General features: G+C 37.2%; 75 protein-coding genes, 7 tRNA genes and 1 riboswitch (2 of these 83 cut by a window edge). Of the genes, 72 read left to right on the forward strand and 10 right to left on the reverse strand.

The features are described 5' to 3' along the window. From V6E76_RS03095 to V6E76_RS03315, 45 genes are all read left to right on the forward strand, one after another. A protein-coding gene (locus V6E76_RS03095) for an ATP-binding protein (protein WP_247348970.1) crosses the window boundary here: on the forward strand, positions 1 to 132 show its end. It extends 633 nt beyond the left edge of the window; the window shows 132 of its 765 coding nt (coding positions 634-765); its start codon lies off the left edge, out of view; its stop codon occupies positions 130 to 132. Positions 133 to 136: 4 nt separating this feature from the next. Further along, positions 137 to 364 carry a hypothetical protein gene (locus tag V6E76_RS03100; RefSeq protein WP_247348972.1) on the forward strand — a complete coding sequence of 76 codons (228 nt, stop codon included), beginning with the start codon at positions 137 to 139 and terminating at the stop codon, positions 362 to 364. Next, positions 342 to 869 carry a hypothetical protein gene (locus V6E76_RS03105; protein ID WP_247348974.1) on the forward strand — a complete coding sequence of 176 codons (528 nt, stop codon included), beginning with the start codon at positions 342 to 344 and terminating at the stop codon, positions 867 to 869. Before V6E76_RS03100 ends, V6E76_RS03105 begins: the two co-directional genes overlap by 23 nt. After that, positions 869 to 1,075 (forward strand): hypothetical protein, encoded by a 207-nt coding sequence (locus V6E76_RS03110; protein WP_247348976.1) that lies wholly within the window; start codon positions 869 to 871, stop codon positions 1,073 to 1,075. Before V6E76_RS03105 ends, V6E76_RS03110 begins: the two co-directional genes overlap by 1 nt. Positions 1,076 to 1,085: 10 nt before the next feature. Then, complete coding sequence (locus V6E76_RS03115) at positions 1,086 to 1,286, forward strand: hypothetical protein (RefSeq protein WP_247348977.1); 201 nt, start codon at positions 1,086 to 1,088, stop codon at positions 1,284 to 1,286. Between the two features lie 10 nt (positions 1,287 to 1,296). Next, positions 1,297 to 1,545, forward strand: coding sequence for a hypothetical protein (locus V6E76_RS03120; RefSeq protein WP_247348987.1), 249 nt, complete (start codon positions 1,297 to 1,299; stop codon positions 1,543 to 1,545). Positions 1,546 to 1,547: 2 nt separating this feature from the next. Continuing rightward, positions 1,548 to 1,973, forward strand: a complete 426-nt coding sequence (locus tag V6E76_RS03125) for a hypothetical protein (protein ID WP_247348989.1) — start codon at positions 1,548 to 1,550, stop codon at positions 1,971 to 1,973. Then, positions 1,970 to 2,251 carry a hypothetical protein gene (locus V6E76_RS03130; RefSeq protein ID WP_247348991.1) on the forward strand — a complete coding sequence of 94 codons (282 nt, stop codon included), beginning with the start codon at positions 1,970 to 1,972 and terminating at the stop codon, positions 2,249 to 2,251. Before V6E76_RS03125 ends, V6E76_RS03130 begins: the two co-directional genes overlap by 4 nt. Positions 2,252 to 2,258: 7 nt before the next feature. Further along, positions 2,259 to 2,420: a hypothetical protein gene (locus V6E76_RS03135; RefSeq protein ID WP_247348993.1), complete on the forward strand. Its 162-nt coding sequence runs from the start codon at positions 2,259 to 2,261 to the stop codon at positions 2,418 to 2,420. After that, positions 2,421 to 2,813 (forward strand): hypothetical protein, encoded by a 393-nt coding sequence (locus V6E76_RS03140; RefSeq protein ID WP_247348995.1) that lies wholly within the window; start codon positions 2,421 to 2,423, stop codon positions 2,811 to 2,813. Further along, positions 2,806 to 3,171: a YopX family protein gene (locus V6E76_RS03145; protein ID WP_247348997.1), complete on the forward strand. Its 366-nt coding sequence runs from the start codon at positions 2,806 to 2,808 to the stop codon at positions 3,169 to 3,171. Before V6E76_RS03140 ends, V6E76_RS03145 begins: the two co-directional genes overlap by 8 nt. Before the next feature lies 1 nt (position 3,172). Beyond that, entirely contained in the window at positions 3,173 to 3,556 is a 384-nt protein-coding gene (locus V6E76_RS03150; protein WP_247348999.1) for a hypothetical protein, read from the forward strand. A gap of 61 nt (positions 3,557 to 3,617) precedes the next feature. Continuing rightward, entirely contained in the window at positions 3,618 to 3,797 is a 180-nt protein-coding gene (locus V6E76_RS03155) for a hypothetical protein (protein ID WP_247349001.1), read from the forward strand. Further along, the gene (locus tag V6E76_RS03160) at positions 3,794 to 4,018 is read left to right on the forward strand and encodes a hypothetical protein (protein ID WP_247349003.1); all 225 of its coding nucleotides are present in this window, start codon (positions 3,794 to 3,796) and stop codon (positions 4,016 to 4,018) included. Before V6E76_RS03155 ends, V6E76_RS03160 begins: the two co-directional genes overlap by 4 nt. Positions 4,019 to 4,129: 111 nt before the next feature. Further along, complete coding sequence (dut, locus tag V6E76_RS03165; protein WP_247349016.1) at positions 4,130 to 4,567, forward strand: dUTP diphosphatase; 438 nt, start codon at positions 4,130 to 4,132, stop codon at positions 4,565 to 4,567. Continuing rightward, a complete protein-coding gene (locus V6E76_RS03170; protein ID WP_247349018.1) occupies positions 4,567 to 4,764 on the forward strand; it encodes a hypothetical protein in 198 nt (65 codons plus the stop codon). Before dut ends, V6E76_RS03170 begins: the two co-directional genes overlap by 1 nt. A 78-nt stretch (positions 4,765 to 4,842) precedes the next feature. After that, positions 4,843 to 5,265 carry a RusA family crossover junction endodeoxyribonuclease gene (locus V6E76_RS03175; protein ID WP_247349020.1) on the forward strand — a complete coding sequence of 141 codons (423 nt, stop codon included), beginning with the start codon at positions 4,843 to 4,845 and terminating at the stop codon, positions 5,263 to 5,265. 7 nt (positions 5,266 to 5,272) lie between these two features. Beyond that, entirely contained in the window at positions 5,273 to 5,704 is a 432-nt protein-coding gene (locus tag V6E76_RS03180) for a hypothetical protein (RefSeq protein WP_247349022.1), read from the forward strand. A 228-nt stretch (positions 5,705 to 5,932) separates the two neighbouring features. Next, complete coding sequence (locus V6E76_RS03185; RefSeq protein ID WP_247349024.1) at positions 5,933 to 6,370, forward strand: hypothetical protein; 438 nt, start codon at positions 5,933 to 5,935, stop codon at positions 6,368 to 6,370. 150 nt (positions 6,371 to 6,520) lie between these two features. Beyond that, positions 6,521 to 6,961, forward strand: a complete 441-nt coding sequence (locus V6E76_RS03190) for a terminase small subunit (protein ID WP_247349026.1) — start codon at positions 6,521 to 6,523, stop codon at positions 6,959 to 6,961. Continuing rightward, the gene (locus V6E76_RS03195; RefSeq protein WP_247349039.1) at positions 6,958 to 8,223 is read left to right on the forward strand and encodes a PBSX family phage terminase large subunit; all 1,266 of its coding nucleotides are present in this window, start codon (positions 6,958 to 6,960) and stop codon (positions 8,221 to 8,223) included. The genes V6E76_RS03190 and V6E76_RS03195 overlap by 4 nt, the downstream gene beginning before the upstream one ends. Positions 8,224 to 8,234: 11 nt before the next feature. After that, positions 8,235 to 9,620 carry a phage portal protein gene (locus V6E76_RS03200; protein WP_247349049.1) on the forward strand — a complete coding sequence of 462 codons (1,386 nt, stop codon included), beginning with the start codon at positions 8,235 to 8,237 and terminating at the stop codon, positions 9,618 to 9,620. Beyond that, a complete protein-coding gene (locus tag V6E76_RS03205; protein ID WP_166626856.1) occupies positions 9,607 to 10,797 on the forward strand; it encodes a hypothetical protein in 1,191 nt (396 codons plus the stop codon). Before V6E76_RS03200 ends, V6E76_RS03205 begins: the two co-directional genes overlap by 14 nt. 1 nt (position 10,798) lies before the next feature. Beyond that, on the forward strand, positions 10,799 to 10,963 hold the full coding sequence (locus V6E76_RS03210; RefSeq protein WP_166626855.1) for a hypothetical protein: 165 nt from the start codon (positions 10,799 to 10,801) through the stop codon (positions 10,961 to 10,963). A gap of 2 nt (positions 10,964 to 10,965) precedes the next feature. Continuing rightward, entirely contained in the window at positions 10,966 to 11,130 is a 165-nt protein-coding gene (locus V6E76_RS03215) for a hypothetical protein (protein ID WP_247349050.1), read from the forward strand. Between the two features lie 219 nt (positions 11,131 to 11,349). Further along, the gene (locus tag V6E76_RS03220; RefSeq protein WP_247349052.1) at positions 11,350 to 11,925 is read left to right on the forward strand and encodes a phage scaffolding protein; all 576 of its coding nucleotides are present in this window, start codon (positions 11,350 to 11,352) and stop codon (positions 11,923 to 11,925) included. A 15-nt stretch (positions 11,926 to 11,940) separates the two neighbouring features. Further along, positions 11,941 to 12,891: a hypothetical protein gene (locus V6E76_RS03225; protein ID WP_247349054.1), complete on the forward strand. Its 951-nt coding sequence runs from the start codon at positions 11,941 to 11,943 to the stop codon at positions 12,889 to 12,891. After that, complete coding sequence (locus V6E76_RS03230; protein WP_499797708.1) at positions 12,891 to 13,022, forward strand: HeH/LEM domain-containing protein; 132 nt, start codon at positions 12,891 to 12,893, stop codon at positions 13,020 to 13,022. The genes V6E76_RS03225 and V6E76_RS03230 overlap by 1 nt, the downstream gene beginning before the upstream one ends. Before the next feature lie 9 nt (positions 13,023 to 13,031). Next, a complete protein-coding gene (locus tag V6E76_RS03235) occupies positions 13,032 to 13,334 on the forward strand; it encodes a phage head-tail connector protein (protein WP_247349057.1) in 303 nt (100 codons plus the stop codon). Further along, a complete protein-coding gene (locus V6E76_RS03240; protein ID WP_247349059.1) occupies positions 13,334 to 13,666 on the forward strand; it encodes a phage head-tail adapter protein in 333 nt (110 codons plus the stop codon). The genes V6E76_RS03235 and V6E76_RS03240 overlap by 1 nt, the downstream gene beginning before the upstream one ends. Then, entirely contained in the window at positions 13,659 to 14,069 is a 411-nt protein-coding gene (locus V6E76_RS03245; RefSeq protein ID WP_247349061.1) for an HK97 gp10 family phage protein, read from the forward strand. The genes V6E76_RS03240 and V6E76_RS03245 overlap by 8 nt, the downstream gene beginning before the upstream one ends. Before the next feature lie 11 nt (positions 14,070 to 14,080). Further along, a complete protein-coding gene (gene gp17, locus V6E76_RS03250; protein ID WP_247349063.1) occupies positions 14,081 to 14,491 on the forward strand; it encodes a tail completion protein gp17 in 411 nt (136 codons plus the stop codon). A gap of 20 nt (positions 14,492 to 14,511) precedes the next feature. Continuing rightward, positions 14,512 to 15,027 (forward strand): phage tail protein, encoded by a 516-nt coding sequence (locus V6E76_RS03255; RefSeq protein ID WP_247349065.1) that lies wholly within the window; start codon positions 14,512 to 14,514, stop codon positions 15,025 to 15,027. 72 nt (positions 15,028 to 15,099) lie between these two features. Then, positions 15,100 to 15,573 carry a tail assembly chaperone gene (locus V6E76_RS03260; RefSeq protein ID WP_247349067.1) on the forward strand — a complete coding sequence of 158 codons (474 nt, stop codon included), beginning with the start codon at positions 15,100 to 15,102 and terminating at the stop codon, positions 15,571 to 15,573. A 5-nt stretch (positions 15,574 to 15,578) separates the two neighbouring features. Then, complete coding sequence (locus V6E76_RS03265) at positions 15,579 to 15,923, forward strand: hypothetical protein (RefSeq protein WP_247349069.1); 345 nt, start codon at positions 15,579 to 15,581, stop codon at positions 15,921 to 15,923. 22 nt (positions 15,924 to 15,945) lie between these two features. Next, entirely contained in the window at positions 15,946 to 19,701 is a 3,756-nt protein-coding gene (locus V6E76_RS03270) for a hypothetical protein (protein ID WP_247349071.1), read from the forward strand. Continuing rightward, the gene (locus V6E76_RS03275) at positions 19,701 to 20,504 is read left to right on the forward strand and encodes a distal tail protein Dit (protein ID WP_247349074.1); all 804 of its coding nucleotides are present in this window, start codon (positions 19,701 to 19,703) and stop codon (positions 20,502 to 20,504) included. The genes V6E76_RS03270 and V6E76_RS03275 overlap by 1 nt, the downstream gene beginning before the upstream one ends. Further along, positions 20,501 to 24,946, forward strand: a complete 4,446-nt coding sequence (locus tag V6E76_RS03280) for a phage tail spike protein (RefSeq protein ID WP_247349086.1) — start codon at positions 20,501 to 20,503, stop codon at positions 24,944 to 24,946. The genes V6E76_RS03275 and V6E76_RS03280 overlap by 4 nt, the downstream gene beginning before the upstream one ends. Before the next feature lie 36 nt (positions 24,947 to 24,982). After that, complete coding sequence (locus V6E76_RS03285) at positions 24,983 to 25,393, forward strand: hypothetical protein (RefSeq protein ID WP_247349088.1); 411 nt, start codon at positions 24,983 to 24,985, stop codon at positions 25,391 to 25,393. Next, entirely contained in the window at positions 25,393 to 25,698 is a 306-nt protein-coding gene (locus V6E76_RS03290; protein ID WP_247349090.1) for a hypothetical protein, read from the forward strand. Before V6E76_RS03285 ends, V6E76_RS03290 begins: the two co-directional genes overlap by 1 nt. 41 nt (positions 25,699 to 25,739) lie before the next feature. Beyond that, on the forward strand, positions 25,740 to 26,129 hold the full coding sequence (locus tag V6E76_RS03295; RefSeq protein WP_026866632.1) for a hypothetical protein: 390 nt from the start codon (positions 25,740 to 25,742) through the stop codon (positions 26,127 to 26,129). Positions 26,130 to 26,133: 4 nt separating this feature from the next. Next, positions 26,134 to 26,397: a hypothetical protein gene (locus V6E76_RS03300; RefSeq protein WP_247349092.1), complete on the forward strand. Its 264-nt coding sequence runs from the start codon at positions 26,134 to 26,136 to the stop codon at positions 26,395 to 26,397. Further along, complete coding sequence (locus V6E76_RS03305; RefSeq protein WP_247349103.1) at positions 26,394 to 26,642, forward strand: phage holin; 249 nt, start codon at positions 26,394 to 26,396, stop codon at positions 26,640 to 26,642. Before V6E76_RS03300 ends, V6E76_RS03305 begins: the two co-directional genes overlap by 4 nt. Before the next feature lie 54 nt (positions 26,643 to 26,696). Next, entirely contained in the window at positions 26,697 to 26,879 is a 183-nt protein-coding gene (locus tag V6E76_RS03310; RefSeq protein ID WP_247349113.1) for a hypothetical protein, read from the forward strand. Further along, positions 26,872 to 28,272, forward strand: a complete 1,401-nt coding sequence (locus tag V6E76_RS03315) for a glucosaminidase domain-containing protein (protein WP_247349123.1) — start codon at positions 26,872 to 26,874, stop codon at positions 28,270 to 28,272. Before V6E76_RS03310 ends, V6E76_RS03315 begins: the two co-directional genes overlap by 8 nt. 99 nt (positions 28,273 to 28,371) lie before the next feature. Here V6E76_RS03315 and V6E76_RS03320 read toward each other — a convergent pair whose 3' ends face one another. Beyond that, the gene (locus V6E76_RS03320) at positions 28,372 to 28,692 is read right to left on the reverse strand and encodes a MazG nucleotide pyrophosphohydrolase domain-containing protein (RefSeq protein ID WP_247349125.1); all 321 of its coding nucleotides are present in this window, start codon (positions 28,690 to 28,692) and stop codon (positions 28,372 to 28,374) included. A 99-nt stretch (positions 28,693 to 28,791) separates the two neighbouring features. Beyond that, positions 28,792 to 29,403 carry a hypothetical protein gene (locus V6E76_RS03325; RefSeq protein WP_499797702.1) on the reverse strand — a complete coding sequence of 204 codons (612 nt, stop codon included), beginning with the start codon at positions 29,401 to 29,403 and terminating at the stop codon, positions 28,792 to 28,794. A 215-nt stretch (positions 29,404 to 29,618) separates the two neighbouring features. Between V6E76_RS03325 and V6E76_RS03330 the strand changes: the two genes are divergently transcribed. From V6E76_RS03330 to V6E76_RS03355, 6 genes are all read left to right on the forward strand, one after another. Beyond that, on the forward strand, positions 29,619 to 30,209 hold the full coding sequence (locus V6E76_RS03330) for a hypothetical protein (protein WP_247349130.1): 591 nt from the start codon (positions 29,619 to 29,621) through the stop codon (positions 30,207 to 30,209). Between the two features lie 14 nt (positions 30,210 to 30,223). After that, on the forward strand, positions 30,224 to 30,427 hold the full coding sequence (locus V6E76_RS03335) for a hypothetical protein (protein WP_247349141.1): 204 nt from the start codon (positions 30,224 to 30,226) through the stop codon (positions 30,425 to 30,427). A 2-nt stretch (positions 30,428 to 30,429) separates the two neighbouring features. After that, a complete protein-coding gene (locus V6E76_RS03340) occupies positions 30,430 to 30,861 on the forward strand; it encodes a protein-export chaperone SecB (protein ID WP_247349152.1) in 432 nt (143 codons plus the stop codon). 79 nt (positions 30,862 to 30,940) lie between these two features. Then, positions 30,941 to 31,336, forward strand: a complete 396-nt coding sequence (locus V6E76_RS03345; RefSeq protein ID WP_247349154.1) for a YolD-like family protein — start codon at positions 30,941 to 30,943, stop codon at positions 31,334 to 31,336. A 439-nt stretch (positions 31,337 to 31,775) separates the two neighbouring features. Further along, the gene (locus V6E76_RS03350) at positions 31,776 to 32,036 is read left to right on the forward strand and encodes a hypothetical protein (protein ID WP_026866640.1); all 261 of its coding nucleotides are present in this window, start codon (positions 31,776 to 31,778) and stop codon (positions 32,034 to 32,036) included. Between the two features lie 108 nt (positions 32,037 to 32,144). Continuing rightward, a complete protein-coding gene (locus tag V6E76_RS03355) occupies positions 32,145 to 32,864 on the forward strand; it encodes a deoxynucleoside kinase (RefSeq protein ID WP_247349165.1) in 720 nt (239 codons plus the stop codon). Positions 32,865 to 32,896: 32 nt separating this feature from the next. Here the strand turns inward: V6E76_RS03355 and V6E76_RS03360 are convergent, their stop codons facing one another. After that, positions 32,897 to 33,940 (reverse strand): C45 family peptidase, encoded by a 1,044-nt coding sequence (locus V6E76_RS03360; RefSeq protein ID WP_247349175.1) that lies wholly within the window; start codon positions 33,938 to 33,940, stop codon positions 32,897 to 32,899. Between the two features lie 267 nt (positions 33,941 to 34,207). Continuing rightward, complete coding sequence (locus tag V6E76_RS03365; protein ID WP_247349177.1) at positions 34,208 to 35,071, reverse strand: VOC family protein; 864 nt, start codon at positions 35,069 to 35,071, stop codon at positions 34,208 to 34,210. Positions 35,072 to 35,200: 129 nt separating this feature from the next. Here V6E76_RS03365 and V6E76_RS03370 point away from each other — a divergent pair, with 129 nt between their 5' ends. Further along, positions 35,201 to 35,530, forward strand: a complete 330-nt coding sequence (locus tag V6E76_RS03370) for a winged helix-turn-helix transcriptional regulator (protein WP_247349179.1) — start codon at positions 35,201 to 35,203, stop codon at positions 35,528 to 35,530. A 63-nt stretch (positions 35,531 to 35,593) separates the two neighbouring features. Here the strand turns inward: V6E76_RS03370 and V6E76_RS03375 are convergent, their stop codons facing one another. Next, positions 35,594 to 36,163, reverse strand: a complete 570-nt coding sequence (locus tag V6E76_RS03375) for a thermonuclease family protein (RefSeq protein ID WP_247349181.1) — start codon at positions 36,161 to 36,163, stop codon at positions 35,594 to 35,596. Between the two features lie 211 nt (positions 36,164 to 36,374). Here V6E76_RS03375 and V6E76_RS03380 point away from each other — a divergent pair. The 10 genes from V6E76_RS03380 (at position 36,375) to V6E76_RS03425 (ending at position 40,073) form a co-directional block, all read left to right on the forward strand. Next, positions 36,375 to 36,446, forward strand: a tRNA-Met gene (locus V6E76_RS03380). 23 nt (positions 36,447 to 36,469) lie between these two features. Next, positions 36,470 to 36,545: transfer RNA gene (locus tag V6E76_RS03385), tRNA-Asp, on the forward strand. 21 nt (positions 36,546 to 36,566) lie between these two features. Then, positions 36,567 to 36,639: transfer RNA gene (locus V6E76_RS03390), tRNA-Phe, on the forward strand. Between the two features lie 8 nt (positions 36,640 to 36,647). Continuing rightward, positions 36,648 to 36,718, forward strand: a tRNA-Gly gene (locus V6E76_RS03395). A 7-nt stretch (positions 36,719 to 36,725) separates the two neighbouring features. Further along, positions 36,726 to 36,800: transfer RNA gene (locus tag V6E76_RS03400), tRNA-Asn, on the forward strand. An 11-nt stretch (positions 36,801 to 36,811) separates the two neighbouring features. After that, positions 36,812 to 36,883: transfer RNA gene (locus V6E76_RS03405), tRNA-Glu, on the forward strand. 37 nt (positions 36,884 to 36,920) lie between these two features. Next, positions 36,921 to 37,008, forward strand: a tRNA-Ser gene (locus V6E76_RS03410). A 192-nt stretch (positions 37,009 to 37,200) separates the two neighbouring features. Further along, positions 37,201 to 38,250, forward strand: coding sequence for a 2,3-butanediol dehydrogenase (locus V6E76_RS03415; RefSeq protein ID WP_247349183.1), 1,050 nt, complete (start codon positions 37,201 to 37,203; stop codon positions 38,248 to 38,250). Between the two features lie 124 nt (positions 38,251 to 38,374). Then, entirely contained in the window at positions 38,375 to 39,232 is an 858-nt protein-coding gene (locus V6E76_RS03420; RefSeq protein WP_247349193.1) for a fructosamine kinase family protein, read from the forward strand. 58 nt (positions 39,233 to 39,290) lie between these two features. Further along, positions 39,291 to 40,073, forward strand: a complete 783-nt coding sequence (locus V6E76_RS03425) for a CHAD domain-containing protein (RefSeq protein WP_247349195.1) — start codon at positions 39,291 to 39,293, stop codon at positions 40,071 to 40,073. A 60-nt stretch (positions 40,074 to 40,133) separates the two neighbouring features. Here the strand turns inward: V6E76_RS03425 and V6E76_RS03430 are convergent, their stop codons facing one another. Beyond that, positions 40,134 to 40,889 carry a MerR family transcriptional regulator gene (locus V6E76_RS03430; protein ID WP_247349197.1) on the reverse strand — a complete coding sequence of 252 codons (756 nt, stop codon included), beginning with the start codon at positions 40,887 to 40,889 and terminating at the stop codon, positions 40,134 to 40,136. Positions 40,890 to 41,151: 262 nt separating this feature from the next. Between V6E76_RS03430 and V6E76_RS03435 the strand changes: the two genes are divergently transcribed. Beyond that, positions 41,152 to 41,619, forward strand: coding sequence for a hypothetical protein (locus V6E76_RS03435; protein WP_247349199.1), 468 nt, complete (start codon positions 41,152 to 41,154; stop codon positions 41,617 to 41,619). A 58-nt stretch (positions 41,620 to 41,677) separates the two neighbouring features. On the opposite strand, the gene V6E76_RS03440 is transcribed toward V6E76_RS03435, so the two are convergent. Both V6E76_RS03440 and V6E76_RS03445 read right to left on the reverse strand, forming a co-directional pair. Further along, the gene (locus V6E76_RS03440; RefSeq protein ID WP_247349201.1) at positions 41,678 to 42,277 is read right to left on the reverse strand and encodes a DUF5067 domain-containing protein; all 600 of its coding nucleotides are present in this window, start codon (positions 42,275 to 42,277) and stop codon (positions 41,678 to 41,680) included. A 75-nt stretch (positions 42,278 to 42,352) separates the two neighbouring features. Then, on the reverse strand, positions 42,353 to 43,270 hold the full coding sequence (locus tag V6E76_RS03445) for a 1,4-dihydroxy-2-naphthoate polyprenyltransferase (RefSeq protein ID WP_247349219.1): 918 nt from the start codon (positions 43,268 to 43,270) through the stop codon (positions 42,353 to 42,355). Between the two features lie 116 nt (positions 43,271 to 43,386). On the opposite strand from V6E76_RS03445, the gene V6E76_RS03450 reads away from it, so the two are divergent. From V6E76_RS03450 to menE, 5 genes are read left to right on the forward strand one after another with little or no spacing between them, the layout of a single operon-like run. After that, complete coding sequence (locus V6E76_RS03450; protein WP_247349231.1) at positions 43,387 to 44,781, forward strand: isochorismate synthase; 1,395 nt, start codon at positions 43,387 to 43,389, stop codon at positions 44,779 to 44,781. Further along, complete coding sequence (menD, locus tag V6E76_RS03455) at positions 44,744 to 46,411, forward strand: 2-succinyl-5-enolpyruvyl-6-hydroxy-3-cyclohexene-1-carboxylic-acid synthase (protein ID WP_247349243.1); 1,668 nt, start codon at positions 44,744 to 44,746, stop codon at positions 46,409 to 46,411. Before V6E76_RS03450 ends, menD begins: the two co-directional genes overlap by 38 nt. Then, positions 46,401 to 47,192 (forward strand): 2-succinyl-6-hydroxy-2,4-cyclohexadiene-1-carboxylate synthase, encoded by a 792-nt coding sequence (gene menH, locus V6E76_RS03460; RefSeq protein ID WP_247349254.1) that lies wholly within the window; start codon positions 46,401 to 46,403, stop codon positions 47,190 to 47,192. Before menD ends, menH begins: the two co-directional genes overlap by 11 nt. Further along, positions 47,189 to 48,007 (forward strand): 1,4-dihydroxy-2-naphthoyl-CoA synthase, encoded by an 819-nt coding sequence (menB, locus tag V6E76_RS03465; RefSeq protein ID WP_247349266.1) that lies wholly within the window; start codon positions 47,189 to 47,191, stop codon positions 48,005 to 48,007. Before menH ends, menB begins: the two co-directional genes overlap by 4 nt. Before the next feature lie 55 nt (positions 48,008 to 48,062). Beyond that, positions 48,063 to 49,472, forward strand: coding sequence for an o-succinylbenzoate--CoA ligase (menE, locus tag V6E76_RS03470; protein WP_247349276.1), 1,410 nt, complete (start codon positions 48,063 to 48,065; stop codon positions 49,470 to 49,472). Here the strand turns inward: menE and yidD are convergent. Further along, positions 49,462 to 49,701, reverse strand: coding sequence for a membrane protein insertion efficiency factor YidD (gene yidD / locus V6E76_RS03475; RefSeq protein ID WP_247349298.1), 240 nt, complete (start codon positions 49,699 to 49,701; stop codon positions 49,462 to 49,464). The two genes, menE and yidD, sit on opposite strands and share 11 nt — an antisense overlap. 74 nt (positions 49,702 to 49,775) lie before the next feature. Here yidD and ytkD point away from each other — a divergent pair, with 74 nt between their 5' ends. Further along, positions 49,776 to 50,234: an RNA deprotection pyrophosphohydrolase gene (gene ytkD, locus V6E76_RS03480; RefSeq protein ID WP_247349311.1), complete on the forward strand. Its 459-nt coding sequence runs from the start codon at positions 49,776 to 49,778 to the stop codon at positions 50,232 to 50,234. A 56-nt stretch (positions 50,235 to 50,290) separates the two neighbouring features. On the opposite strand, the gene pckA is transcribed toward ytkD, so the two are convergent. Continuing rightward, complete coding sequence (gene pckA, locus V6E76_RS03485; RefSeq protein WP_247349327.1) at positions 50,291 to 51,865, reverse strand: phosphoenolpyruvate carboxykinase (ATP); 1,575 nt, start codon at positions 51,863 to 51,865, stop codon at positions 50,291 to 50,293. 210 nt (positions 51,866 to 52,075) lie between these two features. Further along, positions 52,076 to 52,178: riboswitch (SAM riboswitch) on the forward strand. Positions 52,179 to 52,273: 95 nt separating this feature from the next. On the opposite strand from pckA, the gene metK reads away from it, so the two are divergent. The 3 genes from metK to V6E76_RS03500 form a co-directional block, all read left to right on the forward strand. Further along, positions 52,274 to 53,458: a methionine adenosyltransferase gene (gene metK / locus V6E76_RS03490; RefSeq protein WP_026866660.1), complete on the forward strand. Its 1,185-nt coding sequence runs from the start codon at positions 52,274 to 52,276 to the stop codon at positions 53,456 to 53,458. Between the two features lie 28 nt (positions 53,459 to 53,486). Next, complete coding sequence (locus V6E76_RS03495) at positions 53,487 to 54,395, forward strand: nuclease-related domain-containing protein (protein WP_247349330.1); 909 nt, start codon at positions 53,487 to 53,489, stop codon at positions 54,393 to 54,395. Between the two features lie 75 nt (positions 54,396 to 54,470). Beyond that, positions 54,471 to 54,554 carry the 5' portion of an NAD-dependent succinate-semialdehyde dehydrogenase gene (locus V6E76_RS03500; RefSeq protein ID WP_247349332.1) on the forward strand. It continues 1,296 nt past the right edge of the window, so the window shows 84 of its 1,380 coding nt (coding positions 1-84); its start codon is at positions 54,471 to 54,473; its stop codon lies off the right edge, out of view.

The raw sequence follows: 54,554 nt of genomic DNA on the forward strand, positions 1-54,554 counted from the left end.
ACGATTTACACGACCAATTATTCAAGCAAGGACTTTAAGAAGTCTATGAAGATGAATCAAATCTTTACACGAATGATGAACCGTAAAGACACCATCATCTTGAACGGTAAAGACTACCGAATCGGAGGATAAAGTTATGCGACTAACTGAATTAGACTTACCCGTCAGTCCAGAGATGGCACTGGCGGAGAAACTGAAACAACGTGAAACCATCACAAAAGACGATATAAGCGCTTTGGAGTTGTTTGGGGATAAATACATTGATTTGTTATTGAAAGCCTCACAATCGACTGTAAGAGCTAAATTAGCGGACGTACTAGTGCATCTATGGAGGGATAGGAATGGCGAGTATCAAATGGATTGAAAATATATATGTGTATGACAAGAAGGAATACTTTTACGGCACTCGTTATGAGATTGCTGAACGTGTAGGTACAACAGTGCGAAACGTATCGAACATCTGTAGAAAGATTGGTTATAAGCACCGTCTTATAAGACTGGTGAATACAGAAACTCAGGAAGAAATAAAAGGTACACTGCACGATCTAGAAAATAAAATGCAAATGACTAAACATGCGATTTTAAAAGCATACGGAAAGACAGGCACTTTACAACGTGGCAAGTGGAAGATGATACCACTTGATGAAATGGTCGCTGAGTTTTTCGAAGAGCCAAAATATTATTTGGAGGATGATGGAATGATTCAAATGCGTTCGTTTAACGACAAGCACAAACATGCACCAACGACTATAAAAGAGAACCGTGAAGCAATCCAAGTGTTAAAGAGTAAACCTGTTAAGCCTGCTAAATGGCAAGCGAGTCCATATACAAGGCAACTCTTCTATCAGTGCTTCAAGGGGTGGGGCTGATGGCTAAGCAAACAACTCTATATAATCACCACAGAAAGCCAGTAGGTACAGCAGTATTCAACAAGAAGAATGCGACTATCGATGTGAGATATAACGAGTCCATACACTACTCAAATACCACTATAGATTTTGATGAATATGATGATTACAAACGCAGATTAGATTTGAAGGACGAGAACGAATTAGGGCAGTTAGAACTGTTTTAGGAGGCACTACATGGAAATACTATTCGGTTACTTTGCTATTAATGCATTAGTTTTCATATTCGCTTTCTTAGTTCACGTAATCTATTTTAGAGACCCTACTGAAGATATCGAAGAAACTACCGCAGATGCCTTAATATTTTTCGCAACAATAGTATCACGCTTATCAGTAATCGCACTTTTAGTTGGTTTAATAATAGCTTTATATAGTTAGGAGGTACACCATGCAACAACTCGAATTATTTACAGAATCAAAGTTAGGCTTCAAATACCGCAAGCGACTGTATAACGCTAATCAGAATTACATGTACACTGCCATACCGATTGAAGAAGGCTACAAGCTCGTGCCAGTGTCAGTGTTGTTGGAGAAGAATACAGAAATACTTTATCTCAGTAATTTAGAGTACAAACAATTCATCGCAGATCGTGAGCTTATTGAAGTGATACCGAAAGACGTGGAAAGGTGGTTGTGAGAATGACAGAAATTATATTTTTGTTTGCAGGTTCAGCAATAGGAGTTTCTTTAAGTCAATTCTTAATTCTCTTTTTGAAACGTAGAGAAGAGAAAAAATCTAAACCCACTTACGAGTGGTTACTAGAGATAAAAAGAGAAGAAAATAAAAAACTTTCGGATATGTGGATTACCTTAGAAGAAATCAAACGATTAGAAGAATCTAACGAACGATTTAAGAAATGGATAAATGAGATTGAAACAGAATCAGAAGAACCTGAAACCTTTAAAAATGTAGGTGAAAGCGAATATATAAAAGACGTCATAAATAACAGCGGGAGAATCGAAAGAAAGTTTAAGAACGGCTTTGGAGAATACGTTCATGCTTATGATAGAAATGGAAAACTCGTGAATGTTTGGCTTAATTCACGTAATGGTGATAGAGCATGAACCTACTCATCAGAACAGTCATCGTCGCAGTCCTTTTAGGGGTCATTTTAACAGTCGTACAGAGCCGTACAGACGATGCAAGGTACGAAGTCCTATTAGATGACTATGAAGCCTTACAAGAAGCGTATGACACGTTACACGAAGGTTATAACGACTTACAACAAGACTACTCAAAGAAAACAGAGCAGATTGAATACCTAGAATACAGAATTATGAGTGATGACAGTGTTAGCGATGAATTGAAACAAGAGATTAAAGAGAATGTATCTGAGGAGTGATGGAGGAATGAAACAGATATACCAAGTCGAATGTAACGACGAGCTAAATATAAACGAGTGGCTACGAAATCATCCGGACATAGAAGTAGTAGATATCCAAGCAAGTCTGAACGAGAGCGGAGAATTGATTACAGTGGTTTATAAAATAGACGTAGAGGAGGACAACTAAATGCTACAGACAATCACAAGAGTTAAAGAAATGAATATAATCGAGTTGTTAGAATACGCAAGGAAGCATCACAAACACGGTAAAATGTTTAAATCCAAAGACGGTTGGCAGGTATTCGTTGACGATTCCGGATTCAGCATTGATACAGCAGAAGAAACTCAACCGATTATATGGTTTAGTGAAACCTTTGAAGTCGAAGTGGAAGAACCTATCAAAGATGTTACTTTACTTAAAGAAGTGGTTTACGTTCATGATAATGAAGCGTTGATTAAAGATTATGACACCAGTATTGATGAAATTCTAAGCCGCCACCATAAAGGTAGTGTAAGTGAAATACACGCCCTCATAAATGGACGCCTAGAACTCGTGTATGAGCGTGATGGAGATGAATAGAGAAATTAAATTTAGGGCGTGGGATAAAGTTCAGGATGCGATGGTTAATTTCGATATTTACAATGTGCCACCTTATGTAGGACAAACACACTTGGAGGGCGAAAAGTTCGAGAGAAAATATGAAATCATGCAATACACAGGACTTAAAGATAAGAACGGTACTGAGATTTATGAAGGGGATATTGTTAGTTATAAGGGATACATGGGCAACAAGAATTATTGCGTAATTCAAGCTAGAAGTGGTGAGTGGCGTATTGATAATAGCAGAGGCGGAAGTGTTTTGATTTATGTTTTAGAAGATGTAGAGGTAATCGGAAACATTTATGAAAACCCTGAGTTATTGGAGCGTGATGAGTGATATGAAAACATTGACCTATAAAGACGACATCATAGAAGCAATGAAAACTGAAGGTAATTATAAAGAATTTACCTACAAAACTATTAAATGTGAAATCAAACGTGTTTCAGGTTTAAATCATTTGTGCGGATATATTCACTTAAACAATGTAACTAATCAGCAAAGAGAAATCATTAATGACAACTTTCATCTAGGTATCACGTATGAAAAAGGTAACGTATACGGTTTTGATTGTGCTCATGTTTGTGATGTTGTACCTAGTGAACATCAAATGAATTATTGGTTTATGTCAGGAAATGAAACATATAAAACTATGGAATATGTTGAGGACTGTTTGAAGCGTACTATTGATGAGCTAATTAAAAATGAAAAGGTGGAGTTTTAACATGAAATTTAACAAGAAAAGATTTATCAGAAAATCCCGAACTATTGGAGAGTGATGGAGAATGAATAAAAGCAACTCAGTATTAATAACAAAAGAAACATATGAATACTTTTTATACGCTTCATCAGTTAAAGAAGGTTTACAAGATAGTCTTGATGAATTTGAAAATGGAAATCTGAGCTCAGTTGATTTTCTGAAAGAAATAAAAGAAATGTTGGAAATGGAGCGTGATGAAGAATGAGTTATGAATATGAAGAGCAATTGACGGAGCTTGCGGCTGATTATTTAGATACAGGAAATCACGAGCCTATCATCGAGGTTACTGAAGTATACGCCAAAGCACAAGCATACGATGACATCATGAAGTTATTAAACAAACACACAATTTTTATTGAAGATTATCACACTAACTGGGAGTGCTTCGGTGAAGAAATGATTGATTTAGGATTAAATGACCTATGACCCAAATCGGACTCGAACTCATTGCACTATTCAGTCTGTTCGTCGGTTCAGCAGTAACGTTGGTAGGTATGTTAGGTTACGCAATTATAAACAAGTGGAGGAATAGATAACATGAATAAATTACAAATTAAACAATTGAGTGAGTCGGCAACTATGCCAAACAGGGCATTTAATCACGATGCAGGCTTAGACCTATACGCTAGTGAGGACACTCTAGTCACTTACACACATGCGAGTGTTATCCTAACTGGTATCGCAGTGAACATACCACCAGGCTATGAAGGACAGATTAGACCACGATCTGGTAAGTCGTCTAAGACGAATCTCAGAGTCATTCTTGGCACTGTGGATAGTGGATATAACGGGGAAATTGGTGTGATTGCGGACACATTAAACAAGTCGAATTATCTTGTTAAGAAAGGTGAGAAAATTGCACAGTTAGTTGTCTCACCTATAGTCACACCAACATTAGAGATTGTAGACCAATTCGACACTCAGAGTGATAGGGGTTCTAATGGCTTTGGTAGTACAGATAAGGAGGTTAAGTAATGGAATTATATATAGTTAAAGTCAAAGACTTATTTTTATCAAATGAGTGGGAAAGTATTGGTGCTTATCATCTAACTTCGCAACCACAAGAAAAAGGCATTAAGTTTTATGAGGATGAAGCAACCGCTAATTTTATAGCAGATAAGATGAACGGAACAGTAATTTCTCTATCCGAACATAACGAGGTGCATCGGTAGTGCCTGGTTCGACGGAACAGACATCTGGAGATAAGACGATAGTTGATAAAGTGAAAGAGATATTAGGACGTGATAAAGATGATTGACTTCTACGTAATGGGTACACCAGTTGCCATGCCACGTCCAAGGGTAGTAAGGACACCGAGTGGTAAGACGAGGACATACAACACAAGTAAAAGTACAACGTATAAGCAGATGATTAAGATACATGGGAAGAATGCCATGAATAAGGCTCACAAGCACATCACAGAGCGCCCGTTGAAGGTAAGTATTACATTTGTATTCGCACCACCGAAAAGCTACACCAAGAAGAAATTAAAGGCGATAGAAGAAGGGGCTTTGTATTACACAAAGAAGCCCGATCTCGATAATCTTGCTAAAACCATACTAGATGCATGTAACAATGTTGTATACAGGGATGATTCACAGGTAGTGACACTATCGTTAAACAAAGAGTACGGACACGCTGACCACGTGAAAGTTAATATACAAGAGGTGTAGATGATTTATGAGTTATGCGACTAACGAGCAATACACGGTAGAAGATATTTATAGATTGATTGTAGATTATCATACTAATTACACCGCTATGAAGAAATTAGAAAAAGAATACATCGATGTTGTAGCTGGTGGAAACATCGGTAAGTACGGAATAGAATCATCCATGCCAAAAGCAGTAGGTGGAAATAGCGACCCAACGTACAATGAATTAAAAAGATTAATGACACAAGATAAAGTTATTGATCGATTTATGAACAAAGTGCTATACATTCAAAACAGGTGGGACAGAATCATTGAAAGACAAGATGAGACTAGAGCCATCATTTTTCATCTCGCATTAAGTGGTAATAGTTTGGTTGATATTTCAAAAACGACAGGCTATAACTACTCTAAAATCAGACGAAAATTGATGGAATGTGCTGAAATACTACAAGATTAGTTTCCACATTTTTTTCAAATCGAAGTTGATATATCAATGGCATGCTGAATACTTCAAATAAACGTTGACAAATATGGGAATCCGTGAGTTCATAATGGTGGGTAGGTTCGGCAAGGCATACCCATCGACTCACGCCATGAGTCCTCCTGAGTATATTTGATTAGAACCGTCCGAAAGGGCGGTTTATTTGGTATATTGGATGTATCAAATAATAGGAGGATGATTGAAATGGCTAATAAGATAACTAAAGATGACATTATCGAGTTAACCCACAAAAGAAATAATCAAATTATTAATAGTGGGTTGGTTCCAGAAGTAGTCAGAGAATTTATAGACAGGTTCGACGAACTAGCAGAGGAAATAAAGAAGAAATCTGCAGATGACTACATAAATGTTTTTAGGATGGAAGAACAAGGTTTTTGTGAAATTGAGATGCAGTTATTAGGAGATGGAGTTAAACTATCATACTCATATAACGAAAACGTAATTGAAGTTAGTTTAACTGAAAACACAAATGATCAGCATCTAGTTAATGTACTTAGGGTAGATGGAACTGACATTATATCAGCATATTCTAACGAAAAGGTAGTTCCAGATGATATATTGAATTATTTCAAAGGGACTGCATCATATAGAAATCTAAAATTTATTACAGATGAATATTAATAATTATTAGACACCAACTAAGGTGTCTTTTTTGTTTGTTGAAAACCAACGAGTAACCTCTCACTTCACTCATATAATTTTTAGGTTGCCGTTGGTTTTGAGTAAGCAAAATAAATTAAGATATTATCGTGAAAGTTGGTGGTAGATGAAATGGATATGACAGAGAAACAAAGACGTTTTGCAGATGAGTATGTGATAAGTGGAAATGCGACACAAGCATATTTAATTGCTTATCCTAATGTGACAAAGGAAAGTACAGCTAATGCGAATGCTAGTAGGTTGCTTAGAAATGCTAAGGTAAGAACCTATATAGATGAGCGTTTGGCAGAATTGAAAAAGAAATCTATTGCTGAACAAGATGAAGTATTGCAATATCTCACATCAGTTATGCGAGGAGAAATGCAAGATGAAGAATTACTTGTTGTGTCCGATGGTGAGTTTGGTAGTGCAGTAGAACGTCATGAACGTAAGGCGGATACTCTACAACGAACTAAGGCTGCTGAACTGCTAGGTAAAAGATATGGACTCTTTAGAGATATCCAAGAAGTCGAACACTCTGGTGCAGTGCAGTTTGTAGATGATATAGAATGACAACTGCAATTAAGATATCAGAACTCATTCCTAAAGCGTTTCATCCGTTCTGGAAAGCATCACTAGATCCAAACATACTGAATGTAGTTTGCAAAGGCGGACGTGGTAGCGGTAAGTCATCAGACATTGCGCATGTGATTGTACAAATGCTTATGAGGTATCCAGTTAATGCAGTAGGCATACGTAAGATAGATAACACAATTGAGCTATCCATATTTGAGCAGATTAAATGGGCGATTAGTGAACAGAAAGTAAGTCACTTATTCAAGATAAATAAATCACCTATGAGAATCACTTATCTACCTCGTGGTAACTACATGGTATTTAGGGGAGCTAAAGAGCCTGAGCGTATTAAATCACTCAAATCTGCAGAGTTTCCATTCGCTATTGCATGGATAGAAGAACTTGCGGAGTTTTTAACAGAAGATGAAGTCACGACCATTACTAACTCACTATTACGTGGAGAGTTGGATAATGGTCTTTTTTATAAGTTTTTCTATTCTTATAACCCGCCGAAAAGAAAACAATCATGGGTGAATAAAAAGTATGAATCAGCGTTTATCGCATCAAACAGCTTTGTACATCACTCAACTTACTTAGACAATCCTTTTATATCAAAACAATTCATCGAAGAAGCAGATGCTACAAAACAACGGAATGAGCGTAAGTACAGACATGAGTATTTAGGTGAAGCGATCGGCTCAGGTGTTGTCCCATTCGATAACTTAGAGTTCAGAACAATTACAGATGATGAGTTAGCAACATTTGATAATTATCGTTACGGAAATGACTTTGGTTATGCGACTGATCCGAACGCTTTTGTAGTTTGGCACTACGATAAAAAGAAACGCATCATATATGCGATTGATGAAATATACAAAGTGAAAATGAGTAACCGTGAGTTAGCTCAAGAGATTATTAAAAGAGGCTATCAAGATGAATACATCCTAGCTGACAGTGCGGAGCCTAAAAGTATTGATGAATTACGTAAGCAACATGGTATAAAACGTATTAAAGGTGCGAAAAAAGGTAAGGATAGTGTGGAGTTTGGTGAGCGATGGTTAGACGACTTAGATGCAATTGTCATTGACCCTAAACGCACACCGAATATAGCTAGGGAGTTTGAGAACATTGACTATGAAACAGATAAAGATGGAAATGTGAAACCGAGATTACAAGATAAAGATAATCATACGATAGATGCAACACGCTATAGTTTAAGTCTTGATATGAAAGCACCAACGATGAGTATTCTTAAATAAGGAGGGATGGCATGGATCCATTTACTACACCACACGACGAAGTGTTACTCGCAGGTGTAAAGCCTGAACATGAAACACAAGAAGAAATGATTATACGTATGCTAAAGCTACACCAACATAACGTAAAAATATATGAAACTGGTCAAAAGTATTACGACAACAAAAATGATATTAAAGATAGAGATATACCAAAGAACGCAGAAGGTGTGCCTGATTACGATAAGCCAGACTGGCGAATTACACATCCGATTCATGCTAACTTAGTAGATCAAAAGGTTGGACATGCACTCACCAATCCAGTGAGCTTTAAGCATAAAGATGAAAGTGTCACTGAGAAAATAAATGAGTTACTTGGTTATGAGTTTGACGATGATTTAAACGATATTTTTGTTGCATCGTCAAATAAAGGTATTGAGTGGTTACATCCATTCGTCAATGAAGATGGTGAGTTTAAGTTCATGCAGATCCCTGCAGAACAAATCGTACCAATCTATGCAGACAGAAAAGAACGTGAGTTAGAAGCAGTGATACGTAGTTACACCTATGAACGTGAAAGACGTGTGGAATACTGGACTAAAGATAAAGTGACATACTACATCTACTTAGACAACCAATTACAATTAGGTTGGTATCACGGCATGAACGAGAGCAACCCTACAACACACCTAGACGACGAAAGTTGGGGTAGAGTGCCATTTATACCATTCAAGAATAATTCGCAAGCAACGGGAGATATATGGCGTTACAAGACGTTGATAGATGCTATGGATAATCAGACAAGTAATGTACAGAATACATTCGACGAAGCAACAGAACTCATTTATGTACTTAAAGGCTATGAAGGTGAAAACTTATCAACGTTTATGCGGAACTTAAAGCATTACAAAGCAATTAATGTGGATGGTGATGGTGGCGTAGATACGATACAAATTGAAGTGCCTGTCACATCGTCTAATGAGTGGCTAGAACAGCTAAGAAAGTACATCTATGATTATGGTCGTGGAATTGATTTTCAACGCCAGAGCCTAGGTAATAGTCCATCAGGGATCGCATTACGCTTCTTGTATTCAGACTTGGATTTAAAAGTTAAAGATTTGATACGTAAGGCAACACCAGCAATTAAAGAGTTACTTTGGTTTGTGTTTGAGTACTCGGACAATAACGGTGCTATTGCAAACGATGTGGAAATTTCCTTTAGCATTAATCGTATGGTCAATGAATTAGAGCAATCTCAAATCGCTAGCATGTCACAAACGCTTATCAGTCAAGATACAATCATTGAGAATCATCCGTGGGTATCAGACTTGGAAGGCGAAAAGGAACGTATGGAAAGTGAAGATGACCGAATTGATACAGAACTTCCAATAAAGGGAGTTGAGGATGATGAATTGGAATGATTTAGGACGTCAAATTGATGTGCTTATCGGAATGACTGAGAACAGCATCAATCAACAGTTACAATCAAGAATTAATGAGATTATTTCAATGTATGAGTCAATGGTTAGTAGTTATTCTGAAGAAGAAAGCTTAGAAAATCTGAATAAGTACAATCGTTTACAGAAAGCAATTAAACAAGTTGAACAAGACATTACAAAAGATTATTCAACACTATATACTACAATCGCATATGCTCAAGTATTGGCATTTATCCATTCGACATTGGGTAGTGCTTTTTTATTGTCTGGAATGACTGGAATTGTTCCTGTAATTGCATTTCCTATGTTATTAGAGCTTAAAAAATTTCTTAAACGAGACACCGAAGAATTCGACTTACTCAATACTTTATCTTCTCACCGAACAAGCATGTTAAGAGAAGTCAAAGGTACACTAAATTCTGGAGTCATTAACAATGAAAGTCCACGTTCAACTAAATTAAAGTTAAAGCGTATAGCGAATAAGTATACTTCAAGAGTACAAAAAGTTTCTACTCATGAAATCGGACGTGCTGAATCATTAGCGGAAATAGAACTTGGTGATAAATATGAGAAAGCTATTGAACAGTTAAACAAAACGGCTGAGAAAGCGCCAAAAGGCTTTAAATTCGACGATAAAGAACGTGGCAAACGTTTTGTTGATGAAGGTAGCAAGTTAAAACGTATTTGGATATCTCAGCGAGATACTAGGGTACGTCCTACTCACGTTATCTTAGATGGTCAAGTTGCGGATTCAGAAGGTCTGTTTTACTCTAAGTCAACTGCAACCTATGGTAAAGGTCCTCGTATGATGATAGGTATCAATCAGATGCAAGAAAACATGGGGTGTAGATGTTCGGTAGGTTATAGAGTGAATGGAATTGAGTTAGATCATATGGACGATGAATTTTTAAGCGAAGAACATCGAGATGTATATGAACGTACTTCATTTGATGAATATCAAGTTTGGTTGCAATTCAATGAAGATAATATTGCACCTGATTACTACGAACAGTTATCAAAGCGTATGATGTGGTACAAAAATGCATCAATGAACACCGAAGAACGTACTCAACATAATTTAATGACTGATGCAAAACGTTTTAGACAAATGGTACAACGTGGCTTTCATAAAAAGAAAGATGGCAGTTGGGGATATTAATATGGTATGGAATGAGGCAACAGTATTCCTAGTCATCATGACAGTTCTTAGCTTGTTATCTGCGATTAACGTAATTTCCCAAGGCGACTACTTTCAAGGTATGTTGCTTATTTTTATTGTCATTTTGTTAGTCATTCTAATAAGGATTGCGAGTTGGGAGGTCTAATAATGAAAGACAAAATCGAACAGTACCTAAAAGATATTGCAAAGAACACGGCTGAAATAACTAAAGAGTTGAAGAAAATAAACAGAAGTAATCCTATGATTAATATGAAAATCGGCGAAAAGCAACGAGAAGATTTACAGAAATGGAATGAAACAAAGGATAATTAGACCACTGAAAGGAGTGATGCTTTATTAATACAAGCACTAAAACTCACTAAGGAGGTGGTCGCTCATGTGTAAATTGAGCATATCTTGATAGCTATACATTAGCTCGTCCTAGATAAGACGATAAAAGGTCTATTTTTAATGCTCGCACAAGCGTTATTGTGCAAACCTCGTGCAGGAGAGAGACCTGCGATAACAAATAACTGTAAAGGATGATTATAAATGCCAATGCAAAGAGAATTTCTTAGAGGGCTTGGACTGGAAGAAGAAACGGTAACGAAAGTGATTAATGAACATCATAGCAATATTGCGGAAACCGAGAAAAGAGCGAATGATTACAAAGCTGAACTGGATATCGCAAATGATGAGCTTAAAAACCGTGACGAACAAATTGAAGACCTCAAAAAATCTACTACGGACAACGAAGATTTACAGAAACAACTAGACGAATACAAAGCCAATAACGAGAAGTACGAACAAGAATTACAAAGTACTCGTTTAAACAACGCCATCAAATTAGCAGTAGCTAAAGATGCGAATGATCCAGACGATGTACTAGCGTTGCTAGATAAATCGGACTTAGAGCTTGACGGTGACACAGTGAAAGGTCTTGACGACAAAATCACTGCTTTACGTGAGTCTAAACCTTATCTATTCGAGCAACCAAAAGGTAAGACAGGCAGAACGCCACAAGATGGCAATCCTCCACAGTCTATGACTAAGGAACAAATTATGGGCATGACAGACCCTATCGCACGTCAAAAAGCGATTAAAGAAAATATGAATCTATTTAATTAAAAAGGAGTTTTAAATATGACAAAGAACAAACAGTATGATTTAAAGTACAAATTAAACATTCAACACTTTGCTGCACAAGACTTTCCTGAGAAAAACTTACAAACGGTAGCAAACCTAGATAACTTCCGTGAGAAGTCAATTGATTATGTATACCGCTTTGAAGAATCACTACGTGACTTCCAAAGAGCAATCGGTATCTCACGATTAATGCCAGTACAATCAGGTATGAAGATTGAATTACTTGGTAAGCCAACTGTAGAACTGGCAGACGGTAACGTACCTGAAGGTGAAATCATTCCACTTTCTAGAGTGACACCAGCTGTCCTTGAAGAAAAGAAAATTACACTTAAAAAATATCGTAAAGCAACTTCTGGTGAAGCAATTCAAACTTACGGCGCTGACCAAGCAGTCGCTTACACTGATGATGCATTAGTAAAAGAGATTCAGAAAGACATCAGAACAGATTTATTTGATCTTGTACAATCAGGTGAAGCACAAACTAACCTGAATGAAGCAAACGGTTTACAAGGTGCATTAGCGACATCATGGGGTGCATTACAGACTGTATTTGAAGATGACACTATTCGTGTAGTGGTATTCGCTCATCCAATGGATGTTGCACAAGCAATTGCAGATAAGCAACTAACACTAGAATCTTCATTTGGTTTAAACTACTACACTGATGTGACGGGTACTATCGTGTTCACTTCAACACAAGTTGCTCAAGGTAGTGTATATGCGACTGCTGCAGAAAACTTAGTACTTGCTTATATCAATTCAAGCACTTCTGATGTAGCTAGACAATTTGGTCTAACTTCAGACTCAACAGGGTTTATCGGAATGAAACACTTCTTACACGATGAATCATTCACTCAACAGACATTAGCAGTGTCAGGTATCTTAATGTTCCCTGAACGTCTTGATGGTGTGGTAAAAGTCCCTTTAGCGGCAGCGACGGGGGAGTAATCGCACAGGCTTCAGCGCCTGATTACAGTGAGTATACCGTCGCAGAATTAAAAGAAATGTTAGATGAAAGAGGAATCGAGTATTCTTCAAGTGACCTAAAAGCAGACTTAATCGCACTGTTAGAAGGATAGGTGATGTAAATGGATGCAGACAAAGTGAAAATCATTAACAAATGGGCGCTCGATGACACATCTAAGGATGCAAGTATTGAAGCGCTCATTCCACATTATGCAGGAGTTGCATCAGAATACTGTAATCAAGTATTCATAGCGCCTTATCCACTCACAGTGCAAGAATTCATCGCTAAGATGATTGAATTCCACAATCCAGGTCTTTCTAGTCGGTCAATGGGTACAGTAAGCTACTCTTTTGATAATAATTACGAGGATAAGCTATATAAGCTACTCAAACCGTATAGAAAGGTATCGTGGGGTGGTAAATGATGTTTTTGGATGAATTCCCTCACACAATCACAGTCGAGCGTACAGAGCGTATTGTGGACGATTCTGTTTATCCTCCGAAAGAGGTAGTAAACACGTCTACACACGATTTAAAAGCGTTCATGGATACGCCTAGCACCTCACAACAAGCGAATTACCATAGTTTAGATATACGTCTAGATAGAGTTTTGTACGTGCCTTACGGTGCTGATATTACTCGTCTAGACGTTTTTATTTACGATGGTGAACGCTATGAGTTTGTGGGCGATTTACAAGATCAAGGCGGACAACATGAGATAGTTTCTGCACCTGTTAGGAGGCTTGCCAATGGCTAGGAATAACTTAGCAAGTGCGTTGAAAGCTTTTAGTGATAAAACGATTGCGCAGGCGAAACGTGGTGTAGAAACTACTCGTGATATCCACTACAACGAAACTCGGAGAAGAATAGCTGTAGATACAGGTGAGACACGAGAAGGAATCACGAAAACTGCAGTTACAAGAAGTGGGAGCACTATTTCAGCTGAGGTATTTGTGCTAGGTATGGTGCCTATATGGCTTGAGTTTGGTACTGGTATTCATGCTGTTTCAGGTGGTGGAGGCTCACGTGCTAAGAAAATACCGTGGACTTATTACAAAGACGGACGTTTCTATACCACATACGGTATGGTCGCTCAACCGTTTTGGTTCCCATCATTAGATGTCACACGACAGTATTTCAAAAACTACTTTAGCAATTAGGAGGTGGCTCAATGAGCAATTGGGTGTCAGCACATTACAATTTATACAATGCACTGTTTAACCACTTATTGCAGTCACCTTTTAAAGCTAAAGTGACTGGTATATACGACGGCATGAAGATGGACTTGGTTAAGCCTTATGCAATTGTCGGTGAGATAGATGTAATCGAATCTGAATCATCTACAGGCATGCATGAGGACATTGCTGTTCAGATGCATATATACGCTGATAGCAAGCCTGAATGTCGTGAGTTATTAAGAATGTTGAAATATTACGCTAAGCAAAAGTCATTCAGTTTTGATGGCTATGAAATAACAAAAGTAAGACTATCAAACGAACAAGTGATGAACGATATAGACAATAAAACATCGCACGGTGTCTTGAGAATTGTGTATACGGTTCGTCATAACGTTCGATATTAAAATTAAGGAGTGTTTAATATATGTCAAATTACGTTGTATTAGTACAAGCAGCGAGTTCACAACTTGGTTCAGATGGACTAGTAATTGGTGACGTTACTGAAGGTGGACACAATATTACAAATGAAATAGTAGACCGTATTCGTGCAGGTAAAACAGGTCGTGGATATGGTGCGAATGCAGAAGAATTTACATTTACTGCTAATAAAATCGAAGATGATGAAGGACAACAAGAAGTAGAGAACGCAATTAGAAAGAAAGAACAACTAAAAGTGTGGTTTGTACCGAAAAAGGTAGTAGATGGTCAACACAATAACGTTATTTTCGGCTACACATATGTATCTGAAATTGATCACTCATTTGATGATGAAGAAGATACAGTTGAGTACACATTAGCAGTACACTATGAAACAGCTAAAGATTCATTACCAAAACTACCAGACAGCGTGTTAAATCCATCTACAGTAGCGGATGTAGAGTTTGAAGCGCCTGGTGAATACACTGGTTCATACGAAGAAAGAACAGCAACAGCAGAGTAGTAAAGTTTTAGGGGGCGAGTATATTACTCGTCCTTTTTTATTTATCTATTTTAAAAACAAGGAGCTAATAACATGATTAAACAATTAGAAATCAAAGGCAAAGATATTGAAGCTAAAGGAAATTTCGCTTTTGCACGTAAAGCTAAAGAATTTGATGACAAAGATGAGGATGGTAACAAAAGAGAAGGTCTGACTAAAATTTATAATGGCTTACTTTCACGTAAGACTGACTCAATTATTGATTTTTGGGAGTGCGCAGCAGCTAAAGATAAATCAATCAAGCGTGAGCACATTGAAAATGCAGTAGAAGCAATTATTGAGGAAGAGGAAGACACACTTCCTTTACTGCAAGGTGCTCTTGATGTTTTGGATAACTCTGGTTTTTTCAAGCAAGAGATCAAAAACTTCTGGCTGAACGTTCAACAAGGTCACAAAGCAACGGACGCAGAAAACAAAGAGAAAATGAAAGCATCAGCAGAAATTCTCAAAGGCATGCACAGCGCAATCATGAACGGGGAAGAGGAACCAGAAGAAGTAACAGCATAATTGATATGGACTACGTGTTTACGACTACTCAACGTCTATTAGGTTATATTCCAGAGTCAGATATTTGGGAAATGACACCTAAACACTGGAACAATCTCATAGACGGTGCTAGACACCAGTTACTTGATTTAAAAGAAGTACAAATCACTGGTGCAGTTGCAATGGCTCGTATGAATAATGGTCAAAACATAAAAGCGTTGATTCGTAACTTGAATGAACAACGTGAACTCATTGATAAGACAGAAGATCAGTATGAGTATGATAAACAAGTTGAAAAACGTCGTAAGAAACATGTTAACAAAGTCCAGAAAGCCGATATGGCTGATTGGTGGAATCAGATGAACAAATAGATAAATAAAAAGGGGTGAGTAGATGGATGTAGAACGCTTTATAGCTGAGATTGAAGCGAATATTAGAAATTTTGAACGTAATATCAACAAAGCAATTGCTCAATCTCAAAAGCTCCCTGATGAAATTGAAACGGAAGTTGAAGCTAACATTAGTGACTTCCGTCGTGGCATCTTACAAGCAGAAGCATTAGCTCGTGCTTTTTCTGCTAAGGATATACGTAAAGAAGTGAAAATTGATGTAGATAGAATGGGATTTAGAAATGCTTATCATGCGATTCAAAAGAATTTCACTGAACCGTTTAACAGACGTTTAGGTGAATTGGCTACAAATATTAGAACTTTTGGTACAGTGTTTGGAAATATGATTAGAGGTTCATTAATTAGTTCTATTACTGCTTTAGTACCGATTATAGCTGCTGCTACCTCAGCAGTAATGGCGTTAGGTAATGCGGTTGGTGTGACTGCAGGTAATTTACTCGCATTTGTCGGTGCAGTGGGTGTTGCCTTTGGAGGTGTCGCTGCATATGGTGGTTTAGTCGCATCTGTACTTGCTAGGTATAACGACGAAGCATTTGTAGCAACAGAAGCATCGAAACAATTCACTTCTGCAATAGATGATATTAAAGCATCGTGGAATGGAATTGTGAACATGCATCAAGAAGCTATATTCACACAAATGGCAAGTGCGATCAATACAGCTAACTTCGCTTTACAAGCAATGACGCCATTTATTGATGGTGTAGTTGATGCAATTGGTAATATGACAACTGAATTAGACACTTTCGTTCAGAAGTCACCAACGATGACTCGTTTCTTCGAGAATATGAACACTACAGGTGTACGAGTATTTGATAATATCGCTCGTGGTGTTGGTCGATTTGGTCAAGGTTTAATTGATACCATGAATGCTGCAATGCCTTTAATCGATTGGGTAGCAGAAGGGTTTAATAACCTAGGTACTCAATTTGCCAATTGGGCAGACAGAATGGCTGAAACAAATGGATTCCATGACTTCACAAACTATGTAATGGAAAACATGCCTAAAATAGGCTCTATTTTTGGAAATGTTTTCTTAGGAATCATTGATTTATTCGCTGCATTCGGACAAAACAGTAGCCACGTATTCGACGGTCTTCAACGCATGACAGAACGCTTTAGAGAATGGGCGAGTGAATTAAGTAATAACACTGCCTTCCAAGACTTTGTAGGCTATATAGAGCGTAATGGACCTGTTGTAGTGAGTTTAATTGGCAACATCATTACAACGCTTGTAAACTTAGGTATCGCAATGGCACCGCTAGGTGAAAAAGTACTAAATGTGGTTAATGCAGTATTTGAATTTATGAGTAGCATTCTTAAAACAAATCCAGTCATCGGTTTGATTATCGGCTTAGTCACAACTCTAGCAGGGATATTTATGATGGCTATGCCGTTGATTATCATGGTTGGTACTAGTTTGGAATTCTTAACGGGAGCATTCGCTATGGTAAGCGCACCTGTATTAGGCGTAATTGCTGCAATCGGTGTACTTATAGGTACTCTAGTATATCTTTGGAACACAAATGAACACTTTAGAACAAATGTTATTAATATATGGAATCAAATAAAAACCGTGATAACAGCTGTAATCGTCATGATCGCGAACGTTATTAGAATGGTTTGGGGTACAGTTGTAAAGTTTTGGAACACACATTCCGAATCGATACGTGCAACTGCAGAAACGGTTTGGAATGCAATATTCACTGCGATAAGCTTTGTGATTGGTTTAATTTATAACATTGTTGTGACAATATACTCAGCACTTGTGTCTTGGTGGCAAGAAAACAACCAAACTATATTGAGTGTAGCAAGCACTGTATGGAACACTGTATCTAATGCAATTATAGTTGCAGTCGGTATCATATCGAGCATTGTACAAGCAGTATGGGGCGGTTTAGTTGCTTTCTGGGAGCAAAACAACGTTGTCATTATGAATGTTGCAAGTATGGTTTGGAATGCGATAGTCAATCTGATTGTTCCAATCGTAATGACGATCTGGAATACCATTTCTACAATTTGGGGGATGGTTTCAGCCTTCTGGTCTGAACACAGTAATACAATCATGACTGTTACATCTGTAGCATTCAATGTGATTGCCACTGTTATTGGTGGCGTCATGGCTGCGATATTCACTGTGATATCTGGAGCTTTAACATTGATAAGTGGAGTATTCCAAGTATCTTGGGCATTGATTACTGGAATAATTCAGACAGCGATGACAATCATCTTAGGCATAGTTGATATTTTCATAAATCTATTCACAGGTAATTGGGAAGGATTGTGGACTTCTGTCCAAGAGTTTACAGGCAACATAATGGAATCTCTTTGGACGACAATCACAGGTGTATTCGGAAAGATTGCTGAAACAGTAGGAAGCGTGTTCGACTGGATCAAAGAAACGGTTGGACTAGCAAGCGAAGAAGTATCAACTTCAACTCAGACCATGGCTACAAATGTAGAAACTTCTACAAGTCAAATGGCGACATCAGCAAGTACCAATACAAGTCTTATGTCAACCAACGTATCTACAAATACAAGTACAATGGCAAACAATGCATCACTAGACTTCAATAATTTACTCAACAACGGTATAACGAACTCAACTGCACTGAATACAGGTGTAACTACACAGACAGGTTATATGAGAGAACATGCGAGTGCTGACATCAATGGTTTACTTACAAATGGTACTACGGACTTCGCAGCACTACACAACGCTGGTTCAACAGAAGCATCTGGGCTAAGTACTGACTTCTTATCACAGATATCTGGCATGTCTACAGGTGCAACTGGTGAGACTTCTAGTATGGAAGCTATAATGAGTGGAGACTTTAGTAGCATAGCTTCCACAGGTAGTACTGAGATTGCAGGATTAAATACAGATGTCATCTCCGAATTTACGAATATGAACACAGGTTCAACTGCTGAATTAGACTCATTATTGAATAATACAACGACAGACTTCTCAGAAATAAATAGTACAGGTACATCTGAAACTGAAAGTATGAACAAAGGTGTTACACAAAGTTATAAAGCAATGCAAAACGCAGGCACACAAGCGATGCAAGCATTGTCTAAGGTGACTATATCTGCAATGCAACAAATGACTTCCGCTACTGCATCTGCTATGGGAGCTATGGCTGCAGCAGTATCAAGTGGTGGTGCAAGGATTGTTTCAATCATTAGTAGCACTATGGCTCAAGCTGCGGGTGTAATGAGAGCTGCGTATGGTCAATTTAGTAGTGCAGGTGCTTATGCAATGAGTGGTTTTGTAGCTGGTATGAACTCGATGAGTGGCTCAGTTATGGCTACGGCATCAAGTATTGCGAATAGAGCGGCTGCCACAATACGTGCTGCATTGAAAATTAAGTCGCCATCAAGAGTTATGATGCAGATTGGTGGATATACTTCAGAAGGTCTAGCACTTGGTATCGCTCAAGAATCAGATCGTGTAGTTAATGAGATGCTTAAAGTGAGTAATCGACTACAGGATGCATATAGTCCTGAGTTGAAACCAATCGGCATGGATGTTGATAAACGTAATCTTGAAAGTTCTATTACAGCATTTGGTCAAGCTGAGATTAACCACGAATTAGATAACGGATTAGAAATCAATCAAAATGCCAACATCAATCTTAATCTCGGTAATCGCTCATACAGAGCCTTTGCGGAGGATATTAATCATGAGAACACAAGGGTCACGAACCTTGAAGAATCGTACTTAGGAGGTGCTTATTAATGTTTGAAGTTGAATATGAAAGACCAGGCGAACGCACGGGGGAACTCCATGTGCCTTCGTCTTTTTCTTTGCTTGTAAATGGTCGGAACGTTGATAGTTATTACTCAAGTGATTATTTGAGAATAGAAACAGTCAGTGTAGACGGTCGTTTAACCAATGCTTATGACATTTCAACAGAAACACCTGCTAAGTTTGATGGTTCTATGATTATGAGTAAGCGCATGAAAGCAAAAACTATTGATGTAGAATTGCTAATCGATGTTAAAGATGAATCAGTGTTCAAAAACTTCTTGAATGAATTTAATCTGAGATTAAAGAATACAAACTATATCACATTCAAAGACGAACAAGAATTTACTTACTATGTGGAATTTGAAGAAGCGAGTGTTGTACAACAAGCAAGTGCTTATCGTATGAATTTGAGCTTTTTATGGCACAATCCTGTGAAGTATAAACAAGAACAAGTGATTGACTATACTAATGCTCAAACGTTGTCTATCGACTCAAAAGTACCTGTAGAACCTAGAATACGTATTGTGTTTGAAACAGGTGTTAAACAATGGTCAATGCGTAATACAACAACAGACATGAATGTAAACTACAAGCATGACATTGTATCTGATCGTTATCAGATTGATGTTGCTAGACAACTAGTAACTAAATCAGACGATGAGTTAAATGCGATGGACGGTTTAGAATTTTCATCTGATTTAGAAGAATTTTTAATCAAAGACGGTGATCAAATCGTTGTTACACCAACACCGAAAAGTATACAGATTAGATATAGAGGTGTTGTGCTATGATTTATTTATTTAATAAAAAGAAAGAATTGCAACGGATTGTGCCTAGAAAGCACATAATTAGTGCAACTCAAACAGTAGAAAGGAACGGTGTCTATCAGCTTACTGCTGAGATGCCGTCTTTTTATGTTGATAAAGATAGACGAGAGACAAATTATAAAAAGCTAGTCGAAGATGCAACGTTTGTTGGTCATTATGATGTTCAGAAACGATTTCAGATATATAAAATTTACGGTACTAATCTCACTGCAGACGAACGTGGTGAACGTTTAATTATAGATGCAGTCCACATCTTTTTTGATGAAGCAAAAGCACTCGGTAACATCCACGATAGACGTTTTAGAGATAGTGAAGCGAAAGCTGCTGCAGATGTTGCATTTAATGCAATAGGGTGGCAAATAACAGACTATGATGTCACAGATCGTCATGATATTAACTTCTATCGTGATAGTGTCACAAACGCATGGAATAAGTTGATTGAAACGTTCGGTGTTGAGTTCGACTATGAAGTAAAGTTTGATGGTCAAAAGATTGTTAGTAAAAATGTCATCGTGAAAAAAGCAATTGGACGTTGGACTGGTGAACGTTTCGCTTACGGTACAAATATACTATCACTCACACAAGAACAAGATGAATCTGAAATCTATACAGCTGCAGTTGGACGTGGACGTGGCGAAGAAGCAGGCGATGGCTATGGTCCTCGTTTAGAATTTGATGAGATTGAGTGGTCTAAAGATGGTATTCAAAAACCAAAAGGTCAAAACTGGATTGAAATACCTTCTGCAACACAAGAATACGGCTTTTATGAAAATGGTGAGATTAAACCAAGAATTGCACCAGAAGTCGTTTTTGAGAATATAGAAAATCCAGTTGAGTTAGCTAACGCCACATACCAGTGGTTATTAGAAAATTGTGTGCCTAAAGCGACTTGGACTACGAATGTTGCCAAAATAGGAAACCTAAATCTTGGTGACGGTGTTGCTATCATCTATAAACGTGCAGGCATTGTTAAACAAGCACGAGTTGAAAAGATTGAACACAACTTATTAGATCCTTCACTTTCTAAACTCACACTAGGTGATTTCAAACACTTTAAAAATCGACAACTGAAACGACTAAACTCACAGATTAAACGTGCAAATAGAGATGCTAGGTCTTTAATTACACAGTTAAAAGAAGATTTCGATGCATGGTTTAATGCACAAGCTATAGCTTTTAGAAACGAGTTCGAACAAGCCAAAATCGACATCTTAGCGGAAGTTGAAGCAGACCGTGCTCGAATGGAAGCCGAGTTTAACCAAGCGCTTAACGACTGGACAGACGCATTTAACGCAGACGTAGAACAGGCGTACAAGGAAGCCGAAGAAAACTATGCTCGCATTGAGCAAGAGATTACCACTGCAGTTGACACTGCTCGGAGTGAAATTGAACAGGGCTACAATGACGCAGTTAAAGAAGCGCAACGCTTAGCAAAAGAAGAACACGATCGCATTAGCGGAGAAGTGACCAGCTCTATCGATACCGCAAGAAGTGAGTTAGAGCAAGGATATACCGATGCAGTCGAACAAGCTAAACGTTACGCAGAAGAACAGTCTAAGGCACATTCTGATGCAGTTGAGAGTAAGCTAGACGATGTTACAGGTAGTCATGCGGATATGCTTGCGGACTTGCAAAGTGATGTAATGGATATTGACAAGTTTTTAGGCGATAGTCGTAGTGTGACATTAGATGAACGTTTCCAAGATATTACAATGAACTTTGAAGAACGTATTCGTAATATAGATAGTACGCACTACAATATTATACGTGGTACATCGTTCGATAATCCCGATTTATTCGCTGTACATTCACAAGTTCAAGTCATCACTAATGAAGTCGATAATTTCGTGAGAATGGGGACGGGAACGTCGAATCTACCTTACGTTATGAACATGGAATACTTCAACGTCAATAAAAACGAGACATACTATCTTGTCTTTATGTACCGTACTACAGAAGTACCTGAAATAGATTTCATTGAAATACGACCGCCAAGCGAATATGGTACTGGGCAGAAAATCGATTTAACGATGACCGCTGAAGAAAAAGCGACAGTGATGACAGGGCATTGGACTAAGAAAGTTGTGGAAATTGTACCCGACAGAACAATGCCAGTTAGATTGTTGCTCGGTACAAACTTCGGGGCAGGGAATACCCAAAAAGGTGTTATCGACTTTAAGAAACCGTATCTAACCACCACAAATAACCGTGAGTGGTTACCGCATCCAGATGATGCTACTCAAAACGTATCTGAAATTATTAGACGAGTCACGTTGCTTGAAGACGGTCAATCCGAGTTGATTACACGAAGCGAATACGATTTTGAGACAGGTAATTTAGACCAATATATCAAGTCAGTTGAAGAGACTGTAGAAGGCAATAAACAAGTGTTACAACGAGTCGATAATTGGCAAGCGACGAATGGTGCGAGTATAGAAGAAACGATATATGGCTTTAATCAAAAAGTTTGGTTGAATGACATTTCAAGCATTGGCGCCAACTTGATTCCTCAATCCGCATCAGCTTGGGAAGACGGTGGGATATTCACCGCAAATGGATTGAATAACAATTCGAATATGTCTCGTATGCGATTAAAAGAGTATGTCGATGTCACACCTGGTCAACCTTATACCTTTTCGGACAATTCAGCGTATGTATCTGCAATTAATTATTGGTGGATATTAGAGTATGACAGTAACGGCAATTTCATGAACAGTGCAATTAGTAGTGTTCGTGGGGCAATTCGAACCTTTACGCCAGTCGGTAGTAAATTACGATTTGCAGCAATTAACATTGATGGTTTCAATGTTTACCCGTCAAATATGCAACATGAAGATAATCGTATCCAAGTGAAATTGGAACGTGGCGAAGTGGCAACGCCAATGCTTAACGCTATTTCTAGAATCGAACAATTAGCGGACAAGATCGCCCTACAAGTCCAAGAGTTAGACGGTGAGTTCTTAACCGAATCTGACGTAACTGTCCGTGCAGACTACGTACAAATCGCATCGAAACGTATTAGTGGCGACACAATCGGCTCAATGCTAAAAGTAAGTCCGTCTGGTATTGATGCCATCGCATCTCAATTACGATTGTCAGGTGATTTATTTGTTAAAGGCGATATTACGGCGCTAGCAGTAGAAGCAGTAGAAGCGAATTTTAGTCAGTTGTATGCAGCGGAACTTGGTGCTGGAACGATATTAGCGAAACACATTGCATCTGACGCAATTCAAGCACGACACCTTCTTGTGTCTAACGCAATGGTTGAAAAAATCGTCGCAAATAGTGTGTATGCAGATGATGTTAATGCTAAAGCGATTAACGCAATTAATGGTAGATTTGCAAGTTTATTTGCAGCCGAACTCGATACAATCGAGCTTAGGGCTAAGCATATCGGTGCAAATGCCATCGGCGCTCAGCACTTATGGATTGACCAAGCGTTGATTAATAAACTATCCGCAAGCAATATGTTTACTGACATGCTATACGCTAAAACAATTGATGCAATCGACATCAACGCGGGGCGGGTACGTTCCGCAATACTTGAAGCAGACGTCATCACAGGTGCGCACTTAGCGGTTGGAACGACGATGATTGACAAGTTGTTCGCCACAAGTGGACGTATTGATCAACTCATCGGTAAAGACTACTTTATCCAAAACATTAAAGCACTCAGTATTGAAGCAGTCGAAGGGAACTTTAGCAGTTTGGTGACGAAATACTTTAGTGCCAACTACATCGACGTGGATTGGATAGACGGTAAAAACGCATGGTTCGAGAGTATGTACACATCTAACGCTATGATAGCTAGGCTAACCGCACAACATGCGTTTATACGTGATGTACAAGCTATAGAGATTACCGCTAATCAACTTAACTTAGATACGCTTAAGAACCGATTCAATCAAATTGAAGGCGGAATACACATCACTCGTGCAGTCGATGGTGTGCGTTGGATTGAGAACGGTGTGCCTCGTGGAAACGTGCCTGTACAAACATACGATTCATATGCAGGTTCAAATATCCGTTTTAATGGCTTAAACTACATCACAAACTACTCGCATTGGCAGACGTTTAAATACTTCTACACGCCGCATGAAGGACGTATATTAAGAGTCGTTTGGGCAGTCGGACTACATGGCTCATCTGGTAGTGCGAGTGAATATGTCGAAGTACAGGTGGACGGATTTGGTAATAACAATCAGATTAACAACGGTGCAGGCAGTAGTAGTCGTCGAGTGTACGTAAGCCGTGGAGACACGGTCAATATTACGCAAGACATTCCATTACCCCCACCGAATTACAATTTAATGCAAGCCTATTTACAAGTCAGACGTAGTCCGTCAGGTACAGGTGTACAGAACGATGTATTCGCAAGGATACTTCACATCGGGCAATACGGTTAAGGCTTATTTTTTATGACTAAATTTAGGAGTGACGATATGAAATTAGCAACGACAAACAGTGCTTTAACATCGGTTATGGAATACCTTCCTAAAGTACAAGCAAAAGGACGAGTGAATCGTGCTCGCCAAAAATTGATGAAGAAAATTGCAGAGAAGTACCAAGACTTCCACGGCGATTTACAATCCATAAAAGCGGACACCGAAGATGAGCAGAAGCAGTTAGAAGAATTTGGCGAGCTATTGAAAGAAGAAGTGGTTATCGATATGGGCGAGCATGAAGGACTTATGCACACCTTGTATGAGTACATGCTTGACTACCCTTACGAGATTGACACGACACCAGGCGATAACAATAGCCCGTCAAATGCAGTCACGCACGACCACATTGTCGATGTACTAGAAGCAGCGATTGAATCAAAACAAATTACTGAAAAGGATGATGAATAATGAATCAGAAAACAGATTATGCAGTAGGACGTAAAGAAGTTGCGACAGAACATTTTGACTACGTACGAGTAAACGAACGTAACCTTTCGACATTTACAGCGTTTAGCTTTGACGAAGCAAGTAAATATGAGTCGCTTGAGCAAGCGCAGCAAATCGTGCAAGTACAAAATATGATGTCTGCGATTTTTGGCAATAACTACGAGTATAAAGTAGTAGAACGTAATACGAATTTTAGAGTGTTAAACGAAAACGGTGAAGAAGAACCTGAGCAAGAAGTACCAACAGATGCAGAGCCTACAGAGTAATATCCGTAGGCTTTTTATTACAACGAAAGGGGTGGTGTTATGTGAGTGAAGCACACAAAGCAGAGGTGCATAAAGTGATACGAAGGGAGAAAGTAAAGGTACTTCTGTACCCTGTCGCAATGTTCGCGCTAGTCTATGGCTTATGGATTTCTATACAGCCGTCTATTCTGCGCAATTACGACGTTTACAGGCTGATTAGCAACATCTTGGAACCGTACCAAATCGGTGGTATTTTTGTTGCTCTGGCGGTTGGTATGCTTGTGAGTTACTGGCTAAGAAGTCGCAGGTTACTATTTACCTTTACTATGATACTGATGATTATCTGGAGCGTATTTACTGTGTCATTCGTTATTTCCCCACCACCGAATACAGTGTGGCTATTATCAGCAACGTGGATGTACTTTAGCTTTGAATTAGTTAGGCGGGTGTAGCCCGATGAGTACAGAATACGTTGTCATGATTATAGTTGCATCCATCACTGCGGTAGGTGGTTGGATAGGGAATCACATCAGTAATAAGCCTAAGCGAGAAGATAGTCACATGAATAAAATCAACTTGATTATTACGCAGTATGAGGCATGGAATGAGGAACTAAAAGAGCGCAATGTGAAGTTAAAAAAAGAAGTACATGTATTACGTGAGAAGGTAGATTGTTTAGAAAAGCGTATTCGTGAACTAGAAGGAGGTGAGAAGAAGTGACTCCGAAAAACAATAAAACACAAGGTTTAGTTAGATTGGCAGTATTAGTAATACTACTCCTTAACCAATCGTTAATCAGTCTAGGTTACAATCCACTGCCATTTTCAGAAGAGCAAATATACGAAGGCTTATCGTCTGTAGCGTTAGTCGTGTCGGCAATTTACAGTTGGTGGCGTAATAATAACGTCACTAAAGAATCAGAACAAGCGCAAGTGGAATTAGAACGTAAAAAGAATCGTAAGTGAAGGGTCTACTGAACAGTAGGCTCTTTTTTATGCGAAAAATAAGGAGGAACGAATATGACAGACCGTAAAGCAGAAGAAATTGAGTTAGAAGAAGGTATTGGCGTTGAGGAAGTTCCCGAAGAAGGTTTTGAAGTCGAAGAAGTAGCGCAAGGCGAGTTTATCGGACTTCCAGAAGATGAAGCAGAAGAGGACGTTATGCCTGAAGAAACTGACGAAGTGGTCAATCACGATGAGTAACTTTATCGAAGAGGTTAAACGGAACATTCCTTCAAATACGAAAATATTACCGTCTGTAATCGTGGCTCAAGCGATTTTGGAATCGGCACGTGGCACGTCGGAATTAGCTCGTAAAGCGAATAATCTATTCGGCATTAAAGGTAATTACAACGGTCAATCCTACACCGTTCGTACAAAAGAATATCTGAACGGTAGATGGACGACAGTCAACGCTGCATTTAAGAAATATCCGAGTTATCGTGAGTCGATTATTGACCACGGTAATTTCTTCACGTCCACACCATGGCGTACACAGAATTATCAACGTGTTTTAAACGCAACTGACTATGAATCGCAAGCTAGAGCGCTACAAGCGTGTGGTTATGCAACTGATCCTCAGTATGCGAACAAGCTCGTTAATTTAATCGAAACAAATAACTTATCGTCACTTGACGGTAATAATGGAGGTAATAGCGTGGGATATACGATAGTAAATCAGATGAATCCGAGCATGTATAAATATAATGCACCATACTCGATGCAACCGTTAGAAATCTGTATTCACAATACAGCGAACACAGCGACAGCTAGAAATGAAGTGGCGTACATGAACCGTACAGCCAACTACACGTCATTTCATGTAGCTATAGACGACAAAGAAGCAGTACAAGCCATTCCATTTAACCGTAATGCTTTTGCAGCAGGAGACGGTGCAAATGGACGAGGTAACCGTAGAGCAATCCACATCGAAATTTGTTACTCATTAGACGGTGGAAATAACGGACATCAGTCGGCTCGATACCTTAAAGCAGAAGAAAACGCAGCGCTTTATACGGCGTATGTACTTCACCAGTATGGTTGGGGTATCGACAAAGTTAAGAAGCACCAAGACTACTCAGGCAAGTATTGTCCGCATGTTATCTTAGCGAACGGTAAATGGAACTGGTTTAAAAACCGTGTTCAAGCACACCTTAACGCTATTAAGAAAGGCTCGTCTAGTGCAACTAAGAAAACGACTTTTAAGCCAAAAGTCAGCAACAAACCACAAGGCGTTAGTGAGAAAGGTTGGCGTTTCGCAGGAACATTTGTTGCATCTGAAACGATTGTTGTCCGTCGTGGCTACAAGTCTACTGGTGCACCTCGTCTACACCTAAACAAACCAGTCGCAGAAGGTAGTTATCTACGTCCAGGCGACTTTATCAACTTCGACCACATATGGTTTGCAGATGGCTACTGGTGGGGACGCTTTAAGTATCCAGGTAGAAAAGACAGTAACTACTACTTCGCGCCACTAGGTGTACGCAATCCAGCAGTATCGTTTGGTAAAGCGAAACTGTGGGGTAAACTCACGAAGTTGAGTACGAAGAAAGACTCGAAAGTGCTAGATTGGCATAAGAAGAACGCAATAAAATAACAACATCATAAAACAAGTGATTTACTACAAACAATATAGTGATTTAACAAAATCCCCTCGAACAGTTACTGGAATGGCTGTAAGAGGGGTATACATAATTTACTCGATTGAGTATCTATCATTCAGTTTGTCTGTATGAGCCTTAAATACTTCTTCTAATGAAATATCATACTTATTTGCAATCACTGCAACATTGCCTAGAACATCACCGAGTTCTCCAATTAAATCCTCTCTATTTTCAGTATATGACTCAACTTCTTCATCTGGTCTATCTCTACCGATTTCCAAAGCACGTATGGCTCTAGCAACTTCACCAGTCTCTTCAGCAAGAAAGCCAATTCTTATGAAAATATCTAGATTTGACCATCCACGACTTTTATAATATTTTTCCACCCATTGTTGAAATTCAGTAGCATTCATTTGTATTCCTCCCAATAATTATTCGATTGTTATTATAACAAAAGAGAGATTATAGATAATATTTAACCTGAGTCATTGAAGGAAGAGGGGTTATTAGGTTTACTTCTGCTTTATTTTAATAGCTGAATTTGAATTATTAATAACTGATATTTCATTTTTATTATCTTTTATCCAATCGTTAACTCCTTTTACCACTTCTTCGCAAAAATGCTTGGGATTTAAAAAAATCTTATCACCAATTTGTTCTATTATTAAAGATTCATCACTAGCATCTAAAATAAGGTTATTAGCACCCAAAGTATCATTCAAATTATTTTTATGAATAGTTTGTTCACTCATATTTCCATTTCCATTATGTAGCAAAGAACACCTTAAGGCATATGCTAAAATTCCATTGAAATAAGTGTGCTCTACCTCATCTATTCCACCTACCAATCTATCTTCAGAATTCAACCAGTTTCTAAAGTCTTCAGGTTTATTAGAATTTCCTGGTTCATTAGAGTTCTTTGATAAATTAACTTTATATTGAGTGCAATATTCATCGAACCAATCAGCGTATTTCTTTCCATTAGTTTGATTTTTTTTAGCGCTCATTGAAGAACATATATCAATAAGTGTAAGTGAACCAATCATTGATAAAATCCAGTTTTCATCTTTTATTCCATCCGATACAGCACTAATGTAGGGAGCCATATTATCCTTTAGATCCATTTTTATCAGTCCTTTCCTTTTTAGATAATTCAATCATATACTATACATCAATTTATTAGTACTAAATAAAAATTGGTATTATTTTGAGTTTTGGGTACATAAAAGTATACTAAGTATACGTAGAACTTTCAGATTTCAAAAAGTTCTTCTAGACTCTTTAATTCCGTATTGATATTATTATAATAATGACGTGAAATTTGAGAGTGGTGTTTTTTGTGTATTACAATGTCAAGGGGTATCATGGCACTAAGACATCAATAGCCAATGAAGTATATAAAAATGGATTTACTTATACAAAGTATAATATTTATGAATCAAAAAAAGAAAGATTGCCCAACGATTTGGGATTTGGCACTTATTTTTTTGTTGATAATGATAATATTGTTTCTAAAGGTTATGACAACGCTAAAAGATACGCTCTGAAATACAAAAGAAAAGAAAATACTGATGCAGTATCTATCATTGTTGCTGATTTAACTTTTAATGAAAATCATTTTCTTGATTTGGACTTTGCAGATAACAATGCTTACTATCTACAAATACAAAGAGAAAATGAAAATTTAGCATACGAAATATGGTCTCAGAGCAAAAATGATGGTCATAAGAACAGAAAAATATACGATGGAATTTTTATAGAAATGATGATTGCAGATTTAGAAGAGAAAATGGGAATCACTATACAAGGTGTAAAGAAAGATACTTTTACTTCGTTTGAAAATGCGTCTCGATCAAATTTTTATAATGGTACCGAAATATCAGTTAGAGATCATAATTGTATTAATGTAAATAGGGTATCTAATTTATAAAAGGAGAGATTATTATGAGCATTAGAATTGGAGATTACCTTGAAAAGAATCATAAATTCACAAAAGGAAAAATTCTTCATGCTATGAAACTGTCAGGTATGTTAGAAGAAAATAAAAGTTACAACGTAAATAGAAATAATATTTATAATATAAGAATCAATAAAAAACATTCCCAGAATAAGCGTCGTAATAAAAAAGGGAATACTAAGGCGGCATAATTATGGCAGGATTAACTTTTGAAACATATTCTGTAGATAAAATGATATATCATAAAAATGAGAATTTCATCCCTACTGATGACGGAGAGGTCGATTTAGACCCGAGTTTTGATATAGTCATAAATAAAACTGAAAAAGAAGCAATTGTAGATATGAATTTCTCAGTTGGTTCTATGACCGATAAGACTTCCCCATTTTGCATAAAAGTATGTATTAGTGGAATATTTTTTTACAATGTTAATGAAGCAGAAGACGAACCATTTGAATCTTTTTTAAAAACTAATGCGGTAGCAATATTATTTCCATATTTAAGACAAATTGTTTCTAATCTGACAACTGTTACTAACGAATTCCCAACTTTTATTTTGCCAGTAATGAACATTGTTAAATATCTTGAAGATGAAGATAATATAATTATTAAAGAATTAGACTAAACCACCTCACAGCAGGTGGTTTTTTTATCTTTACACACCAAACATACGTTCGATATAATTATCTCTAAGGAGTGATTATATGGACAATAATCATACGAACTTAGACTACCGCTATATGCCACCGGAACTATTAAACAACAACATCCCACAAGGCAGGACTATGATCAAGTGGGCACCGTTTGCCACCATGCCAGAACAGTATGAGAACGTGGATAAGATGATAGAGGCACAAGTCCATGTGCCTGAGCCATACTTAACTGAGGACTTGCTACAAGCCTTAGAGTTGAAGTTACGTGAGTTAATCGATAGTAATGTGATACTGCGATATTGGTCTGTAGGGTATGAGCACCAAATCGAGTGCAAGATAGAGCATATAGACAACTGGAGTAGGGTGGTTAGTGTGAGTAAAGAGGGTAATCTTATATATGTAGAATTTAAGCATATTTACGAGGTAAGACGGTATGATTATATTTAGCTTATTCAGACGAACATTTAATAATTCGTTTATATGAGCTATAATAGAGATATACAAAAATAGTGTCCATGACAAAAGCCACCTGGGAAGAGGTGGCTTGTCAAAAAAGCGGTAGTATAGGGAACTGAGTTTTGAATTTAAAAGTTTTAAGCTTGGCAATATATTGTCAACTAGTGATTGTAAGCGTTGATATATAAGGTTTTGAAATTCCCTCCATCTCCGTTCTTAAAGCTTAACCAATTATGGTTAAGCTTTTTTTGATTCAATATATTTTACTAGTCATAAGCTATTTATACTGATTAATTTTTCTTATTTTTGTATAAAACTATCACTTTATTAATAGTGGACAAAATTTAACATTATAATGATTGGAACATTTTGTAATTTCTAATATTAATATTTATAAATCACTGTATAATCATTACAGGGGTGAGATTAGATGGAGAAAATCAAAAAAACTATAGAGTCAGAATCTTGGGTAATCACAGATGTGGATCAAGAGACAATCAGTTTTTATACAGATCGGTGGTCATATACTGTATTTAAACGTCCACTTTTTGGCTTTAGGATGACCATCTCATCAATAGATAGTAGCAAAATGGACGACTACATATTCAAAACAGAATCTGAACTCATTCAATTTATTAAAAAAAATAAACAGAAATGGGAGACACAAGTCTCTGGATTCAAATCTAAATAACTTCGATAATGTCGAAGTTATTTTATTTGTGAAGTTTTATCACATATTTACCCAGTGAAATGTTATTATAGTAAGGGTTTATTAAAAAAATATAACTTGGTGAATATAATGAGTATTAATAGTAAAGGTGATGGTTACTTGATTACATTAGCAGGGACAATAGGTGCTGGTAAGACAGAATGGGGCAAGGTTATTGCCAAACATTTCGGAGTAGATTTATTAGAAGAGAAGGTAGATGGCAATCCATTCTTGGCCAAGTATTATGATGATCCGGAGAGATATAGTTTCCATTTACAAGTCTTTTTCTTAAATCATCGTTTTAAGGCTATTAAGAGTGCTATGGCACATCCAAATTCTGTATTAGATCGATCAATCTATGAAGATGCAATGATTTTTGCGAGATTGCAGTTTGAAAATGGGTCCATGGATAAGGATGAATATGACACATATTTAGAGTTACATGAGAATATGATGGAGGAATTGCATGATTTATATAAACAGCAGGTTTTATATAAAAAATCACCTGATTTAATGGTACTCGTACATGGTTCTTTTGATGAGGTAATGAGACGTATTAGACGACGCGGTCGTTATTATGAGCAAATTGAAGGTAATCCTGGCTTACTGAAGTACTATGAAGACTTATATAATATGTATGAAAAGCAATTCTTAAGCGAGTATGAAGATAAAGCTATTTCTCCAGTTTATACAATTGATATTGATAAGATGGATATCTACGAACCAGAACATGTAAAAGAAGTGTTAGCAGGTATTGAAGAAACATTGAAAAATAATAGAGGATTCGTTCATCCTGAGGAACTAGAGTAAAAAAATGACAGGTGCCAATATTTTGGTACCTGTCATTTCATGTTTACGAACAGTTTATCAGAGTTAATTTGCCCTTTTAATTTACTTACATTCACATTCTCACCACTGAGCCATTTATTAAAGTCAAAGATAACTGGCTTTCTATCTGTACCTAGGGAGAAAAGGCTAGCTAAAGTTTTAGGGAAGTACATGGATGTGTGCAAGGTACCTGCTGAAGCATCATACTTATGAGACGCGATACCATTTTTCATCTGATTCATTATTTTAAAAGCTTCATAAGGTTCTGGCTTATTGTTTTGGAAGTTGATGATGTTCTCTTCACGTTCTCTTGTTTCTTCTTGTCTGTAGCGATTTTCTTCATTGAGAACATGGAAGTGATTCGTACATACATAAGATTGTCTATGGATGACTTTTCTTGGTGAAGCTTCTATTACATAAGAAATACCTGCTTGATCTTGTACTACGTAAGAAAATGAATGACGGTGAGGAATTTCCTTGAGTAAATCGATTGCATCAGCGACGGTTTCACACGTCTCTAAGACAAGTCTTGAAATCATGCTACATAAGAAACCATCCGAGCTCTTCTTAGTATGAGTAAAGTTATAACCGATAGTTAAGCCTTTTTCATTCATCCCATCAATACGGCCTGCGATTTGCATTGAAGGCCCGACTGTACTAAAACCTTGGTCGGTTGGTTGATAAAAAACGTAGCGACCTTCATAGCCTCTCGGGTGACTATCGTAATTTCTAATGAGAAAATCCTCATCTGCAAATATAGAGCAGCCGCTCACAACTAACTCCAAATAGTAGCCGCCAAATTGTTGTAAGGCAGTTTTAGTGTCTAAATCTAAGGCATCTCTTAAGCCGAATATTTCTTCAACGATTTGTGGGGCAATTTTTTTAAGGAAATGAATTGATAATGATTCATCAGTTATAAAGTGCCTGTTCATGCGTGGTTTCCACTGTTTCTGTCTGTTCTTTAAAATAGGGGAGGCCTTTAATTTTTCACCTTGATAGCGGCCAAAATCATAATGACTACCTCTAAACTGAACGACATCGCTGTAATATGAGTTCATGACCACACTCCTTGTTTAATAATAGTAGAGATATTATAAACTGTTTTAGATGTATCTAGAAATTATCTGCTTATAGACAAAGAGAAGCCGTACTCTGGGTCTGAGTACGGCTTCGTATAATGTGCGAATATAGATTAAAGTAGCTGAAAATGATTTTTATAGAATTAATAAGAGGGGGCCTATTAATATTTAATTGATAATCATTTTCAATTACTAATATACAATGTAATTGAGAATGAGTCAACGGTAATTGAGAAAGTTTTTCAATTAACTATGACTATTATGTGTCACAAGATGTACGTGTGTACCTGATGGGTCAACAGCATCAACAAATGAATCATTAATTTCAACTTGATAACCAAGGTCAGTTAATCTTGATACTGCAGAATCTAGAACGTCTTGTGATGGGTATACTAAATCAAAATAATCGAGGCCAACTGTACCTTTTTCACTAGCAGGTGCACCCACGCCGTTCCAAACATTAATTGCAATATGGTGATGATAATTTTCACTAGACATAAACAATGCCTGTCCACCAAAGCGTAGGGCAACATTTAAACCGAGGCCTTCAGTATAGAATTCTTCACCTTTTGATAAATTACCAACATGTAAGTGTACATGGCCCATTATAGTACCTTCAGGTAATCCTTTAAAGTCATTTGGGTTAGGCTGATACTTAAGTAAGTCTTCAGCATTTAAGCTTTCAGTAACCATATGCACTTGACCGTCGTTCCAAATCCATTGCTCAGGATCTCTATCAATATAAATTTCGATTCCATTTCCATCGATATCCTCTAAATACAATGCCTCACTAACGTTGTGGTCAGCAGAACCGAGTGGTATACGTTTAGATGCTAAATGCATTGTGATAAGTGCTAAATCTTCTCTCTTGGGTAAGAGTAATGCAAAGTGATATAAACCACTTGTACGGTGATTAGGACGGTCGCTTTCTGCAAGATTAATTCTTAATAGTGTGTGTTTCCCGTCTACTGTGAAATTGACTGATGTTTCAGTTTTAGATAACACTTTAAAACCAATTATATTTGTATAAAAATCAGTTGATTTTTCTAAGTCCTTTACATTTAGTGAGACAGTGTTTGTATAAATTGCGTTATTTTTATGAAATTCCATAACATTTCCTCCATTTACTAACTTTATGTAACTAAGTATACAATTATAATTACGTAATAGCAAGTAATATATTTTACTTTTATTAGGTGGTGATTTGTGCTATTATATATTGAAAGAGGAGTGATATGCATGGCTCAACACGAAATGTGTCCCCGTTTTGAAAAAGCGGTCAATATATTAAGCCAACGATGGACTGCACTATTAATCTATCAGATGATGGATGGAAACTCTCGTTTTGGTGAAATTCAGTCTGCAACTGGCGTGAGTGGTAAGGTTCTATCAGATCGTTTGAAGAGTATGGAACAAGAAGGACTAATTACACGTGAAGTAATTCCAGAGACACCTGTTGTTATTAAATATTCATTAACAGAAAAAGGGAAGTCTTTAGAACCGGTACTTAAAGATATTGAAGACTGGTCTCAAAATTGGATTGAACATCCAAATAAACAAGAAGCATAAGTGAAAAACACCACATATCCTATTTAATGACAAAGAGCCATAGGATATGTGGTGTTTTATTTATTATTCGGACCAAACGCCAACTTGGTCTTGTTTGGCTTCCTCCTCAGCGTCACGTAACAGGTCTTCATATTTATCATTAGGAGGATGAACGTAATCGACAGTGGCTAAGCCTTCACGTACAAGTGTTTCATTAACCATTTCCCCATCTACGTAGACATATGCAAGGTAGCGATCGTAATGATCTGTTTTTTCTTCATCGAACTCAACTGTAATTTCTTGAGCGTTATCTAAGAGTTCTTGTGTCCGTTCAAATGCTTCTTCTGCATAAGGGTCGTCTTCATCACCATCTCTCCCGATTTCAGGTGTATTGATAATTAGATACCTAAAATTGTGGGTGTCACCTTGATAGTTAAATCGTGTCGTATCACCATCAATATGTTGGTCTACAGTAACAACATTATCTGAAGAAGTTTCGGCAGATGAATTTTCATCGTCATTACCTGCAAAATTATCGTTATAGACCGTAACACCAATGAAAAGTAGTAGGATGACTATCATTCCAGGTATACCGAGTTTTTTAAGATGTCTAGGTCTAATTAATTTGTTATTTGGTTTGTTTTCGTTAGCCATATGAACTTCCTTTCTACATACATATAGTTTAATCTTATATTGCTTTAATACTGAAAACAATTGTTTATTTCCTTAAAAACTTTAGTTATAAACTTAAGGTAGTAAAGAAAGTGTAAATTTGATATAAGAAAAGTGTTAAAAACACTTGAATTGTAATGTAGAAACCAGTAATATAAATAACAGACATTAAATATATATTAAATAATATTATCGCGGGATGGAGCAGTGGTAGCTCGTCGGGCTCATAACCCGGAGGTCGTAGGTTCGAATCCTTCTCCCGCAATTTTCTTATGCTTTACATAAGCGGGTCCCGTGGTGTAGCGGTTAACATGCCTGCCTGTCACGCAGGAGATCGCGGGTTCGATTCCCGTCGGGACCGCCATTATTATTTATCATTTAGTATGGTTTAGTAGCTCAGTTGGTAGAGCATGTGATTGAAGCTCACAGTGTCGGCGGTTCGATTCCGTCCTGAACCATTTTTAATGCGGGTATAGTTAAATGGTATAACCTCAGCCTTCCAAGCTGATGTTGTCGGTTCGATCCCGTCTACCCGCTCTTTTATTCCACAGTAGCTCAGTGGTAGAGCTATCGGCTGTTAACCGATCGGTCGTAGGTTCGAGTCCTACCTGTGGAGCCATTTTTTGTTATGGCCCGTTGGTCAAGCGGTTAAGACACCGCCCTTTCACGGCGGTAACACGGGTTCGAGTCCCGTACGGGTCATATTCAGAAGTGTAATCGCACTTCTGTTTTTTATTTTGGACAGCTGGCCGAGTGGCTGAAGGCGCACGCCTGGAACGCGTGTAAACGGCAACCCCGTTTCGAGGGTTCAAATCCCTCGCTGTCCGTTAGAATGATAGAAAGAGTGGACACGTGTCTAAACGCGTGTCCATTTTTTATGCTCTCATTTAGTAAAATTAAAGGTTCACATATATGTCATAATAATCTAAAAATTTTTATGAATATCATGGATATTATTTGAGAAATTTTGTATTTAAGAGATAATAATAGTAGAACAACATTTGAAAGGATGATTGCAAGTGAGAGCGGCAGTATTTTACGAAGCAAAAGACATTCGCGTAGAAGATGTTGAAATACCAGAAGTTAAAGAGAATGATGTTAAGGTTAGAGTGGCATGGACGGGTATTTGTGGAAGTGATTTACATGAATACAACGCAGGTCCAATTTTCATTCCAAAAGATGAAGCGTCGCCATTAACTGGAAGACAAGCACCATTGACTATGGGACATGAGTTCTCTGGCGTGATAGAAGAAGTTGGTAGTGGGGTAGAAGACCTTAAAGTAGGAGATAAGGTTACTATCAATCCTCTAATTACAGGTAAGGTTCATGAAAATCCTTTAGTTGACATGTACAAAGGATTTACCTTTGTTGGTCTCGGTAGTGATGGTGGATTTGCTGACTTTACAGTCGTTGATCAGCGAAATATAGTCAAATTACAAGATGACACATCATTACAAATTGGAGCGCTTGTAGAACCTACAGCTGTTGCATTACAAGCTATTAGAGAATCTGAAATGAATTTCAGTGATTCTGTTGCTGTGTTTGGGGCTGGACCGATTGGGTTGTTAACTGTTATTGCAGCTCGTGCAGCTGGTGCTAAGGATATTATCGTTTTTGATTTAAGTGATAATCGCCTAGAAAAAGCTAAAGAAGTTGGAGCAACTTATGTCGTTAACTCAGGCAATGAGGACCCTGTAGAATTTGTGAAACAATACTATCCAGATGGTGTAGACAGAGCTTTTGAAGTCGCAGGTGTTCCGGTAACTGTGAATCAAGCCATTGCTGTGACACGAGCTCGAGGTATGGTAACTATCGTCTCTATTTTTGAAAAAGAAATGGATTTCAATCCAATGTTACTCACGGCAAGTGGTGTAAGAATTTCATCTACACTTGCATATGAGCCAGATATTTTTGAAGCAACTGTTAAAATGATCGAAAGTGGTCAAATCGACCCAAGCCAAGTCATTACAGATCAGATTGAACTGGAAGATGTTGTGACAAAAGGCTTTGAAGAATTGTTAAATAATAAGAATCAATCTAAGATCTTAGTTAAATTAAGTGGAGAATAATATATTCAGTTTTAGTGGCTCTCTGTGCTCATGACAGAGGGCCATTATTCATTTTAACATCAGTTTGCCCATCAACCTTTTAGGGAAATAATTTGTATGAGATTGTTGAAAGTGAGTGATGGTCTTGAATCAAAAATGGCATAATAATTTACCAATTTCCGATATTGTTTCTATTAGCCCTGTTGCTGGTGGGGACGTTAATGATGCATATAAAGTAGAAACTAAATCTAAAGAATATTTTCTCTTGGTACAGCCGAACCGTACAGAGGAATTTTATTTATCTGAAGCAGCGGGTCTTAAAAAGTTTGCTGAGATTGGTGTCAATGCACCAAAAGTAATCAGTAGTGGGGAAATCGATGGTGATGCATATTTACTGCTTTCATTTATTGTTGAGGGCAGTGGTAGTCAAGCAGATTTAGGTCATATGGTGGCTAAATTACATTTAGAACATAATGAAAATGGTCAATTTGGTTATGATTTTCCACATGAAGGTGGGGATATGACCTTTGATAATACATGGACGGATTCTTGGATTGAACTATTTGTGGAACGACGACTCGATGTAATTCGAGATATAGTCGTAAAAAGAGGTTACTGGAATAAGGATGATCTAGACCTATACGATAAAACACGCCAGGTCATCGTAGAAGCATTAGAAAATCATAATAGCAAACCGTCATTTTTACATGGTGATTTGTGGGCAGGAAATTACATGTTTGAACGTGATGGTACACCTGTCTTATTTGATCCGTCTCCATTCTTTGGAGACCGTGAATTTGATTTAGGTGCGACGACTGTTTTTGGAGGGTTTAGTGGTGACTTCTATGATGCTTATGATGAGGTTTACCCATTAGAAAAAGATGCATGGAACCGTATAAGATTCTATAAATTCTATTTGATTTTTGTCCATCTTGCGAAATTTGGTGGGTTATATAAGGAAAGCTGTAAAGAATTGATGTTGGATATTATGTCAGAAGCATAAATTATATGTAGTGGGGGTATATAATATAAAATTGCACTAATTGTGAGGGCGATGAAATATGGAAGAAGCTAGAAAAGTAATGAATAAGAGATTGAAAGTTTTGCAAAAGGCGTATACCAATTACAGAAATAATCCTTTTAATCCAGACTATGCACACGAAATACGTACAAATAGTAGGAAATTGAGAAGTATGTTTAATTTTATGAAGGAATCTATGGATGAAGCGGACTATGATCATGTTAATAATTCATTAAGAGATTTTGCTTTTATCTATGGACCAGTTAGGGAAATCGATGTATTAAATGAATGGTGTACGGTTGTTGCGACTAAAGAACCAGAGTTAAGTAATGAATACAAAGAATTATTTAATCATTTTACTAAAGAACGTCGTCGTGAAATGAATCGAACATTTAATAAGACGAATACTTTAACTTCAACAACAGCACTAGACGATGCATCTAAAGCCATTGATCAATTATCTTTTAAAAAGCCGAAAAAACTAGATAAGGACATTAAGAAGCAATTGCAAAAGAAAGAGGAAAAATTACTGAAAAACTTTGAGCATTTAGATTTAGAAGACTATGAAGGCGTACATGAATTAAGAAAAGAAGCAAAAAAATTACGCTATCCTGCTGAGGATTTAGGTAAATTATCTTCTGTGAAGCACAAGAAGATTGCATCAAAGGCAGAAGATATTCAGGATGATTTAGGTCAACTGACAGATGCAGAGGTAAATATTAGATTGCTTAATAACTATGCTGAGAAAACTGATAATGAATCGCTTAAACAATTATTTTTAGACCTTGCTGACATACAAAAGCAAGAGTTGCCTAGCAAGTAAAAAATGCATGCCATGAGGCGTGCATTTTTGGATTATATAAGTTTAATCAATTTTTCACACTTATTTTGTATACTCAAGCACTGCGTCTCTTAAAAATTCAGCACCTTGGTCTACATGTTGATTATAATAGTGCTTGAATCTTTCGTCTTGAACGTACATTTCCACCAAGCCTCTATGCGCTTCTTTTGAGTAAGAAGGCCAACTGAAGCTCAGCCACTCTTTATGTTTACTTGCGAGTAGTTTGGCAGCTTCAGAAGCTGGATCATTAGTTTGTATTGCTGTTTTTAACAACTCGATAATTTCTTGTTCTAGATTTCTGAACGCTTCGTAATCATCTTCACTCATGCCCATTAATTTTGCATTGCTTTCGTCTATGGTTGTATCACCATATTTTGCTCTAATTTCACTGCCGAATTCTGCTTCGTTTTTATTGATTAAATCTTTTTTAAACCCTTCAAATTTTTCTTGATCTGACATATCGATCTCTCCTTTATGATTCAAAATCGTCTTTTCTACGGTTTTGATTATTTCGTCGAGGCGGGTACGTTCGTCAGTCAATGCTTTATAGTGCGCATTTAAAGTGGTAAGCACGTCAAAATCACTATCTTTGATTATCTGTCTGATTTCTTTTAAGCCAACATCCAATTCTCTATAAAAAAGAATCTGCTGCAGCAAATCGACTTCTTTCTTACTGTAAATTCGATAACCGGACGTTGAGATTTTAGCTGGCTTGAGTAAGTCAATCTGGTCGTAATATCTCAATGTACGACTAGAAACGCCTGATAATTTTGCGAGCTGACTGACTGTATATTCCATATCATCCCTCCTGACATTTCTCATAATAAGAGTTGACGTAACGTCAAGGTCAAGTGTTTATTTAGAATTTTTGTTGTTGGTAGATATAAAAAGGGCAATGGCAAGAATTAAGAAGGCAAAAAAGGCAATACCAATTGCTATCAGTACCTGAATCATATTTATCTCTCCTTCGTTATCATCTTCAATGTATCATATTTATTTAGATAACATAAATTTAATGGTAAAATAATGTAAAGGAACTATAGAAAGAAGTTGAGAATAAATGGATCCCTTATCAGTATGGTTAGATGTAATTGTTATCGTCGGCTTGTTTATTGCCTTAATTGTGGCCTTAGGTGCATATACAGCAAGAAAACGTTCTGAAGTGATGACGACACAACCGAAATTAATGATTGATGAGGTGGGTTGGCGAACGGATGACCGCGGTAGATATATGATGTTTCGCATAGAAAACAAGAGTGATAACCCATTTCAAATTAGTAAGGTCTATGTAAAAGGTTATGATTTTACGACTAAATATCATTACATCAAAGAAGAAGATGAGAATGATGTTGTCATCATAAAATTTTATTTGCAACCAGACCAAACACTCAATGCACGTATAAGAATAAACTATCGAGACTTTAATAATAAACCCCACACAGTAATGTCAGTTCGTCTAGATATGGAAGGTGGAGAACTCACATATGAAGCTGAAGGTACTAAATTCATTCTAACCAAAACAAAATAATGATATAAAAAAGGTCAATGTGATTATCACATTGACCTTTTGGCTTACAAGTAAAAGTCTATTCTTCAGAATCCTCACTGGACTCTTCTGATTCAGCAGAATCTACTGTAGAGAAGTCAAGGTCCAGTGTTTCGTCAAGTTCTTCTGTTTCCTCTAACGGGTTCTCTCTAGCCTGAAGGTGAGTGTCCATTTCAGGGTCAAGTGGTCCGTATACAACAACTGCAGTCGAAGACTCCCCAGCATCAACTAATTCTGAACTTGCTGCTTTACCTTCATCGAACTCGCTGCCATCTTCTAAATCCATTGTTAAATTATCTGTTGGAGCTTCTCCTGCGTCGCTAAGTTGCCTAATAGCTAAGTCTAAACTGAATGATTCAGAAGGTGTTACAGCATTATCAGTTGTATTTTCAAAATCAAATTCTACGACAACTGCAGGTACAGACGTTTCATTACCTTCTTCGTCTGTTGATGGTACTTCAACGACGGTAAAGTTGTTGAAAGTGTAGTCACCATTTGCCCCAGAATACGAAAGTGAATCTTCGCTCGCTTCTTCTGTCCCTTCGTTGTCTGCTTGTTCTTCATCTGTGGCATTACCACACGCAGCAAGTGCTAGAGTTAATGCCATACCTCCCATAATAAATGGTTTTTTAAAATCCATTATAAATCCCCCTAAGTTTGATTGCTCAACTTTAATTATATAGAATTTTTTGTTAAATACAATTTCTAATTGAAATTATATTCCAGTTAATCCATAAATGATAAGGCCTATTGTCATAAGTAGCCCCATCACTGTGTTTAATTTACCCATTGAAGCCATTGCTGGAATCAATTCGACAGGGGTATTCCCTTTTTTCATCAGCATAATAGTTTTTATGGCTAAGGGAATTGACAGAAGAGGAATGAGTAGAAATACTGACCCCATATCTGTGAAAAATGCCATATAAATTAAGAATAAGTATGAAAATAGTAACAACACGGTTGCAGTCGCTACAGCAAATGGTTTACCGACTAATATCACATATGTTTTTCGACCGCTTTCCTTATCTTTTTTACGGTCTCGAATATTATTTGCCATATTTAAAAGACCGATAGTGATTGCTGATGGTATTGACATCAGTAGTGGGAAAACTTGAAGTGTACCAGTATGGATATAAAAGGTAATCATTATGATAACTGTTCCCATGAAAAAACCGGCAAATATTTCACCGAAAGGTGTCCAAGATATTGGAATAGGCCCGCCTGTATAAAGGTAACCGATCGCCATAGAAATCGCACCAACTAAGAGAATCCAAAAGGAAGAATTAATCGTGATGATTATGCCTAGTATCCCAGCGATTACATAAAAGCTAATCGCAATAGACAAGACAAGCTTCGGGCTCATGCCATTTCTGACAATGGCACCAGCAATACCGACAGACTCATGGGAATCGAGACCGCGTTTAAAGTCGTAGTACTCGTTGAACATATTCGTTGCAGACTGAATTAACAAAGTTGCAATTAACATGAGGAAGAACATGGTCCAGCGAATATCACTGAACAACATGACACTCGCAGTACCAATAAAGACCGGAACAAAACTTGCTGTTAATGTATGAGGTCGCGTTAGCATTAAATATTTTTTAATTCCTGTGTGAACAGTAGCTTCTTGCATGACTTTCTCCTTTAAAACATGATGTGCTTAATTTTATCATATTTAAGTCTTGTCCATACACACAGTCGTTAAAAAATGATAAAATGAAACTAATTATATTGAAGGTAGTGTGACTCATGAAATTAGAATCGTCTAAAACTTTTATAGAGCAGATCACTTTGGATTCTGATCGTCAGTATTTAACTTTACATCTCCCTATAAATGAATATCAAATCGACGAAGAGCAAATTTTTACTTATTTCAAGGAATCCAAGGGCTCACGCTATTGGTTTAGATCAAAAGATAATACATATAATACGATTGGTATTAATTATATAGATAGTATCTGGAGAGATCGATTTAATCCAATTGCTCTACAGGAAAGTAAACAAAAATTATTTTCTAATATTCAAATGGAACCACTTGCAGATCACTTAAAATCAAAATTGAACCTGTTTGGTGGCACGCTGTTTGATGATAAGGATACGACGGATGAGTGGAATGAATTTAGAATGGTCGAATTCCATTTACCGGAATGGCAATTTGATTTAAAAAATCAAGAATTATTTTTAACACGTTTAAAGTCTACGGCCAACTTAAATGAGTTAATTGAAGAAATAGACGAAGTCTTATCTTCTATAGAAGCGATAGAGTTAGTAGATAAGGATAAGCCAGTTGTTAAAAGTATGAGAGACATCTTCCCTAAAGAGTGGAAGGAATTAGTTGATGAGGCAATTGAAAACCTAGATGATGATTTTAAAAAAGTCGTGCTTGCTAGGCAAAAATTAATCAGGTTTGAGTCTAAAGCAAAGCGCTTGTATTTAATAAGGCGTTTAAAAGACGAGGCAGATACGTACACGATTTACTATGAAAAAGGGAAGTCGACCTTTGTATCTAAGACACCTGAAAAATTGTTTTCAATTTATGGTGAAGAATTAAGTACAAATGCGATTGCTGGTTCTATAGAAAGACTCGTTGATCCTGACGAAAACGATGAGCACAAGGACTTCTTATTACAAGATGAGAAAAATCTGTTTGAACACAAAGTTGTTCGAGAGTCTATCATCAATGATATTGCACCATTTTCTGATGGTTTAAACTACACTAAGAAACCACAGCTACTAGAAAATAAATACATTTATCATTTATATACACCGATTCAGGCGATGTTAAATAGTGAAGCCGATGAATTTAAAATTTTAAAACAAATTCATCCAACACCAGCAGTTGGTGGACTACCAAAAGAAAAAGCAAGAGAGTATATCAAGGAAAATGAATATGGTACAAGAGGATTATACGCAGCCCCACTTGGCCTCATTCATCAAGATAAGGAATGTGAATTTGCCGTAGGCTTAAGATCAATGTTGATTTCAGCGAGTAGTGCGACCTTGTTTGCAGGTTGTGGAATCGTTAAAGGTTCTGATGCAGAAGCTGAATTTCAAGAAACGGAGATCAAGTTCACACCGATGTTAAACGTCCTGGAGGCGACTACTAATGACTTATACAAGCGAACTAACAGCGCAAACGTTTAATTATATTGATGCCTTATATGAATACGGCATGTCTGAAATTGTAATTAGCCCAGGGTCGAGATCAACGCCCCTGGCTATTGCTTGTGAATTACATGAGCATATCAAAACTTACATTCACCCTGACGAACGTGGAGCCGCGTATTTTGCGATTGGCTTATCCAAGAAAAAAAGACAACCTGTTGGCATTTTATGTACTTCAGGTACTGCAGCAGCGAACTATACACCAGCGGTCAGTGAAGCGGGACTCAGCCATATACCATTGGTTGTGATTACTTCAGATCGTCCATCGGAACTTAAAAATGTAGGGGCGCCTCAAGCAATTAATCAAAATGGTATGTTTAGTAATTTTGTCCGTTACCAAACTGAATTACCAGTTGCAGATAATCATGATTCAGCGCTTAGTTTGATTGAAGACAAAGTGTTGCAAGCGAGTCAGTATTTTACTGGAGTAAACATGGGACCAGTACACTTTAATATTCCAATTAGAGAACCCATTATGCCTGAAGTCGAGCAGTTGGAGCATTTTCATAGAAAACAAAAGGATATAAGTGCCCCGTTAACAGTTCCTAGGAATATTGAACGATTAAATGGTCAAGGACTTGTGTTGATAGGAGAAACTGCAGAGGATTTGACTGAATTATTACCGCTACTAAATTCAAAAAATTTAACTGTAATCTGTGATCCTAGACAAAATATAAGAACAAAACTTGATAAGACAATAGTCAACCACGATATGATCTTTTCACATTTAACGGAGTCCTTTAAGGCATACATTGATGAATCAGCGGATTTTATTATTAGAATTGGTGAGCCTGTAACATCTAAATTAACAAATAATTTTTTAAAATGGACTTCAGTCCCACAATTCCTAATCAGTGAATTTCAAGATATTAAACCATTCCCTAAGACACCAGATGTGACTTATTATGGGACAGTTTGTGAAATTTTACCAAGGTTAGTAGAGTCCACAAATCAAGCTGATTTAAGCAAGCAGTTTGAAGCTTTATCTAATGAAATTAGTCAGTGTGTTGATAAGCACATTGGTCAATACGATGACGAAGGTCGATACGTCTACGATATAATTCAGGGCACAAATGAAGAAAGAACATTCTTCTTATCTAGTAGCATGCCAATACGAGATTTTGAACGCTATGACACGCCTGTTAAGCATGATGTTTTTTCTAACCGAGGTGCCAATGGTATTGATGGTGTTATTTCAACGGCCTTAGGTTTGGCTACAAAAGAAAAAGTGACAATGCTCATTGGTGATGTATCTATGAACCATGACTTGAATAGTTTACTGATGGCTAAACTAGAAAATATTGATTTTACAATCATTGTCTTTAATAACAATGGTGGTAATATTTTCTCTTACTTACCGCAGTATAGTCATAAACCGCATTTTGAAAGATTGTTTGGGACACCATTGGATTTAAATTTTGAACATGCTGCTAAACTTTATGATTACGAATATAATCGTGTAAGTTCTATTGAAGCACTGACTAGTGACATGCTAAACAAGGACGGTCGTCAGTTGATAGAAATCATAACAGATCGTCAACATAACTTAGATAGTCATAATCGTCTTAAAGCTGAAATAAAGCAGTTGGTGACAGATTTTGAAGCTTAATTATGAGTTTTTAGATCATAGTCAGAGTCAAACTATTATTTTGTTACATGGGTTTTTATCGACAAGTAATAGTATGAAAAAGATTGCTGAATCTTTAAGTGATATTAGAAATGTCATCATAGTAGATTTACCAGGTTTCGCAGGTACGAAGAGTGTGGGCATTTCCTATACTATGAAGGATATCGCAAGTGGACTGGATGACATCATTAACGAACTAAATTTAAGTCAGGTAGACATCTTTGGTTATTCTATGGGTGGTAGAGTGGCGCTTGCTTTTACAGTTTTACAGCCTAAAAGTGTTGAACGCTTGATTTTAGAAAGTGCCTCAGCAGGTATAAAGGATGAGGCAAATAGAGTGAATAGACAACAGCTCGATAAAGACCGACATGATAAGATGATTGAGAACTATCAGGCGTTTTTAAAGGACTGGCAAGCACTGCCACTGTTTAATAGTCAACAACATATAGATCCAGACATTTTAAATCAACAGCAAAGTGAAAGACAAAGCCTAAATCCATCGGAAGCAGCAGATAGCTTACTCAAGTATGGTACAGGAGTCCAAGACTCCTACTGGGATGATATAAAAAGCATCCATCAACCGGTCTTATTAATGGTAGGGCAAGAGGATGAGAAGTTCGTCTCTATAGGTAAAACGATGTCACAGCTTATAAAAAGTGCTAAACTAGAAATAGTAGAATCTTGTGGACATAATATTCATCTTGAAGCATATGATGTCTTCATAGAAATACTGAGAGCATATTTACAGGAGGAAGATTCATGACTAGAGTTTGGGAAACAATTAAAGAATATAGTGAGATTAAATACGAATATTATAACGGAATTGGTAAGGTCACAATCAACCGTCCGGAAGTACATAACGCATTTACGCCGGATACAGTACAACAAATGATTGATGCATTTACACGTGCAAGAGACGACCAAAGAATTTCGGTGATTATTTTAACTGGGGAAGGTGACAAAGCGTTCTGTTCTGGCGGTGACCAGAAGAAACGTGGTCATGGTGGTTACGTTGGTACAGATGAAGTGCCTCGTCTAAACGTCCTTGACCTACAACGTCTAATCCGTATCATTCCTAAGCCAGTCATTGCCATGGTTGCAGGTTGGTCAATTGGTGGCGGTAACGTACTTCAGGTTGTGTGTGACTTAACAATCGCTGCGGATAATGCAAGATTTGGTCAGACAGGACCTAAAGTAGGATCATTTGACGCTGGTTATGGTTCTGGCTACTTAGCAAGAATCGTCGGCCATAAGAAAGCACGTGAAATCTGGTACCTATGCCGTCAATACGATGCACAAGAAGCTCTCGATATGGGCTTAGTCAATACGGTTGTACCGCTAGAACGATTAGAAGATGAAACAGTAGAGTGGTGTGAAGACATTATGAAACATTCACCAACTGCCTTACGTTTCTTAAAAGCTGCAATGAATGCAGACACAGATGGACTCGCAGGTTTACAGCAGTTCGCTGGAGATGCAACATTACTTTACTATACAACAGACGAAGCGAAAGAAGGCCGCGATGCGTTTAAAGAAAAACGAGATCCTGACTTCGATCAATTTCCTAAATTCCCATAAAGTTTATAGTATAATCTAACACCCGTCTCTGATGGGTGTTTTTGAGGTGATTTAAGTGTCATATAAATGGCTAGAATCTGCTATGTTGGAAAATCCAGACAAGGTAGCGGTTAAATATAAAGGAAAGACTTTAAACTACAGACAGTTATATATGAAAGCACATGAGCTATCGACTCATTTAGAAACTTTAAATCAAAAAAGAGTCGGGCTTTTAATCGATAACTCTTTTGACTCAGTGATTCTAATACATGGTCTAATGTTACATGGCGTAGAAATGGTATTATTAAATACGCGTTTAACTGGTCATGAAATTAGATCACAGCTTGATGATGTCGTTGTTGATACAGTCATTACGACGGTTCAAGGTGAGATACCCGATACTAAAATGATTCATTTTGATGAGCTATATGATTTGCCATCAGCTACTGCAATGGTGAATCAACCAGATGCGGATGATATATTATCCATTATGTTTACTTCAGGTACCACAGGACGTTCAAAAGCGGTCCCACAAACCTATGGAAATCACCAGGCATCACATAACAATTGCCAGAATGAAATGAATTATAATGAAGACAGTGTATGGATGATGGTAAATCCGATTTTTCATATTTCAGGATTGTCAGTTATGTTTAGAACTGTAATGAGTCAAAGTACTTTAATTTTAGTTAATAAATTTGACCCTGAATCTGTGTGGTCAATCTTAGAAAATGAAAAAGTTAGCCATACTTCAATGGTTCCTGTGATGCTAAAACGCTTATTAAAATTTGAAGGTAAACATTTCCTTGAAGGCATACTGTTAGGTGGGGCGAGTACTACGACTAAATTATTAAAAACAGCAATCGACAAAGGATTACCTGTTTATAATTCATTTGGTATGACTGAAACTTGCTCACAGATTGTTCAAATATCCTCCAATGATAAAAACATTCTAAGTGGAACAGTGGGGAATATTCATACAACTGCAACTGAAATCAAGCTAGATGAATCGACTCATGAACTTTTGATTAAAGGTGACTCTGTCGTTAAGGAATACTTAAATGCAGATATGGATCATACTGATGGGTATTTCAATACAGGAGACGTCGCGAGTATTGATGATGACGGATACATTTATATTCTTGATCGTCGTAATGATTTAATTATTAGTGGTGGCGAGAATATTTATCCGAAAGAAATAGAAGATGTTGTCTATATGCTTGAAGAAGTGAATCGTTGTGTGGTCATTAAAAAAGATGATGACGAGTGGGGGCAGGTTCCCGTTTTACTTCTAGAAGAACCTGTAGATAAGTCCCGTCTATTAAATCATCTTTATGAGCATTTAGCAAAGTATAAAATACCAAGAGAAATACACTATGTTGATGAGATTAAGTTAACATCAACTGGAAAGATATCTAGAACAATTAATAGAAATATGTTTCTAGACCTAGATGAAAAGGTATTGAGAGATAATACTAAGATTTAGATTTTTTCTTCTTTGTATTTATTGGTACCGGATCGAACCCGCCTTCATGGAAGGGATGACATTTAAGAATGCGTCTTGTTGCTAAGTACGACCCTTTGATTGCGCCATGTTCATTTATAGCATCGATTGCATAATTAGAACAAGTCGGGTAGAAACGACAAGTCGGCGGTGACATTGGGGAAATATTTTTTTGATAGAAATGAACTGCTCTGATTAGAATTTTTTTCATTAGTCGATCACCTTTTAATAGTAGTACAGTTATTGTAGGCCGATAATACGTAGACTGCAAGGGGAGGAGTTTAAATGAAAACATTTAAAGATTTTAAAGGACGAGAAGTTACCTTAAAATATGAGTATGTCGATCAGACAGATCATGTGCTAATTATTCCTAAACTTAATAATCAGTTTCTGTTGACGCATCATAAAGAAAGAGGATTAGAATTTCCTGGTGGTAAAGTTGAACAAGGCGAATCACTTGTTGAAGCAGCACAAAGAGAGCTGTATGAAGAAACAGGTGGTTTGGTAGTAAACCTACATTTCGTTGGAACCTACACAGTAAATGATGGTGAAGATACCTTTAGTAAAGCGGCATTCTGTTGTAACATAGAACGCTTGGATGGACTACAAGATTATCATGAGACACTAGGGCCTAAGTTAGTCACACAAATTGAAGATATTGATGATGAAGATAAAAGCGAATTGTTAAAAGATGAATGTATTATTCATCTATATAATGAAGTAAGAGAACATGGTTGTCAGTAAAATAAACGGACCCAACAAAGTATAATTGTTGGGTCCGTTTTGTATATAATTATTGTTTAAAATCCGCCTTTAGCTGCAATTTCTGCAGATTCTTCACCGAATTTTTTGAAGTTCTCAATAAACTGATCTTTTAGTGCTTGTGCTTTCTCATTATAAGCATCTTTCGATTCCCAAGTATTAGCCGGCGCTAAAATTTCTTCAGGAACACCTGTGACAGCAGTAGGGATAGATAATCCAAAGACATCATCTTTAACAAATTCACCAAGTTCTAATTCACCGCTAATTGCGCGTCTAACCATTGAACGAGTGTGTTTGAGATCCATACGCTTACCAACACCGTATTCTCCACCCGTCCATCCTGTATTAACCAGGTAGACGTTAACATCATGCTTATCAATTAATTCACCTAGCATATTTGCATAGACTGTTGCATGTAATGGTAGGAACGGTGAACCGAAACATGTTGAGAATACTGGTTGTGGAGACGTGACACCACGTTCTGTACCTGCAAGTTTCGATGTAAACCCACTCAAGAAGTGATACATTGCTTGGTCTTTAGATAATTTAGAGATTGGCGGTAATACACCAAATGCATCTGCTGTCAGGAAGACAATTGTTTTCGGGTGACCTGCAACTGATGGAATACGTGCGTTATCGATATGGTTAAGTGGGTAAGCGGCACGTGTGTTTTCAGTTAATGCATCATCATCATAATCCGGATTACCTTCTTCATCAATAACAACATTCTCTAAAACAGAGCCAAATTTAATTGCTTCAAAAATTTCGGGCTCTTTTTCTTTTGATAGGTTGATTGTTTTAGCATAGCAACCACCTTCAATATTGAATACCCCATCTTCATTCCAACCGTGCTCATCGTCACCGATTAAATCACGTTCGGGGTCTGCAGATAGCGTTGTCTTACCTGTACCAGATAGACCGAAGAATAGTGCAACGTCCTTGTTCTCTCCAACATTTGCACTACAGTGCATACTCATTACACCTTGTTCAGGTAATAAGAAGTTCATGATAGAGAAGATGGATTTCTTCATTTCTCCACCGTACTCAGTACCACCAATAAGAATTATTTTCTTCTCTAATGAAACGAGTACAAATACTTCTGATTTTGTACCATCTACAGCAGGGTCTGCTTTAAAAGTTGGTGCAGAGACAATTGTAAATTCAGGATCGATCGCTAATGCTTCTTCCTTAGTCTCAGGACGAATGAACATAGTTTTAGCAAACATGTTGTGCCAACTGAATTCATTCACAACTTGTAGTTTAAGTTGAGTCTGAGGATCAGCACCAGCATAGCCATTAAAAACAAATAACTCTTCTTTTTCATTTAAGTATGTAGTAACTTTTTCAAACAAATTGTCGAATATCTCTTCGGAAATTGGTTGGTTAACGTCTCCCCAATCGACTTTATTTTCAGATACGCTATCTTTTACGACAAAACGATCTTTAGGGCTACGGCCTGTATATTCACCAGTTTGAGCACGTAGGGCACCAGTGTTTGTTAATGTAGCTTCACCACGTCGTAAAGAAGCCTCTACTAGTTCACTGTTTGATAGTTGTTTGTGTGTTGAGGATTTAGCGACTAAGTCCTCGATTAAACTCTTGTGATTAACCATGATTCGCCTCCAAAAATATTTGAATTAAAACGCATTATTTAGAAATTAGTATAACACATTACTTTTTACGATAACACTATAATAAGAGCACATCTATAAGTAATGATGCACATTTCTAATTTAAGAAATAAATTTAACTTATTATATTAGTTTGATTTGGTCTAAATCTTGATTATCACATATCAATATTGTAATATATAGCTAAGTTATCTCTTATCAAGAGGTGGTGGAGGGATCAAACCCTGTGAAGCCAGAGCAACCTCCTTTTCAAGAAAGGTGCTAAAGAATGCAGAGTAATTCTGAGCGATAAGGGAAAAGGGCGAGCCTTTTTCTCTATGTTTATGTGGAGAATAAGGCTTTATTTTTTGCTTTAGGAGATAGCTAATTTAGCTATAAAGGAGAATTTTAATGTCAGAAAGAAAGTTATTTACATCAGAGTCAGTCACAGAGGGACACCCAGACAAAATTGCAGATCAGATTTCTGATGCGATTCTGGATGCAATTTTAGAAGGAGATCCATATGCAAGAGTGGCATGTGAAACTGTAGTTAATACAGGTCTTGCTTTAATTGTAGGGGAGATCAGTACTGAAACTTATGTAGATATTCCTAAGACAGTTCGTGAAACAGTTAAGGAAATAGGCTATGTGGATGCTAAATACGGTTTTGATTATAAGACGATGTCAGTATTAACTGGTATTGATGAACAGTCAGAAGATATCGCAGTTGGTGTTAACAATGCTTTTGAAACGAGAGAATCACAAGGGGTTTCAACTGGTGCAGGTGACCAAGGTTTAATGTTCGGATTTGCAACTAACGAAACGAAAGAATTCATGCCTTTACCTATTGCACTTGCTCACAAAATTTCAAGACGTCTAACAGAAGTAAGAAAAGATAAGACGATTTCTTATTTAAGACCGGACGGTAAGTCTCAAGTGACAGTTGAATATGATGAAGCGGGTCAGCCGCTCCGTGTGGATACGATTGTTATCTCAACTCAACATCATGAGAACATACCTGCTTCTGAAATATATGATGATTTATTAGAGCATGTGATTAAAGCAGTTGTACCTGAACATCTTTTAGATGATGAAACTAAATACTTCATCAATCCAACAGGTCGTTTTGTAATCGGTGGTCCACAAGGGGATGCTGGCTTAACGGGTCGTAAAATTATAGTGGATACTTACGGAGGATATGCACGTCATGGTGGCGGTGCATTCTCTGGAAAGGATCCAACAAAAGTGGACCGTTCAGCAGCTTATGCAGCCCGTTATATTGCTAAAAATATTGTAGCGAGTGGTATTGCTGATAAGTGTGAAATCCAATTAGCATATGCAATTGGGGTATCTCAACCGGTATCTATCTCTGTTGATACATTTAAAACAGGACAATATGATGAAAATAAAATTGTTGAAGTCATTAGAGCACTGTTTGATTTGTCACCAGATGGAATAATAGATATGTTAAACTTAAGAAAGCCAATTTATAAACAGACTGCAAGCTATGGCCATTTTGGGCGCTCAGACATTGACTTACCTTGGGAAAGATTAGATAAGGTCGATGCGCTTAAAGAATTATTAAGAAATCGCTAAGTGAGCACTGTTGGAAAGTAGGAATGTTATGAACACGGAAATCTTTACGAATCCCATTTTTATTGCGATTGCTGTCGTTCTTCTTATAGTAGTAATCTGGTTTTTAGTTTATTACTTTAAACATCGCAATCAAGTGAAAGTTGTTGAAGACAATCACGCTAAAGAAAAAGAATCTTTAGTACAGAAGTACGAAAGTGAACATGAAGCAGAAAGACTTGAACACAAAAAAGAATTATCGAATTTAAATGAGAAGTATTATAATGATACGACTTTACTCGATAACAAATTATCAAGTTTACATCAGTTCTCAGTAGACAAAGGTGAATATTTAACAGACTTAGCATTGATTCAGTTAAAAGATAAGTTGGTCAAAGATGAGAAAATTCGCGAATCCGATATGATTATCTTATCTAATGTATTCCTACCTTCACGAAATTATACGAATACACGTAAAATCGACCATTTAGTTTTAACACGTACGGGTATCTACTTGATTGATTCTAAGTATTGGAGTGGACACATTTTACATGGTGTGAACGAAGCACAATTTGAAACAGTCCCTTATGTAGAATCATTCTTTGACTTACTCGAACTAGATAAGAAACGAGAACAAACATTAATCTTCGAAAAAGCAGACCAGAAAAACGTATCTGTTAATCACTATAATGGTGTCATCGATGAGACGAAGATTACTGCAGAGAAGCTTAAAAACAAGTTGAAATTACAATATGATATCGTACCGATTATTTACTTTAACCCTAAAGATAATGGTAACTACTCAATTACAAACTACTCAGAAGATCCATCAATCCGTGTAATTGTCGGCCAAGAAGACCTAGAAGCATTCTTCTTGAAATATGTCTTCCACGGCAGATTCCAATATACGGTTAAAGACTTAGATGAAATTGCAGATGCAATTTTAGAACAGAGTCTGTGATCTTAAATTTTGTAAATTGAAATTAATCGTCCTATAATTATTTATAGGACGATTTTATTTTTGGAGGGAAAAACAATGTCAGAAGAAATTATTGTAATTAATCCCGCAACAAGAGAAGAAATTGGGAAAGTGCAGAAAGATAGTCAAGATGATATAGAA

Source organism: Jeotgalicoccus huakuii (genome assembly GCF_036665975.1).
In the GTDB taxonomy this organism is placed as follows: Bacteria; Bacillota; Bacilli; order Staphylococcales; family Salinicoccaceae; genus Jeotgalicoccus; species Jeotgalicoccus marinus.

What these genes read in the sequence shown, in the direction of transcription:
- V6E76_RS03100 (WP_247348972.1), top strand. Translation starts at nt 137, where the DNA reads ATGCGACTAACTGAATTAGACTTACCCGTCAGTCCAGAGATGGCACTG.
- V6E76_RS03105 (WP_247348974.1), top strand. Translation starts at nt 342, where the DNA reads ATGGCGAGTATCAAATGGATTGAAAATATATATGTGTATGACAAGAAG.
- V6E76_RS03110 (WP_247348976.1), top strand. Translation starts at nt 869, where the DNA reads ATGGCTAAGCAAACAACTCTATATAATCACCACAGAAAGCCAGTAGGT.
- V6E76_RS03115 (WP_247348977.1), top strand. Translation starts at nt 1,086, where the DNA reads ATGGAAATACTATTCGGTTACTTTGCTATTAATGCATTAGTTTTCATA.
- V6E76_RS03120 (WP_247348987.1), top strand. Translation starts at nt 1,297, where the DNA reads ATGCAACAACTCGAATTATTTACAGAATCAAAGTTAGGCTTCAAATAC.
- V6E76_RS03125 (WP_247348989.1), top strand. Translation starts at nt 1,548, where the DNA reads ATGACAGAAATTATATTTTTGTTTGCAGGTTCAGCAATAGGAGTTTCT.
- V6E76_RS03130 (WP_247348991.1), top strand. Translation starts at nt 1,970, where the DNA reads ATGAACCTACTCATCAGAACAGTCATCGTCGCAGTCCTTTTAGGGGTC.
- V6E76_RS03135 (WP_247348993.1), top strand. Translation starts at nt 2,259, where the DNA reads ATGAAACAGATATACCAAGTCGAATGTAACGACGAGCTAAATATAAAC.
- V6E76_RS03140 (WP_247348995.1), top strand. Translation starts at nt 2,421, where the DNA reads ATGCTACAGACAATCACAAGAGTTAAAGAAATGAATATAATCGAGTTG.
- V6E76_RS03145 (WP_247348997.1), top strand. Translation starts at nt 2,806, where the DNA reads ATGAATAGAGAAATTAAATTTAGGGCGTGGGATAAAGTTCAGGATGCG.
- V6E76_RS03150 (WP_247348999.1), top strand. Translation starts at nt 3,173, where the DNA reads ATGAAAACATTGACCTATAAAGACGACATCATAGAAGCAATGAAAACT.
- V6E76_RS03155 (WP_247349001.1), top strand. Translation starts at nt 3,618, where the DNA reads ATGAATAAAAGCAACTCAGTATTAATAACAAAAGAAACATATGAATAC.
- V6E76_RS03160 (WP_247349003.1), top strand. Translation starts at nt 3,794, where the DNA reads ATGAGTTATGAATATGAAGAGCAATTGACGGAGCTTGCGGCTGATTAT.
- dut (WP_247349016.1), top strand. Translation starts at nt 4,130, where the DNA reads ATGAATAAATTACAAATTAAACAATTGAGTGAGTCGGCAACTATGCCA.
- V6E76_RS03170 (WP_247349018.1), top strand. Translation starts at nt 4,567, where the DNA reads ATGGAATTATATATAGTTAAAGTCAAAGACTTATTTTTATCAAATGAG.
- V6E76_RS03175 (WP_247349020.1), top strand. Translation starts at nt 4,843, where the DNA reads ATGATTGACTTCTACGTAATGGGTACACCAGTTGCCATGCCACGTCCA.
- V6E76_RS03180 (WP_247349022.1), top strand. Translation starts at nt 5,273, where the DNA reads ATGAGTTATGCGACTAACGAGCAATACACGGTAGAAGATATTTATAGA.
- V6E76_RS03185 (WP_247349024.1), top strand. Translation starts at nt 5,933, where the DNA reads ATGGCTAATAAGATAACTAAAGATGACATTATCGAGTTAACCCACAAA.
- V6E76_RS03190 (WP_247349026.1), top strand. Translation starts at nt 6,521, where the DNA reads ATGGATATGACAGAGAAACAAAGACGTTTTGCAGATGAGTATGTGATA.
- V6E76_RS03195 (WP_247349039.1), top strand. Translation starts at nt 6,958, where the DNA reads ATGACAACTGCAATTAAGATATCAGAACTCATTCCTAAAGCGTTTCAT.
- V6E76_RS03200 (WP_247349049.1), top strand. Translation starts at nt 8,235, where the DNA reads ATGGATCCATTTACTACACCACACGACGAAGTGTTACTCGCAGGTGTA.
- V6E76_RS03205 (WP_166626856.1), top strand. Translation starts at nt 9,607, where the DNA reads ATGAATTGGAATGATTTAGGACGTCAAATTGATGTGCTTATCGGAATG.
- V6E76_RS03210 (WP_166626855.1), top strand. Translation starts at nt 10,799, where the DNA reads ATGGTATGGAATGAGGCAACAGTATTCCTAGTCATCATGACAGTTCTT.
- V6E76_RS03215 (WP_247349050.1), top strand. Translation starts at nt 10,966, where the DNA reads ATGAAAGACAAAATCGAACAGTACCTAAAAGATATTGCAAAGAACACG.
- V6E76_RS03220 (WP_247349052.1), top strand. Translation starts at nt 11,350, where the DNA reads ATGCCAATGCAAAGAGAATTTCTTAGAGGGCTTGGACTGGAAGAAGAA.
- V6E76_RS03225 (WP_247349054.1), top strand. Translation starts at nt 11,941, where the DNA reads ATGACAAAGAACAAACAGTATGATTTAAAGTACAAATTAAACATTCAA.
- V6E76_RS03235 (WP_247349057.1), top strand. Translation starts at nt 13,032, where the DNA reads ATGGATGCAGACAAAGTGAAAATCATTAACAAATGGGCGCTCGATGAC.
- V6E76_RS03240 (WP_247349059.1), top strand. Translation starts at nt 13,334, where the DNA reads ATGTTTTTGGATGAATTCCCTCACACAATCACAGTCGAGCGTACAGAG.
- V6E76_RS03245 (WP_247349061.1), top strand. Translation starts at nt 13,659, where the DNA reads ATGGCTAGGAATAACTTAGCAAGTGCGTTGAAAGCTTTTAGTGATAAA.
- gp17 (WP_247349063.1), top strand. Translation starts at nt 14,081, where the DNA reads ATGAGCAATTGGGTGTCAGCACATTACAATTTATACAATGCACTGTTT.
- V6E76_RS03255 (WP_247349065.1), top strand. Translation starts at nt 14,512, where the DNA reads ATGTCAAATTACGTTGTATTAGTACAAGCAGCGAGTTCACAACTTGGT.
- V6E76_RS03260 (WP_247349067.1), top strand. Translation starts at nt 15,100, where the DNA reads ATGATTAAACAATTAGAAATCAAAGGCAAAGATATTGAAGCTAAAGGA.
- V6E76_RS03265 (WP_247349069.1), top strand. Translation starts at nt 15,579, where the DNA reads ATGGACTACGTGTTTACGACTACTCAACGTCTATTAGGTTATATTCCA.
- V6E76_RS03270 (WP_247349071.1), top strand. Translation starts at nt 15,946, where the DNA reads ATGGATGTAGAACGCTTTATAGCTGAGATTGAAGCGAATATTAGAAAT.
- V6E76_RS03275 (WP_247349074.1), top strand. Translation starts at nt 19,701, where the DNA reads ATGTTTGAAGTTGAATATGAAAGACCAGGCGAACGCACGGGGGAACTC.
- V6E76_RS03280 (WP_247349086.1), top strand. Translation starts at nt 20,501, where the DNA reads ATGATTTATTTATTTAATAAAAAGAAAGAATTGCAACGGATTGTGCCT.
- V6E76_RS03285 (WP_247349088.1), top strand. Translation starts at nt 24,983, where the DNA reads ATGAAATTAGCAACGACAAACAGTGCTTTAACATCGGTTATGGAATAC.
- V6E76_RS03290 (WP_247349090.1), top strand. Translation starts at nt 25,393, where the DNA reads ATGAATCAGAAAACAGATTATGCAGTAGGACGTAAAGAAGTTGCGACA.
- V6E76_RS03300 (WP_247349092.1), top strand. Translation starts at nt 26,134, where the DNA reads ATGAGTACAGAATACGTTGTCATGATTATAGTTGCATCCATCACTGCG.
- V6E76_RS03310 (WP_247349113.1), top strand. Translation starts at nt 26,697, where the DNA reads ATGACAGACCGTAAAGCAGAAGAAATTGAGTTAGAAGAAGGTATTGGC.
- V6E76_RS03315 (WP_247349123.1), top strand. Translation starts at nt 26,872, where the DNA reads ATGAGTAACTTTATCGAAGAGGTTAAACGGAACATTCCTTCAAATACG.
- V6E76_RS03320 (WP_247349125.1), bottom strand. Translation starts at nt 28,692, where the DNA reads ATGAATGCTACTGAATTTCAACAATGGGTGGAAAAATATTATAAAAGT.
- V6E76_RS03325 (WP_499797702.1), bottom strand. Translation starts at nt 29,403, where the DNA reads ATGGATCTAAAGGATAATATGGCTCCCTACATTAGTGCTGTATCGGAT.
- V6E76_RS03335 (WP_247349141.1), top strand. Translation starts at nt 30,224, where the DNA reads ATGAGCATTAGAATTGGAGATTACCTTGAAAAGAATCATAAATTCACA.
- V6E76_RS03340 (WP_247349152.1), top strand. Translation starts at nt 30,430, where the DNA reads ATGGCAGGATTAACTTTTGAAACATATTCTGTAGATAAAATGATATAT.
- V6E76_RS03345 (WP_247349154.1), top strand. Translation starts at nt 30,941, where the DNA reads ATGGACAATAATCATACGAACTTAGACTACCGCTATATGCCACCGGAA.
- V6E76_RS03350 (WP_026866640.1), top strand. Translation starts at nt 31,776, where the DNA reads ATGGAGAAAATCAAAAAAACTATAGAGTCAGAATCTTGGGTAATCACA.
- V6E76_RS03355 (WP_247349165.1), top strand. Translation starts at nt 32,145, where the DNA reads ATGAGTATTAATAGTAAAGGTGATGGTTACTTGATTACATTAGCAGGG.
- V6E76_RS03360 (WP_247349175.1), bottom strand. Translation starts at nt 33,940, where the DNA reads ATGAACTCATATTACAGCGATGTCGTTCAGTTTAGAGGTAGTCATTAT.
- V6E76_RS03365 (WP_247349177.1), bottom strand. Translation starts at nt 35,071, where the DNA reads ATGGAATTTCATAAAAATAACGCAATTTATACAAACACTGTCTCACTA.
- V6E76_RS03370 (WP_247349179.1), top strand. Translation starts at nt 35,201, where the DNA reads ATGGCTCAACACGAAATGTGTCCCCGTTTTGAAAAAGCGGTCAATATA.
- V6E76_RS03375 (WP_247349181.1), bottom strand. Translation starts at nt 36,163, where the DNA reads ATGGCTAACGAAAACAAACCAAATAACAAATTAATTAGACCTAGACAT.
- V6E76_RS03425 (WP_247349195.1), top strand. Translation starts at nt 39,291, where the DNA reads ATGGAAGAAGCTAGAAAAGTAATGAATAAGAGATTGAAAGTTTTGCAA.
- V6E76_RS03430 (WP_247349197.1), bottom strand. Translation starts at nt 40,889, where the DNA reads ATGGAATATACAGTCAGTCAGCTCGCAAAATTATCAGGCGTTTCTAGT.
- V6E76_RS03435 (WP_247349199.1), top strand. Translation starts at nt 41,152, where the DNA reads ATGGATCCCTTATCAGTATGGTTAGATGTAATTGTTATCGTCGGCTTG.
- V6E76_RS03440 (WP_247349201.1), bottom strand. Translation starts at nt 42,277, where the DNA reads ATGGATTTTAAAAAACCATTTATTATGGGAGGTATGGCATTAACTCTA.
- V6E76_RS03445 (WP_247349219.1), bottom strand. Translation starts at nt 43,270, where the DNA reads ATGCAAGAAGCTACTGTTCACACAGGAATTAAAAAATATTTAATGCTA.
- V6E76_RS03450 (WP_247349231.1), top strand. Translation starts at nt 43,387, where the DNA reads ATGAAATTAGAATCGTCTAAAACTTTTATAGAGCAGATCACTTTGGAT.
- menD (WP_247349243.1), top strand. Translation starts at nt 44,744, where the DNA reads ATGACTTATACAAGCGAACTAACAGCGCAAACGTTTAATTATATTGAT.
- menB (WP_247349266.1), top strand. Translation starts at nt 47,189, where the DNA reads ATGACTAGAGTTTGGGAAACAATTAAAGAATATAGTGAGATTAAATAC.
- yidD (WP_247349298.1), bottom strand. Translation starts at nt 49,701, where the DNA reads ATGAAAAAAATTCTAATCAGAGCAGTTCATTTCTATCAAAAAAATATT.
- ytkD (WP_247349311.1), top strand. Translation starts at nt 49,776, where the DNA reads ATGAAAACATTTAAAGATTTTAAAGGACGAGAAGTTACCTTAAAATAT.
- pckA (WP_247349327.1), bottom strand. Translation starts at nt 51,865, where the DNA reads ATGGTTAATCACAAGAGTTTAATCGAGGACTTAGTCGCTAAATCCTCA.
- metK (WP_026866660.1), top strand. Translation starts at nt 52,274, where the DNA reads ATGTCAGAAAGAAAGTTATTTACATCAGAGTCAGTCACAGAGGGACAC.
- V6E76_RS03495 (WP_247349330.1), top strand. Translation starts at nt 53,487, where the DNA reads ATGAACACGGAAATCTTTACGAATCCCATTTTTATTGCGATTGCTGTC.